This window comes from Rhodococcus koreensis, assembly GCF_900105905.1.
Classification (GTDB): Bacteria; Actinomycetota; Actinomycetes; order Mycobacteriales; family Mycobacteriaceae; genus Rhodococcus_F; species Rhodococcus_F koreensis.
In genome coordinates this window covers 7777501-7835171 of record NZ_FNSV01000005.1, presented here as the reverse complement: position 1 = coordinate 7835171, position 57671 = coordinate 7777501, and the positions used below count along the sequence as shown (strand labels likewise).

Annotated in this window: 46 protein-coding genes, 1 tRNA gene, 2 rRNA genes and 1 pseudogene (2 of these 50 only partly in view); 25 read left to right on the top strand and 25 right to left on the bottom strand. The window is 68.4% G+C overall.

What is annotated here, in order from left to right:
* Nucleotides 1-162, top strand: partial view of a thioredoxin-dependent thiol peroxidase gene (gene bcp, locus BLV94_RS40165; RefSeq protein WP_072947038.1) — the 3' portion only. 312 nt of this gene lie to the left of the window's left edge; the window shows 162 of its 474 coding nt (coding positions 313-474); its start codon lies beyond the left edge, outside the window; it ends in the stop codon at nt 160-162.
* 26 nt (nt 163-188) lie between these two features.
* Here bcp and BLV94_RS40160 read toward each other — a convergent pair whose 3' ends face one another.
* Nucleotides 189-944 carry a TetR/AcrR family transcriptional regulator gene (locus BLV94_RS40160; RefSeq protein ID WP_072947036.1) on the bottom strand — a complete coding sequence of 252 codons (756 nt, stop codon included), beginning with the start codon at nt 942-944 and terminating at the stop codon, nt 189-191.
* A gap of 59 nt (nt 945-1003) precedes the next feature.
* Here BLV94_RS40160 and BLV94_RS40155 point away from each other — a divergent pair, with 59 nt between their 5' ends.
* From BLV94_RS40155 to BLV94_RS40145, 3 genes are all read left to right on the top strand, one after another.
* Complete coding sequence (locus BLV94_RS40155) at nt 1004-1984, top strand: ATP-binding cassette domain-containing protein (RefSeq protein ID WP_072947034.1); 981 nt, start codon at nt 1004-1006, stop codon at nt 1982-1984.
* On the top strand, nt 1981-2751 hold the full coding sequence (locus BLV94_RS40150; RefSeq protein WP_072947032.1) for an ABC transporter permease: 771 nt from the start codon (nt 1981-1983) through the stop codon (nt 2749-2751). Before BLV94_RS40155 ends, BLV94_RS40150 begins: the two co-directional genes overlap by 4 nt.
* Nucleotides 2752-2832: 81 nt before the next feature.
* Complete coding sequence (locus tag BLV94_RS40145) at nt 2833-3522, top strand: TetR family transcriptional regulator (RefSeq protein ID WP_072947030.1); 690 nt, start codon at nt 2833-2835, stop codon at nt 3520-3522.
* Between the two features lie 68 nt (nt 3523-3590).
* Here the strand turns inward: BLV94_RS40145 and acpS are convergent, their stop codons facing one another.
* Both acpS and BLV94_RS40135 read right to left on the bottom strand, forming a co-directional pair.
* The gene (gene acpS, locus BLV94_RS40140) at nt 3591-3983 is read right to left on the bottom strand and encodes a holo-ACP synthase AcpS (RefSeq protein ID WP_009474123.1); all 393 of its coding nucleotides are present in this window, start codon (nt 3981-3983) and stop codon (nt 3591-3593) included.
* Nucleotides 3984-3992: 9 nt separating this feature from the next.
* Nucleotides 3993-13316, bottom strand: coding sequence for a type I polyketide synthase (locus BLV94_RS40135; protein WP_072947028.1), 9324 nt, complete (start codon nt 13314-13316; stop codon nt 3993-3995).
* Nucleotides 13317-13771: 455 nt separating this feature from the next.
* Between BLV94_RS40135 and BLV94_RS40130 the strand changes: the two genes are divergently transcribed.
* From BLV94_RS40130 to BLV94_RS40110, 5 genes and pseudogenes are all read left to right on the top strand, one after another.
* Nucleotides 13772-14431 carry a hypothetical protein gene (locus BLV94_RS40130; RefSeq protein WP_072947026.1) on the top strand — a complete coding sequence of 220 codons (660 nt, stop codon included), beginning with the start codon at nt 13772-13774 and terminating at the stop codon, nt 14429-14431.
* A pseudogene (locus BLV94_RS51160) lies at nt 14428-14909 on the top strand (HNH endonuclease). Before BLV94_RS40130 ends, BLV94_RS51160 begins: the two are co-directional and overlap by 4 nt.
* A gap of 47 nt (nt 14910-14956) precedes the next feature.
* Nucleotides 14957-15040, top strand: a tRNA-Leu gene (locus BLV94_RS40120).
* 130 nt (nt 15041-15170) lie between these two features.
* On the top strand, nt 15171-15572 hold the full coding sequence (locus tag BLV94_RS40115; protein WP_072947024.1) for a transcriptional regulator: 402 nt from the start codon (nt 15171-15173) through the stop codon (nt 15570-15572).
* Complete coding sequence (locus tag BLV94_RS40110) at nt 15569-15934, top strand: DUF3817 domain-containing protein (protein ID WP_072947022.1); 366 nt, start codon at nt 15569-15571, stop codon at nt 15932-15934. Before BLV94_RS40115 ends, BLV94_RS40110 begins: the two co-directional genes overlap by 4 nt.
* Before the next feature lie 156 nt (nt 15935-16090).
* On the opposite strand, the gene rdgB is transcribed toward BLV94_RS40110, so the two are convergent.
* The 11 genes from rdgB to clpS form a co-directional block, all read right to left on the bottom strand.
* On the bottom strand, nt 16091-16708 hold the full coding sequence (rdgB, locus tag BLV94_RS40105) for an RdgB/HAM1 family non-canonical purine NTP pyrophosphatase (protein WP_072947020.1): 618 nt from the start codon (nt 16706-16708) through the stop codon (nt 16091-16093).
* Nucleotides 16709-16712: 4 nt separating this feature from the next.
* The gene (rph, locus tag BLV94_RS40100) at nt 16713-17501 is read right to left on the bottom strand and encodes a ribonuclease PH (RefSeq protein WP_072947017.1); all 789 of its coding nucleotides are present in this window, start codon (nt 17499-17501) and stop codon (nt 16713-16715) included.
* 43 nt (nt 17502-17544) lie between these two features.
* Entirely contained in the window at nt 17545-18303 is a 759-nt protein-coding gene (locus BLV94_RS40095) for a cyclic nucleotide-degrading phosphodiesterase (protein ID WP_072947015.1), read from the bottom strand.
* A gap of 122 nt (nt 18304-18425) precedes the next feature.
* Nucleotides 18426-19376, bottom strand: coding sequence for a PLP-dependent cysteine synthase family protein (locus tag BLV94_RS40090; RefSeq protein WP_072947010.1), 951 nt, complete (start codon nt 19374-19376; stop codon nt 18426-18428).
* Nucleotides 19377-19716: 340 nt separating this feature from the next.
* On the bottom strand, nt 19717-20391 hold the full coding sequence (locus tag BLV94_RS40085) for a rhomboid family intramembrane serine protease (RefSeq protein WP_072947103.1): 675 nt from the start codon (nt 20389-20391) through the stop codon (nt 19717-19719).
* 19 nt (nt 20392-20410) lie between these two features.
* Nucleotides 20411-21373 (bottom strand): PLP-dependent cysteine synthase family protein, encoded by a 963-nt coding sequence (locus BLV94_RS40080; protein WP_072947008.1) that lies wholly within the window; start codon nt 21371-21373, stop codon nt 20411-20413.
* 8 nt (nt 21374-21381) lie between these two features.
* A complete protein-coding gene (locus BLV94_RS40075; protein ID WP_072947006.1) occupies nt 21382-21654 on the bottom strand; it encodes a MoaD/ThiS family protein in 273 nt (90 codons plus the stop codon).
* Nucleotides 21655-21715: 61 nt separating this feature from the next.
* Nucleotides 21716-22192 carry a M67 family metallopeptidase gene (locus BLV94_RS40070; protein WP_095864953.1) on the bottom strand — a complete coding sequence of 159 codons (477 nt, stop codon included), beginning with the start codon at nt 22190-22192 and terminating at the stop codon, nt 21716-21718.
* A 46-nt stretch (nt 22193-22238) separates the two neighbouring features.
* On the bottom strand, nt 22239-23309 hold the full coding sequence (locus BLV94_RS40065) for a P1 family peptidase (protein WP_072947005.1): 1071 nt from the start codon (nt 23307-23309) through the stop codon (nt 22239-22241).
* The gene (gene aosR / locus BLV94_RS40060; RefSeq protein ID WP_072947003.1) at nt 23306-23893 is read right to left on the bottom strand and encodes an oxidative stress transcriptional regulator AosR; all 588 of its coding nucleotides are present in this window, start codon (nt 23891-23893) and stop codon (nt 23306-23308) included. Before aosR ends, BLV94_RS40065 begins: the two co-directional genes overlap by 4 nt.
* A gap of 36 nt (nt 23894-23929) precedes the next feature.
* Nucleotides 23930-24268, bottom strand: a complete 339-nt coding sequence (gene clpS / locus BLV94_RS40055) for an ATP-dependent Clp protease adapter ClpS (protein WP_072947001.1) — start codon at nt 24266-24268, stop codon at nt 23930-23932.
* Here clpS and BLV94_RS40050 point away from each other — a divergent pair.
* Genes BLV94_RS40050 through BLV94_RS40030 form a run of 5 tightly spaced genes read left to right on the top strand, consistent with a single transcriptional unit; the run spans nt 24267 to nt 30898 of the window.
* Complete coding sequence (locus tag BLV94_RS40050; protein WP_072946999.1) at nt 24267-25646, top strand: nicotinate phosphoribosyltransferase; 1380 nt, start codon at nt 24267-24269, stop codon at nt 25644-25646. The genes clpS and BLV94_RS40050 overlap by 2 nt on opposite strands.
* Nucleotides 25643-26275, top strand: coding sequence for an isochorismatase family protein (locus BLV94_RS40045; RefSeq protein WP_072946997.1), 633 nt, complete (start codon nt 25643-25645; stop codon nt 26273-26275). Before BLV94_RS40050 ends, BLV94_RS40045 begins: the two co-directional genes overlap by 4 nt.
* A gap of 9 nt (nt 26276-26284) precedes the next feature.
* Nucleotides 26285-28333 (top strand): ATP-dependent DNA helicase, encoded by a 2049-nt coding sequence (locus tag BLV94_RS40040; RefSeq protein ID WP_072946995.1) that lies wholly within the window; start codon nt 26285-26287, stop codon nt 28331-28333.
* A gap of 55 nt (nt 28334-28388) precedes the next feature.
* A complete protein-coding gene (locus BLV94_RS40035; protein WP_072946992.1) occupies nt 28389-29309 on the top strand; it encodes an ABC transporter ATP-binding protein in 921 nt (306 codons plus the stop codon).
* A complete protein-coding gene (locus tag BLV94_RS40030; RefSeq protein WP_241031281.1) occupies nt 29306-30898 on the top strand; it encodes an ABC transporter permease in 1593 nt (530 codons plus the stop codon). The genes BLV94_RS40035 and BLV94_RS40030 overlap by 4 nt, the downstream gene beginning before the upstream one ends.
* Before the next feature lie 40 nt (nt 30899-30938).
* Here BLV94_RS40030 and glgP read toward each other — a convergent pair whose 3' ends face one another.
* Nucleotides 30939-33536, bottom strand: coding sequence for an alpha-glucan family phosphorylase (glgP, locus tag BLV94_RS40025; RefSeq protein WP_072946990.1), 2598 nt, complete (start codon nt 33534-33536; stop codon nt 30939-30941).
* A 160-nt stretch (nt 33537-33696) separates the two neighbouring features.
* Here glgP and BLV94_RS40020 point away from each other — a divergent pair, with 160 nt between their 5' ends.
* From BLV94_RS40020 to BLV94_RS52235, 4 genes are all read left to right on the top strand, one after another.
* A complete protein-coding gene (locus BLV94_RS40020; RefSeq protein ID WP_072946988.1) occupies nt 33697-35715 on the top strand; it encodes an alpha-1,4-glucan--maltose-1-phosphate maltosyltransferase in 2019 nt (672 codons plus the stop codon).
* Nucleotides 35715-37913, top strand: a complete 2199-nt coding sequence (glgB, locus tag BLV94_RS40015; protein WP_072946986.1) for a 1,4-alpha-glucan branching protein GlgB — start codon at nt 35715-35717, stop codon at nt 37911-37913. The genes BLV94_RS40020 and glgB overlap by 1 nt, the downstream gene beginning before the upstream one ends.
* A 46-nt stretch (nt 37914-37959) precedes the next feature.
* Nucleotides 37960-39381 carry a neutral zinc metallopeptidase gene (locus BLV94_RS40010; protein WP_083395819.1) on the top strand — a complete coding sequence of 474 codons (1422 nt, stop codon included), beginning with the start codon at nt 37960-37962 and terminating at the stop codon, nt 39379-39381.
* Nucleotides 39382-39756: 375 nt separating this feature from the next.
* Nucleotides 39757-40047 (top strand): hypothetical protein, encoded by a 291-nt coding sequence (locus BLV94_RS52235; RefSeq protein WP_072946984.1) that lies wholly within the window; start codon nt 39757-39759, stop codon nt 40045-40047.
* A 68-nt stretch (nt 40048-40115) separates the two neighbouring features.
* Here the strand turns inward: BLV94_RS52235 and BLV94_RS40000 are convergent, their stop codons facing one another.
* Nucleotides 40116-41258, bottom strand: coding sequence for an RNA-guided endonuclease InsQ/TnpB family protein (locus tag BLV94_RS40000; protein ID WP_072946982.1), 1143 nt, complete (start codon nt 41256-41258; stop codon nt 40116-40118).
* Nucleotides 41259-41293: 35 nt separating this feature from the next.
* Between BLV94_RS40000 and BLV94_RS39995 the strand changes: the two genes are divergently transcribed.
* Nucleotides 41294-41815: an MFS transporter gene (locus BLV94_RS39995; protein ID WP_255315020.1), complete on the top strand. Its 522-nt coding sequence runs from the start codon at nt 41294-41296 to the stop codon at nt 41813-41815.
* 54 nt (nt 41816-41869) lie between these two features.
* Here BLV94_RS39995 and BLV94_RS39990 read toward each other — a convergent pair whose 3' ends face one another.
* The 3 genes from BLV94_RS39990 to BLV94_RS39980 form a co-directional block, all read right to left on the bottom strand.
* Nucleotides 41870-42787 (bottom strand): tetratricopeptide repeat protein, encoded by a 918-nt coding sequence (locus tag BLV94_RS39990; protein WP_072947100.1) that lies wholly within the window; start codon nt 42785-42787, stop codon nt 41870-41872.
* A 118-nt stretch (nt 42788-42905) separates the two neighbouring features.
* Entirely contained in the window at nt 42906-43277 is a 372-nt protein-coding gene (locus BLV94_RS39985; protein ID WP_072946980.1) for a DUF3817 domain-containing protein, read from the bottom strand.
* Nucleotides 43278-43340: 63 nt separating this feature from the next.
* The gene (locus BLV94_RS39980; protein ID WP_072946978.1) at nt 43341-44534 is read right to left on the bottom strand and encodes an acetyl-CoA C-acetyltransferase; all 1194 of its coding nucleotides are present in this window, start codon (nt 44532-44534) and stop codon (nt 43341-43343) included.
* A gap of 94 nt (nt 44535-44628) precedes the next feature.
* On the opposite strand from BLV94_RS39980, the gene mce reads away from it, so the two are divergent.
* Nucleotides 44629-45102 carry a methylmalonyl-CoA epimerase gene (gene mce, locus BLV94_RS39975; RefSeq protein ID WP_072946976.1) on the top strand — a complete coding sequence of 158 codons (474 nt, stop codon included), beginning with the start codon at nt 44629-44631 and terminating at the stop codon, nt 45100-45102.
* A 68-nt stretch (nt 45103-45170) separates the two neighbouring features.
* Nucleotides 45171-46271 (top strand): coiled-coil domain-containing protein, encoded by a 1101-nt coding sequence (locus BLV94_RS39970; RefSeq protein WP_072946974.1) that lies wholly within the window; start codon nt 45171-45173, stop codon nt 46269-46271.
* On the opposite strand, the gene BLV94_RS39965 is transcribed toward BLV94_RS39970, so the two are convergent.
* Together BLV94_RS39965 and nucS are read right to left on the bottom strand one after the other, a co-directional pair.
* Complete coding sequence (locus BLV94_RS39965; RefSeq protein WP_072946972.1) at nt 46268-46594, bottom strand: ATP/GTP-binding protein; 327 nt, start codon at nt 46592-46594, stop codon at nt 46268-46270. The two genes, BLV94_RS39970 and BLV94_RS39965, sit on opposite strands and share 4 nt — an antisense overlap.
* Before the next feature lie 16 nt (nt 46595-46610).
* Nucleotides 46611-47285: an endonuclease NucS gene (gene nucS / locus BLV94_RS39960; protein ID WP_043824264.1), complete on the bottom strand. Its 675-nt coding sequence runs from the start codon at nt 47283-47285 to the stop codon at nt 46611-46613.
* Between the two features lie 36 nt (nt 47286-47321).
* Between nucS and BLV94_RS39955 the strand changes: the two genes are divergently transcribed.
* Nucleotides 47322-48923, top strand: a complete 1602-nt coding sequence (locus BLV94_RS39955) for an adenylate/guanylate cyclase domain-containing protein (RefSeq protein ID WP_083395818.1) — start codon at nt 47322-47324, stop codon at nt 48921-48923.
* On the opposite strand, the gene BLV94_RS39950 is transcribed toward BLV94_RS39955, so the two are convergent.
* Entirely contained in the window at nt 48870-49652 is a 783-nt protein-coding gene (locus tag BLV94_RS39950) for a TetR/AcrR family transcriptional regulator (protein WP_072946968.1), read from the bottom strand. The genes BLV94_RS39955 and BLV94_RS39950 overlap by 54 nt on opposite strands.
* A gap of 89 nt (nt 49653-49741) precedes the next feature.
* Here BLV94_RS39950 and BLV94_RS39945 point away from each other — a divergent pair, with 89 nt between their 5' ends.
* Together BLV94_RS39945 and BLV94_RS39940 are read left to right on the top strand one after the other, a co-directional pair.
* On the top strand, nt 49742-52543 hold the full coding sequence (locus BLV94_RS39945) for a DEAD/DEAH box helicase (RefSeq protein ID WP_072946966.1): 2802 nt from the start codon (nt 49742-49744) through the stop codon (nt 52541-52543).
* Complete coding sequence (locus tag BLV94_RS39940) at nt 52540-53313, top strand: SWIM zinc finger family protein (protein ID WP_072946963.1); 774 nt, start codon at nt 52540-52542, stop codon at nt 53311-53313. Before BLV94_RS39945 ends, BLV94_RS39940 begins: the two co-directional genes overlap by 4 nt.
* Here the strand turns inward: BLV94_RS39940 and BLV94_RS39935 are convergent.
* Complete coding sequence (locus BLV94_RS39935) at nt 53279-53653, bottom strand: UBP-type zinc finger domain-containing protein (protein WP_072946961.1); 375 nt, start codon at nt 53651-53653, stop codon at nt 53279-53281. The two genes, BLV94_RS39940 and BLV94_RS39935, sit on opposite strands and share 35 nt — an antisense overlap.
* A 141-nt stretch (nt 53654-53794) precedes the next feature.
* Here BLV94_RS39935 and BLV94_RS39930 point away from each other — a divergent pair, with 141 nt between their 5' ends.
* On the top strand, nt 53795-55414 hold the full coding sequence (locus tag BLV94_RS39930; RefSeq protein ID WP_072946959.1) for a PucR family transcriptional regulator: 1620 nt from the start codon (nt 53795-53797) through the stop codon (nt 55412-55414).
* Between the two features lie 90 nt (nt 55415-55504).
* Here the strand turns inward: BLV94_RS39930 and rrf are convergent.
* Together rrf and BLV94_RS39920 are read right to left on the bottom strand one after the other, a co-directional pair.
* Nucleotides 55505-55621, bottom strand: a 5S ribosomal RNA gene (gene rrf / locus BLV94_RS39925).
* 138 nt (nt 55622-55759) lie between these two features.
* Nucleotides 55760-57671: ribosomal RNA gene (locus tag BLV94_RS39920) — 23S ribosomal RNA — on the bottom strand (it continues 1224 nt past the right edge of the window).

The window sequence follows — 57671 nt, the reverse complement described above, 5'->3', positions numbered from 1 at the left end:
GCGTGGGGCGCGTTCGGCGAGAAGAAGATGTACGGCAAGACGGTGCAGGGCGTCATCCGCTCCACGTTCCTCGTCGACGAGGACGGGAAGATCGAGGTGGCCCAGTACAACGTCCGGGCCACCGGCCACGTCGCGAAACTGCGGCGGGACCTGTCCGTCTGATCGGCGCGACGGGCGGCTGTGTCTCGTCAGCCGCCCGTGAGCCGTTCGATGCCGTCGAGCATCCGGTCGAGGCCGAACCGGAAGTCGTGTTCGAGCCAGTGCGCGTCATCTTCGTCACCGGCATCGAACGCACCCCCCTCGATCGCCGCCCGCAGTGCGGGAAACCGCTTCTCGTCGAGCAGTAGCGGGAGCAGCCGGGCGTAGTCGACCTGCTCCGCCTTCGCCGACCGTTCCAGGTCCAGCGCGAACCGCGCCCGCCCGATCACGAACAGCGAAACGTTCAGCACCACTTGCAGCTTCCGGTCCTCGCTCAGGCCGGTGTCGGCCAGCGACTGCAGACCGGCTTCCAGCCACGCGAGATTGTTGGGGCCCGTCGGAGGAGCGGAGATGGTCACCTCCGGCCACCACGCGTGCGCCCGGACCGCCCGGTACTCGCCCAGCGCCCAGGATTCGAGCCGGTCCCGCCATCCACCCGATACGACGAGCCCGCTGGGCTGACCGATGGCCCGATCGGCCATCAGCTCCACCAGATCGTCCTTGCTGTCGACGTACCGGTACAGCGACATCGTGGTGAACCCGAGCTGCTTCGCGACCCGGCTCATGGACAGGCCCGCGAGACCTTCGGCGTCCGCCACCTCGATGGCCGCATCGACGACCCGTTCGAGGCTGAGCCCTTTCCGCGGTCCGCGAGTCCCCGGTTCCTCGATCCCCCATGCCAGCCGGACCGCCTTGGGCAGAGTGGCGGTGGAGCGGTCGTCGGGAAGGTCGTTCGATGGGGGCATGCACGGGTCCACTTCCTCGGGGTCTTGCGCTCATCCTAAAACTGCGTACGCTGCACACCATGAGTATACGAGATACACAGTTTTCGGAGTCGGCCATCTCTGTCCGGGGATTGCGCAAGAACTACGGAAACGTCGCCGTCCTGAACGGCATCGACCTCGACGTGCCACGCGGCAGCGTGTTCGCCCTCCTCGGCGCCAACGGGGCGGGTAAGACGACGATGGTCCGCATCCTGTCCACGCTGACACCGCCGGATGCGGGCACGGTGACCGTCGCCGGCCACGACCTCCGTCGCGACCCGCAGGGAGTCCGGCGAAAGATCAGCCTCACCGGGCAGTACGCGGCGGTCGACGACCTCCTGACCGGCGAGGAGAATCTCCGGCTCATGGCCCGGCTGAGCCACCTCGGCCGGGCGGACGGCCGGACACGCACGCGCGAACTGCTCGAACGGTTCGACCTGGTGGACGCGGGAGCCCGCCGCGCGGGAACGTACTCGGGAGGCATGACCAGGCGCCTCGACCTGGCGATGAGCCTGATCTCCGGCCCCGACATCATCTTCCTGGACGAACCGACCACCGGACTCGACCCGCGCAGCCGTCAGAGCATGTGGGAGATGGTCCGGCGCCTCGTCGACGACGGCGTCACCGTCTTTCTCACCACCCAGTACCTCGAGGAAGCCGACCGCCTGGCAGACCGGGTCGCCGTCCTCCACGGAGGCGGGGTCGTCGCCGAGGGCACCCCCGCCGAACTGAAACGCCTCGTTCCCGGCGGCCACCTCGAGCTGACGCTCACGCAGCCGTCCGAACTGCACCACGTCGCGCGCGCCTTCGGCGACGCCGTCCTCGACACCGAGCGTCTGGCGATCCAGGTTCCCACCGACGGGAGCATCGGCCAATTGAAGTCTCTTCTCGGACGGATCGACGACCAGAGTGTCACCGTCGACACGCTCTCGCTCCACGCCCCCGATCTCGACGACGTCTTCTTCGCGCTCACCGACACGTCGAAGGCGTCCCCGATCCGGAACGAGGCGACAGCCCGATGACCACCGGCATACGGTCCGCCGTGGACGACGCCGCGGCCATGACCGGTCGCAGCCTCACCCGCATGCTCCGCACTCCCGAGACGATGATCATGGGCGTCGCTCTTCCGGTGATGCTGCTGCTGTTGTTCGTGTACGTCTTCGGCGGGGCCATGCAGACCCGGACCGGGTACCTCGACTACGTGGTGCCCGGAATAATCCTGCTCTGCGCCGGTTTCGGTTCCTCGCAGACCGCGGTGAGCGTCACCGGAGACATGGTGCACGGCATCGTCGACCGTTTCCGGTCCATGCCGGTCGCGCGCTCGGCCTTCCTCTTCGGTCATGTTGTGTCGAGCGCCGCACGGAACCTCGTCACGTCGCTCGTCGTGATCGGCGTCGCCGTGATCATGGGATTCCGCCCCACGGCGGGACCGATGCAGTGGCTCGGCGCGCTCGCGCTCATCGCGCTGTTCATCCTCGCGATCTCCTGGCTCGCCGCCGCGCTCGGACTCGTCGCCGACAGCGAGGAAGCCGCCAACGGATTCACGTTCCTCCTCCTGTTCCTGCCATACGTCAGCAGCGCATTCGTTCCCACCGACACCATGCCGAGCTGGTTGCACGGTTTCGCCGAGAACCAGCCCGTCACGCCGGTGATCGAAACGGTCCGTGGCCTGCTGCTGGGCACACCCGTCGGCGACACGGCGTTACCCGCGGTGTCGTGGTGCGCCGGAATCGCCGCCGTCGGCGCTGTGTGGGCGATCACATCGTTCACCCGCAAGACGGCCCGCTGAGTCTCTCCCGCCCAGGTGAAACCCGACGCGTCACCGGGAGGGATCTTCGGAATCCGGACGAAAGACGGATAGCCTGGGGCGGTGGAGTCTTCAGTCAGCAAGCAAGCGCCGCGCCGTGTGGATCCGGCGTTGGAGCTGCAGTCGGACCCGCAGGAACTCCTGCCGCGCAGACGTCCGACCCAGGAACGTAGCCGCCGCAAGTTCGACGCACTGCTCACGGCATCGCGGGAGTTGCTGGTGGACGTGGGATTCGAATCGTTCACGTGCGAGGAGGTCGCCGCCCGCGCGGACGTCCCGATCGGCACGCTCTACCAGTTCTTCGCGAACAAATACGTGATCGTCTGCGAGCTCAACCGGCAGGACCTCGTCGGCGTGCAGCACGAGATCGCCCAGTTCAACGGCGAGGTCCCGTCCCTCGACTGGCTGCGGTTCCTCAATTCGTTCGTCGACCACATGGCCGGGCTGTGGACGTCTGATCCGTCGAGGCGCGAGGTGTGGCTGGCGATGCAGTCGACGCCCTCGACGCGCGCCACCGGCGCCATCCACGAGAAGGCGTTCGCGGAGCAGGTCTCGCGGATGCTGGCGCCTCTCACCCCGCAGACGTCGCGGGAGCGGCGCACGATGATGGCCGAGGTGCTCGTCCACGTCGTGTACTCGATGCTCAACTTCTCGGTGCAGGACAATCAGAGCCACGCGGACGCCGTCGCCGAACTGAAACGGCTGATGGTGGCGTACCTGCTGGTCGCCGAAAAGGAATCGCGCACCACGTAGGCGCTACGCACTCGTGCGCCCTTCCGGTTGCCGGGGCTACCAGAAAGGCGCACGAGCGCCGGAGGCGCCTACACGGATTCGATGACGGCGAACGCGCCGGCCATGTCTCCGTCGTGGGTGAGCGAGATGTGAATCTTCACATCGGTCAGATGCTTGGCGACGTCCCCGCGTAAGCGGATACTCGGTCGCCCCCACGCATCCGTCACCACCTCGATCAGGTGGTGGATCATCTCGGGCAGCACCGGCGGGCTGGCGAAGAGAGACGTGGACCAGGCCTTGATCACTGCCTCCTTCGCAGCCCACCGGGCGGCGAAATGTCTAGCCGGATCGGAGCTCCGGGTCACGGCGTCCCGACGCTCGCCCGGTGTGAAGTTGTCGAGCATGGCCGTCCCTGGCCGGTCCAGCTGCTCGGCGAACTCCGACACCGTCACGAGATCGAAGCCGATCCCCAGAACTCCCATCCGTCGTTCCTACTTGCAGCCGGGCAGACCCGAGCTGTACACGTCGTCCGCTCCGAGGCGCGCGGCCTCGGTGAGCAGGACGTCCGCCTCGAGCTGACGGGACGCGGCGGCCGGGACACTGTCGCCGCCGAAGCGACGATCCGCCGGACGCTCGTACAGGCTGCCGCCGCCGACCATGGCCTTCGCCAGACGACGCTGACCCTCGACGGTGCGCTTGCGTGCCTGCTCGAGGTACGCCTCACGCCGGTCGGCCGGGACGGCCTCGACGAACGCCTGCGAGTGGACGACCGCGACCATGCCCGACACGTGCCCGAAGCCGAGGCTGGTCAGCAGACCGGCCTTCAGCGGGAACTGCTCGCCGAAGCGGAGCGCCTCCCGGGCCCACACGAGGTGTTCGAACTCGGCCATCTTCTCGTCGACGCAGTCGAGGCTGCGGTTCGGCGGCACGATGCCCTGGTCCAGCACCTGGCAGAGACCGATCAGCTGGAATGCTGCGGCACCACCCTTGGCGTGTCCGGTGAGGCTCTTCTGCGAGACCACGAACAGCGGTGCACCTTCGCTGCGGCCGAGTGCCCCGGCGAGGCGCTCGTGCAGCTCCGCCTCGTTGGGATCGTTGGCCGCGGTGGACGTGTCGTGCTTGGAGATCACCGAGATGTCGTCGGCACTGACACCGAGCTTGCCGAGGGACTGGGCGAGCTGCGAATCCGCTCCCCCACGACCCGCGCCGAGCGCACCGATTCCGGGAGCCGGGATCGACGTGTGGACACCGTCCGCGAACGATCCGGCGTAGGCGACCACACCGAGGACGGGCAGGCCCATCTCGAGTGCCAGGTCACCGCGGGCCAGCAGGATGGTGCCACCACCCTGCGACTCGACGAACCCGCCGCGACGACGGTCGTTGGCCCGCGAGAATCGACGGTCGTCGATCCCCTTGGCCCGCATGTCGTCGGTCTTGGCCGTGGCGGACATGTCACCGAATCCGATGATGCCCTCCGCGCTGAGGTCGTCGAACCCGCCGGCGACCACGAGCTGTGCCTTGCCGAGCTTGATCTTGTCGACGCCCTCCTCGACGGACACCGCGGCCGTGGCGCACGCCGCAACCGGGTGGACCATGGCGCCGTAACCGCCGACGTAGGACTGGACCACGTGCGCCGCAATCACATTCGGCAGGGCTTCCTGCAGGATGTCGTTCGGCCGGTTCTCACCGAGCAGCGTGTCGATGTACAGCGACCTCATGGAGGTCATGCCGCCCATGCCGGTGCCCTGGGTGTTGGCGACCAGCGAGGGGTGCACCCACCGCAGCAGTTCGCTGGGCGTGAACCCACCGGTGAGGAACGCGTCCACCGTGGCGACGATGTTCCACAGGCCCACCCGGTCGACGGAGTCGGCCATGTCGGCGGGGATGCCCCACTTGGTGACGTCGAAGCCGGTCGGGATCTGGCCACCCACGCTGCGCGTGAGCTTCATCTTGCGGGGGACGCGGATCTCGGTGCCCGCACGGCGGGTGACCTGCCAGTCACCGCTGTCCGGAACCGGGGCTGCAACCGTGTTCTCCGGGTCGGCCTCGACGAAGGCGAGTGCCTCCGCCTCGGTGCTGACCACGAAGCTCAGGTCCTTGTCGAGGAAGACCGACGTGAGCAGCGGTGCAGTGTTCTCGATCATGGCGCCGTCGTCGACGTAGCGACGGATGCCGCAGTTCTCGACGACCGTGTCGTGGTACCGGTCTGCGATCTCGGCCTCCGGAACCAGTTCCCCGGTCTCGGCGTCGTACCAGCCTGCGGACGGCGTGGTCTCCCACACGACGAGTCCGGTGTTCCAGGCGAGTTCGAGAACGCCTGCCGCCGAAAGCTCTTCGTCGACCTCCATCTCGAAGCGGGTGCGCGAGGAACCGAACGGTCCGAGCTCACCGGCGCCGACGATGACGACGAGGTCCTCCGGAGCCGCAGTGACGCCGGACCAGGCCGGAGCCACTGACGCGGAGACCCGCGGCGGGGCGGGCAGGGCCGCGATGGTGTCGAGCGCCTCCGCGACCTCGTCGGCCTCGGCGGCGGCAGCCGCAGCGTCCTGAGCCTGCTTCGCCAGAGCGGGCAGATCCAGGTTCGCCTGGGCGAGCCCACCGGTCAGATCGGCCGCGAGCGGCTCGGTGGAGGCGAGGCGACGTGCCTCGGGCTCGCACCACTGCAGCAGCTCGGTGGCCATTTCCTGGGTGGACCAGGTACGGACTCCGGCGCCTTCGACGGCCTCGACCAGCGGGTCGTTGCCGCCCATCAGGCCGGTTCCGCGGACCCAGCCGATGAGTGCGTGCACCAGGGTGACGCGCTCGGCCCAGTTGCGCTCGGCCTTCCAGCGGCCGACCACTGCGTCCAGCGCGGCCTTGGCCTCGCCGTACGCGCCGTCGCCACCGAACAGACCGCGGTTCGGGGAACCGGGCAGCACGACGTGCAGGTGGGTGTCGACGTCACGGTCGTAACCGATCTTCGACAGTCCGCCGATGAGGCGCTCCACCGACCACAGGAGTACACGCATCTCCATTTCGGCGCGGGCGCCGGCGTCGGCGAGGTCGCCTGCCACGCGGGGCGCGGCGAACGGGAACAGCAGCGTCGGGGTGACCGCTTCCTTGACCAGCTTCTTCGATCCACCGGCCGTCTCGTACTGGGCTTCACCGATCCACTCGATGAGTGCGTCGATGTCCGTGTAGGACGCCATGTTCGCGGGAACCACCCACAGGGCGGCACCGGCGCGGGCAGTGCGGCGGTACAGGTCGCGGTAGAAGCCGAGACGCTTGTCGTCGAGACGCGAGGTGGTCACGAAGACCGTCGCGCCGCCGGCGAGGAGCTTCCCTGCGACCGAGGCCGCGATGGAGCCCTTGCTGGCGCCGGTGACGACGGCGACCTGGTCTGCCCATTCCGGGGTCTCGTCGGTGACGACGACTGCCGCCTCCGCGATGCGTCCGTACTTCTCGGCCAGAGCCGTGCGACCCTCGTCGGTTGCGCGGGCCTGCCACCATGCGGCCTGTGCCGCAACGGACTTGCCTGCACCGGCGAAGCCTTCGATCTCGAGGGACTCGGAGCCTGCCGCGTCGATCCACAGACGAGCCAGGTCCTCACGTGCGCTGGCCCAGCGGTCGTCGAGGAGCACCGCCCGCTTGGCGTCGAACGCGGGAGCGACGAGTCGCGGCCAGTCGGAACCGAGTTCCGCCGACACGAGGTCGACGAGTTCGGTGTCGGTCGGCTGCGCTGCAGCCGCCGTGTCGCCGGCGAAGCCGAGCTGCTCGAGCACGAGGCGGGCAGCCGAGGCCAGCACGCCGTCGCGGCCCGTGATGTGCTCGGTGAACTCACCCAGCGCCGCTGCGTCGACGGTGCCACCGGCTCCGCCGCCCGAGGACGGGAGGGAGACGCTGATTCCGCGGCGCGAGGCGACTGCGGCCACTGCGCTGTCGATGACGGCGTCCACTGCGGCGCCGTCGGCGAGACCGCCGCCGGCCAGGCCGCCGAGGTCACCACCACGGATGCTGGAACCGTCGCGGGTTCCGAGCGCCACCTCGGCGGTGACGTGGTACGCCCAGCCGTCGCCGAGTTCCCAGACCTTCTTCACACGGTCCGCGATGGCCGCGGGACGACGACCCGAGGGGCCGAAGACCTTACGGAGGTGATCGTTGATCGAGTCGGACAGCACCGGGCCGAACGGCTTGTACGTGCGGGCCAGGGAGTCGACCGTGCCGGCGAGCGAGCCCATGTCGGCGTCTGCGGCACCGTCGATCGCGCCGAGCGAGAGCTCGGAGCCGAGGTCGACGAGCAGCTGGTTACGCCGCGAGGACACGCCGTCGCACAGCGCCTCGATCGTGTCGACGGGGCCGACCTGGTCGGGGCGGAGCTTCGTCCACAGGCTGATCAGGACCTTGGTGGCGTCGGCAGCCTTGAACGCGATGTCGTCGGGACGCGGTCCGCCGGACGGTGCGGCTGCCGGGGCCGGAGCCGCGGCGGGTGCGGCCGATGCGGCGGGAGCCGCGGCTGCGGGTGCTGCAGGCTCGTCGTCCTCGACCGGCGCCGGATCGACGTCGGTGGAGTACACGATCGCGGCTTCACGCTCGATGTTGAGGACCTCGACCGGGTAGCCGAAGCGGCCCGGCAGCTTGAGGGTCTGCGACGCGAGGTTCGCGACGGTCGGGACCGAGCCCAGACCGATCTCGACGAACCGCTCGACACCCAGTCCACCTTCGGACTCGTCGCCGAACAGCAGGTCCTGCGTCTCGATCCAGCGCACCGGGCTGGCGAACTGCCAGGCCAGGAGCTCGGTGAGGACCACGCGGGTGAGCTGAACCGGCTTCTTCGCCCAGGAGTCGAAGTCCTTCAGCACCTTGTCGAGGGGCTTCGACGGCACCAGGTCGGCGATCTCCTGCACGAACTCCTTCTCCAGGGAGAACGGCTTGGGAACCAGGTTCGGGATGTAGCGCCCGATCAGGATGGCCGGGTCGATGTCCTGCGGAAGCAGTTCCTCGAGACGTCCACGGAAGTCGTCGACGCCGCCACGCAGCACCGTCGAGTGGAACGGAACGTCGATGCCCGGAACCATGATGTACGCGCGCTTGCCGCCGAAAGCCTCACGGCGGATGTCGATTTCCTTCTCGAGCGCGTTGAGCCCGGTGACCGTGCCCGCGATGGCGTACTGCGAGCCACGCAGGTTCAGGTTCACGATCTGCATGAACTCACCGGTCGCCTCGGCGACACCGGCGACGAACGCCTCGACGTCGTCGTCGGCCAGACCGATCTGCGACGGGCGGATGGCAGCCATCCGGTAGTCGGAGCGGCCGGCCTCGTCGCGGGGCACGAGTGCGTGCATCGCGGAGCCACGCTGGAAGACCACCTCGAGGACTGCTTCGAGAGGCAGCACACCGGCGACGGCGGCGAGAGCGTTGTACTCACCGACCGAGTGGCCTGCGAGCAGGGCACCCTCGACGAACGCACCGGACTCGCGGAGCTCGGCGACCTGAGCCACACCGAGAGTCGCCATCGCGACCTGGGTGAACTGGGTCAGGTGCAGGACACCGTCCGGGTGCTTGTGCTCGACACCACGGGCCTTGACGACCGTCGGGTTGTCGCGGACCACGGCGAGGATCGAGAAGCCGAGGGCCTTGCGGGTGTGCTTGTCGGCGCGGTCCCAGATCTCGCGGGCGGCCTTGGAGCGGGCGCGGGCGTCGAGGCCCATGCCCGGGCGCTGGATGCCCTGTCCGGGGAACGCGTAGACGGTCTTCGGGGCGGCGGTGCGACCGGTGGCGACCATCACGAGGTCACCGTCGATGCGGCAGCCGACCTCGACGATCTCGGCACCACGGTCAGTCGCGATGCGGTCGACGCGGACGTCGATCTCGGCGCCGGGGCGGACCATGCCGAGGAAGCGCGCGGTCCACGCGGTGAGGCGACGCGGCGGCGTCTTGGTCTCGGCCGGGTCCACGGCGGTGACGACCTGCTGGGCGGCGGCGGAGAGCCACATGCCGTGCACGATCGGGCTGCCGAGGCCGGCGAGCAGTGCCGCGTTGTCGGAGGTGTGGATCGGGTTGTGGTCGCCCGACACCTGGGCGAAGGAGCCCATGTTGCGGGGAGCCACGATCGTGGTGTCGCGGCGACGACGACGCGGGGTGTCGACGGCCGCGTCACTGAGCGAGCCACCGGCGCGGGCCGGGTCGGACAGTTCGCCCTTGCCGGTGCGGCCGCGGATCGCGAAGCGCTCCGACAGGGTGACGACGGCAGGCGCATCCAGGCCCTCGCCGAGCATGGCGCCGACCTCGACCTTGACCTCGACGACGCGGCCCAGGTCGGTGTCGAGAACCGAGGCGACCTCGGCCTTGACGACGAGAATGCTGGTCTCCGAAGGCAGTTCGCCGACGAAGTCGACGCCGTGGTCCAGGTGGACCAGGTCGAGCATGCCCTCGATGACGGACAGCGAGTCTTCGGTCTTGGCGGCACCGAGCACGGCGAACACGGCCGGCCAGCAGGCGCCGACGACCACGTCGGGAACGGCCTTGCCGCTCACGCTGAGCGTCGTGGGCAGACCCGAACCGGTGACACCGGCGTGGTCGGCGACCAGGTCGGGCGTCCACGCCAGGTTGAGCCGTGCGACACCGTTCTTGACGGCGGGCAGTTCCTGACCGGCCGCGACCGCGAGGAGAGCCGTCATGGACTTCTCGGCGTCGGCCTCGGTGACCACGGGGGCGCCACCGTCGACGACGGACGCGGGAACGGTGAGGGTGATCTCGACCGACTTGCCTGCGACCAGCGGGACGGTGAGGAGCACCTGGCGGTCCTCGATCACGGACAGCTCGGCACCGGTGGTCTCGTGGACCGCGCGGGTGTCGGACTCGACCGACCACTTGTCGAGGTCACCGAGCCGGCGAACCGGGTTCAGCGTCAGGCGCGAGGCCCACTGGATGTCGGGAGCCGAGAGAACGGTGTCGAGGAGGCCGCGGGCGATGTCCGCGTGACGACGTGCAAGCAGCGACTGCGGCTCGGCACCTGCGGTGACCAGCTCGTCGTAGGTGGCCTTCTCGAAGCGGTCCAGCAGCTCGCCGACGGGCTCATCGGCGCGCGTGATGCCTGCAACGGCGACGGTGCCGGGGATGACGCAGACCTGGTCCGCCGTGTAGCGGGGATCGTGCGCCTGCCACAGCGAGTCGGAACGCCACCAGCGGCGGACGTCACCGTCCACGACGGGCACGAAGTTGACCGGCTTGCCGGGGGTCTTGCACAGCGAGACGAAGAACGACACATCCGCGGGGTGCAGAACCGTGGTCGCGTAGTCGGGGTACTGAGCCTGCAGGGCGCAGATTGCCGCCTCGGGACGCTCGAGGATCGCATCGTCGGCGAACAGGGTGGGGATGGGTCCGCGGTCGACCGGGTGCAGACGCGACTCGGTGCGCTGCAGCATCTCACCGAAGCGCGCACGCCAGGTGATGTCGATCCACGGGCTCTCGGTGGCCTCGATGATGGCGTCCTGGAGGTCGGTGCCGCAGTCGAATGCCTTCGCCGCGTCGATGCCGACGGCCAGCTCGAGGTAGCGGCGCAGCCACTGCTCGTACGTCATCGTCGCGACGTCGCCGAAGAACGGCTTCGCCGTGACGTTCAGGGCCTCGATGATCTCGTCGCGACGCTCGGCGACGGCGTCGGCGTCGCCGGCGACCTCGTCGAGCAGGCGCCCGGTGCGGGACGCGGCGTTGTCGATCTCGTGGATGTCGGCGCCGAGCTGGCTACGGCCGGAGGCCATGCCGCCCTCGGCGGTGCCCGCACCGACCCAGTCCGGGGTACCGGGGGTGTCGACGAGGAGCTGCTTGACCTCGGGAGACGTGGTCGCCTCGAGGGTGGCCATGGCGGCGGTGCCGACCAGGATGCCGTCCAGCGGCATCGCCGGGAAGCCGTGCGCGACGGACCAGCGTCCGGTCAGGTAGTCCGCAGCCTGCTCGGGCGTGCCGATGCCGCCACCGACGCACAGGACCAGGTTCGGCCGGGTACGCAGCTCGGCGTAGGTGTCGAGGAGCAGGTCGTCCAGGTCCTCCCACGAGTGGTGGCCACCGGCGCGGCCGCCCTCGATGTGGGCGATGACGGGGAACGAGGGAACCTCGTTGGCGATGCGGATGACGGAGCGGATCTGCGCGACCGTGCCCGGCTTGAATGCGACGTAGCTGAATCCACCCTCGACGAGGTCGTCGATGATCGAGACGGCGTCCTCGAGCTCGGGGATGCCTGCGGTGACGACGACACCGTCGAACGGTGCACCGGCTGCGCGGGCCTTCGGGACGAGGCGCTTGCCACCGACGTGGAGCTTCCACAGGTAGGGGTCGAGGAACATCGAGTTGAACTGCACGGCGCGGCCCGGCTCGAGCAGCCCGGTGAGCTTCTCGACGTTGTCGGCGAAGATCTGCTCGGTGACCTGGCCACCGCCGGCGAGCTCGGCCCAGTGGCCTGCGTTGGCGGCAGCGGCGACGATCTTCGGGTCGACCGTGGTCGGGGTCATGCCCGCGAGCAGGATCGGCGAACGACCGGTCAGCTTCGTGAAGGCGGTCTCGACGCCGATGCGTCCGCCCGGCAGCGACACCGGCTTCGGGAGGAACTCGGTCCATGCGGCGGGAACCTCGGGGGTTGCGCCCGGGGTCAGCAGGTTGCGGTGACCGCCACGGGTCGCGGCGGCGACGATCCCGACGCCCTGGCCGCGAACACTGGCCGACGTCATGCGGGTGAGGAGGTCACCGGGTCCGAGGTCCAGGATCCATCCGGCACCGGCTTCGATGGTGCCGTCGACGGCCTCGACCCAGTCGACGGGATCGACGAGGCAGGCGCTCGTGAGGGCACGGGCCTTCTCCTCGTCGAGACCGCAGCGCACGGCCCACTGGCCGACGATGTCGATCGTCTCCGCGAGTGCGGGGTGGTGGAAGCCGATCTCGACCGCGAGGGGCTCGAAGACGGGCGCGAAGATGGAGCCGCCGCGCTTCTTGGCGTCGCGCTCACGGGCCTCGTCGGCCTCGATCTGCTCGCACCGCTGCTGGACGCGCGCCAGCTGGGCGGGCGGGCCGGACAGGACGACGCGGCGACGGGCGTTGCGGATGCCGAGAACCGCTGCACGCTCGGGCTCGAGGCCCTCGGCGAGCTCCTCGACGATCTGACGGAGCCGTTCCGGATCGACGTTGGAGACGGCCAGCATCGGGGTGGCGTCGGCGGCGGAGATGACTCCACGACGACGGCCGACGAGACCGGCGGCAGCACCGATGAGCTGAGCGAGGGCGAGGAGTTCGCCGTCCTTCTGACCGGAGGAGGCGACGGCCTCAGCGGCGAGGAGTCCCTGGGAGTGGCCGATCACCGACACGGGAGCCGTAACCGCGGGATCGAGGCCCTGAGCTGCCAGCGCACGCAGCGCTGCGATCTGGGTGAGGAAGACGCCGGGGAGGGACACCGCCGCCGAGGTGAGCGCTGCCGCGGACGGTCCGGACGCCTGGGCGTCGTCCTCTTCGTCGGCGAGTTCCTGCTCGAGGATCCATGCGATGGGGTCGAATCCGACCGGGCGCACGACGAGCAGCTCCTGCGCCACGGGGGCGAGGAAGTCGGCCGCGTCGTTGACGAGGGTGGTGAGTGCCGGCTCGAGTCCGTTGTCGCGGCTCAGTTCCTCGAGCGAGCTCAGCCAGGGTGCGCCCTGACCGCCGAAGGCGAGCGCGTACGGCTCACCTCCGAGCAGACGATCCACCAGGGTGCCCTTGCTCGACGACCGAGTGTCGTCCCGGTCTACGCCGATGCGCCGCGAACCCTTCGAGTTGCTTCCGTTTCCTGCGGGTGTCGTGTCGTCAATCGTCACGCGTATGTCCTCTCCTGGTCCCCTCTGGGGGGAGGTGGGGATAGTGTCTGCCGCCCTCGGCATCGTGTGCCAGCTGTATCGGCTCTGATCAGCTCTTCCGGGCTGCTCAAGGTTGACACAGAATCATGAGGATTTCCTCACGTTCACGAGCCGCAGCGGTGTCACAGCCGTGCATCGGAGAAATATCGCGTGATGTCCCTCACAGACCTACCGCGAAGTGACCGGCGGGTAGATCGCGTCCCCGCTGGACGTAGGCGGTGCAAGGACGTCCAAGAACCTGAGGAAAGCCTCACATTAATCGTTATCAATTCGTTACCACCTTGACGAAGTCCCAGGTTCATGCACGTATGCGCCCTCGAAACCGGGTCCGGAGCGCGACGAAAGCGAACCTGTCGGACCCTCGCACTAATGTTCGATTTCAGGAACAGCCGACAGCCATTCTCCGGGGGGAAGAAATGAGCACAGCCCACGTCCGCGCCCTACTCGATCACGTCACCGCCGAACTGCCGCGAGAGTCGTGGCCGCACTGGACGGAGGGCTGGCCGCAGGAGATCGAAGCCGCCCTCCTCGACGCCGCCTTCTCCGCCCGCGCGACGTACGGCACGCCCACCTCCGGGGTCCGCGCCGTCATCACCCGCTGGCGCGATCACCGCGCCGCGCCCCTCGACGACCTCACCGCACTCGCTGCGCACGCCGACGAACCCGAGGGCCTCCTGGCGGTCCTGAACAACCGGCAGCGGGTGCCGGGGAACTACACCACCAAGGCCGAGGCCGTCGCATCGGCGGCACGCGCGCTCGCCGAACTGGGCTGCACCACCTCCGCGGATCTCCGCGACGACGACGCGCAGCGGAGCGCCGTCGTCGCCGTGCCCGGGTTCGGAGCGGCCACCTGGGAATGCTTCGCCATGCAACTCGGCGTGCCCACACCCGCATCTCGCGCAGTGGTGTGCGACTTTCTCGGCGAGGCACTCGACCTCGAATCACCCGCAACCGCAACACAGGCGGACGACCTCATCGCCGCCACGGCAGCGCGGCTCGAGATCACGCCCGCCACCTTCACCCATGCCGTCTGGCGATACCAGCGCCGGCAGCGACGGGCCGCAGGTGCGAAATGAAGTACACGCGTGAAGCCCTCGACAGGCGGTCGCGGAATCGACGAGCTATGCCGGCGTCGTGCGCTACCTCGGACTGAAACCCGCGGGTGGGACGCATGCGCACCTGCGGCGTCGGATCAGAGCACTCGCAATCGACACCTCGCACTTCACGGGACAGGCGCACACCAAGGGCAAGCCCGCCCAAAACCGAATGGCGTGGCAGGAGATCCTGGTCCGGCGTCCGGCCGACAGCAGGCGCGTTGCACCTCACCTACTGCGCCGCGCCGTGATCGAGGCTGGGGTCGAATACACATGCGTCCTGTGCGGACTCGGTGACGACTGGTGCGGACTCCCATTGATCCTGCACGTGGACCACGTGCAGGGAGACCCGTCCGATTCCCGCTTGGAGGAAGTTCGATTTCTGTGCCCCAACTGCCACAGTCAGACCGCAACATGGGCGGGACGGAAGAGAGGGAACGATGGCGAAAGCACCGGCTGACGTGCGTGCGCCGGAGTGTCGCACCTATGGCGTAGTCTGTGCTTCGCGCGCGAGTGGCGTAATTTGGCAGCCGCGTCAGGTTTAGGTCCTGGTGTCCGAAAGGACGTGGGGGTTCGAGTCCCCCTCGCGCACTTTTCGGCTCTTGCCGATTCGGTAGCCGTGCAACCCGAGCGCCGCAACGCGCAGGGTGACGCCTGTGACCGCCGCCATAGCGGCAACCTCTCCTAGCAGCGCATTCGGCGATTCAGGTACCTTCGTTACGTGTCCGGTAACCGTAAGCAACGCCGCCCCGCGCTGATCCTGTTGGTGGTCGTCGGGGCTGTCGGGTGCCTCGCACTCGGCTGGTGGCAGTGGACACGTTTCGAAGCGGTGGGCGGAACGGGCCAGAATCTCGGGTACGCATTCCAGTGGCCGCTGTTCGCGGCGTTCCTCGTCTACGCCTATCGGCGCTTCGTGCAGCTCGAGGACGCCGAGCCGGCAGACACCACCGAGGTCCCGGCCGCGCCCGCCGAACTGAGGGAAATCCCTGCGGACGTCCTGCCCCCGCGCCCCGCGGCGGCCGAGGACGACGACCCGGACGACCTCGAGAGCCGGCAGATTTCGCAGTACAACCAGTACCTCGCCGAGCTGTCCGCTCGCGAGACCGATAGGAGCACCACGTGAGCACGGGCCAAGACGAGACGACTGCCGGTTCGGTCGCAGATACCGCGAAGCAGAAGAAGATCGCCCCCGCGCTCCTGCGCTACCGCGTCCTCGCCTACGCCACCGGTGTGTGGCTGCTGGTCCTCACCGCAGAGATGGTGGCCAAGTACATCTTCAAGGTCGACAACCTGCCCACCTGGATCGCCGTGGTCCACGGCTGGGTGTACTTCGTCTACCTGCTGGTGACGCTCGACCTGGCGGTCAAGGTGCGCTGGCCCGCGGGCCGGACGGTCGGAACGCTCCTCGCGGGCACCATCCCGTTCCTGTCGTTCTACGTGGAGCATCAGCGGACCAAGCAGGTCCGCCGCGACTTCGATCGCTGATCGAGCCGCTGAGCTCCGTCACATGACAACCGGCTGACCGGTGATCATCGCGATCACGTAGGTCAGCCAGCCGAGCGGTGTCTGCGGCACCATCATCGGCAACATACGACCCTCCTGCCCTGCAGCGGAATGTGTGCCCCTGCAGGGTAGCGAGTGTCAGCGTCCGGTGAGCGCCGCCAGGGCGGGGACGAGTTGGACGAGCGCCCGCCCTCGGTGCGAGGAGGCGTCCTTCTCCTCGGGTGAGAGCTGGGCGGCCGATCGAGTGTCCCCTTCGGGCACGAACACCGGGTCGTAGCCGAATCCACCGTCGCCGACCGGCTCACCGGCGACGCTGCCCCGCCATTCGCCCCGGACCACTGTTTCGTCGCCGCCGGGTACGACGAGCGCGCACGCCGAGACGAACGCCGCTCCCCTGCGGTCTTCGGGCACGTCCGCGAGCTGCGCCAGGACCAGCGCGGTGTTCGCGGGATCGTTCCCGTGCGTGCCCGACCACCGGGCGGACAGGATTCCGGGCATACCGTTCAGTGCATCCACTTCGATTCCGGAATCGTCTGCGACGCAGGGCAATCCGGTGGCGGCGGCACCGTCGCGCGCTTTCGCGAGGGCGTTCTCCTCGAACGTCGCGCCGGTTTCGGGGGCCTCGGGGTATTCGGGCACGGCGTCGAGCCCGACCAGTTCGATCCCGTCGACACCGGCCGCCGCGAGCACGCGATGCAGTTCCCGGAGTTTCTTCGCGTTGCGGCTGGCCACCAGCACCCGTGTGGTTTCCGGCAACGCCCTAGCTCCCGAACTTCTTCTTCGACGTCTCCGGGACCTTCGGCTCGGGAAGCTCACCGGGATAGGGCAGTTCGAGTGCCGCCTTCTGGATCTCGAACAGCTGCTCGCAGCCTGCGAGTGCGGAGTCCAGCAGTTTGTCGAGCGTGCTCCGCGGGAAGGTCGCGCCTTCGCCGGTGCCCTGGATTTCGACGAGGGTGCCGGTGTCGGTGGCGACCACGTTCATGTCGACCTCGGCGCGCGAATCCTCCTCGTATGGCAGGTCGAGGCGCACACGGCCGTCGACGACGCCCACGCTGACCGCGGCGATGCCGCAGGAGATGGGCTGAGGGTCGGCGAGGCGGCCTGCGGCACGGAGATAGGTCACCGCGTCGACGAGAGCCACGTAGGCGCCGGTGATGGCGGCGGTGCGGGTTCCGCCGTCGGCCTGCAGGACGTCGCAGTCGAGGGCGATGGTGTTCTCACCGATGGCCGCGAGATCGATGCAGGCGCGGAGGGAGCGTCCGACGAGACGGCTGATCTCCTGGGTGCGTCCCCCGACCTTGCCCTTGACGGACTCTCGGCCGCTGCGGGTGTGGGTGGCGGCGGGCAGCATGGCGTATTCGGCGGTCAGCCAGCCGAGCCCGGAGCCCTGACGCCAGCGGGGAACGCCGTCCTCGACGCTGGCGGTGCACATCACCCGGGTGTTTCCGAATTCCACCAGCACCGATCCCGCGGGATGAGTGGTGAAGCCTCGGGTGATCTTGACCTCGCGGAGTTCGTCGTCCGCCCTGCCGTCTTCTCGTGTGGTCACAGCGGAGAGCCTAGTCGTCCCCGGGTGGGGCGCGGACACGGCGTCAGACGGTGTAGACGCCGCCCGCGGACACTGCGTGCACGGGACCGGAGAATTCGGCCTTGGCCTCGGCGATGACGTCTTCGCGGGACGTCCACGGCGGGATGTGGGTGAGCAGCAGTTCGGCGACACCCGCGCGGTGCGCGACCTGGCCGGCCTCGGTGCCCGAGAGGTGGATTCCTTCGGGCCGATCCGGGCCGTGTGTCCACGACGCCTCGGCGAGCAGCACGTCGGCGTCGCGGGCAAGTTCGATCACTTCTTCGCACATGCCGGTGTCGCCGGTGTAGACGAGGGTCCGTCCGGCGCCGTTGGTCAGGCGGAACCCGTAGGCCTCGGGCGGGTGGTTGACCCGCCGGGCCGTGATGGTGAGATCGCCGACCGTGACCGGTTCGCCGTCGGCCCAGTGGTGCAGATCGATCGTGTCGGAGATGTCGTCGATGTCGCCGCCGCACTCGGCGGACGCGACGCCGATCCGGCGGGCGGTGTCGGACGGGCCGTAGACGAGGGCGCGTCCCTTCGGCGGGTTCGGATGATAGCGACGCCAGACGAGGAGTCCGGGGAGGTCCAGGCAGTGGTCCGCGTGCAGATGACTGAGGAGGACGGACACCTCGCCGGGATCGGCGAACCGCTGGAGCGCACCGAGGACACCGGGTCCGAAGTCGAGCACGAGCGGCGGTGTGTCCGGCGCGGTCAACAGATAACCCGATGCAGGTGAGTCTGGTCCGGAGACGCTCCCTGAACATCCCAGGACGGTAATGCGCATACCCGCCATGCTGCCACGACGACCCGTTTCGGAAAAAGCTTCCGACGGAATTGGCGCGTCGACCTCACAACCGATGGGGAAATGTGACCTGACCATGCTGATCTACCGTGGATCCGGCCCCGTTACCGTTCCCACGCCTCTTCGAGGACCTGGACCTGTGGGTCGTAGGTTCCGGTCGAGAGGTATTTCCATCCGCCGTCGGCGACCACGAAGGCGATGTCGGCGCGCTGCCCCGACTCGACGGCGGACCACGCCACGTCGAGTGCGGCATGGAGATTGGCGCCGGTGGACGTGCCTGCGAAGATTCCCTCGACGTCGATCAGCTCGCGGGTGCGCTGGATCGCCTCGGCGTGACGCACGCGGAATCGGCGGGTGAGCACCGACTCGTCGTACAACTCCGGGACGAATCCCTCTTCGATGTTGCGGAGACCGCAGACCATCTCCCCGAAGCGCGGTTCCGCGGCCACGATCTCGACACCGTCGACGTGTTCGCGGAGGAACCGGCCCGTCCCCATCAGGGTTCCGGTGGTGCCGAGCCCCGCCACGAAATGGGTGATCTCGGGCAGGTCCCGCAGGATCTCCGGGCCCGTCGTCTCGTAGTGCGCCATCGCGTTGGCCGGGTTGCCGTACTGGTAGAGCAGTACCCAGTCCGGATTCTCGTCCGACAGTCGCATCGCGACGGCGACCGCCTCGTTGGAACCACCGGCGGCCGGGGAGTCGATGATCCGGGCGCCGAACATCGTCAGGAGCTGGCGGCGTTCCATCGACGTGTTCTCGGGCATCACGCAGATCAGCTGGTAGCCCTTCAATTTGGCGGCCATGGCCAGGGAGATGCCGGTGTTTCCGCTGGTCGATTCGAGAATCGTCGACCCCGGGGTCAGACGGCCGTCCCGTTCGGCCTGCTCGATCATGCGCAGCGCCGGGCGATCCTTGATCGAACCGGTGGGATTGTGATCCTCGAGCTTGGCCCACAACCGCACCGGATTGCTGCCGTTCCAGCGTGGCGACAGCCGGGGCAGGCCGACGAGTGGAGTGTTCCCGAGAGTGTCGATGTACGAATCGAACCTTGCCACGTCAGCGATCAGCCTTCCGTGACTACACGGCGTACGGACGGACACTCGCTGTCGACGTCGGGGGTCGAATCTGTGACAGCCATGATCAACTCCTGAGGGTGCTGTGGGGTGCGGCGACGGAGGTCCGCCGCTGGGGACGCCCGGACATCGGCGACACGGCATGTGCGCGAATCCGCGAGCTCGACCCCCTCGACCGACCCTCCGTGACGACACTGTCGATGGCCTGAACTACGCAGTGGTGGTGTGCCCGGATCTCGCGAGGAGCGTACCAGCAGGGCATACGCTCAGCCGCCGGAAGCGGCGTACACGCCGGTAGACCACCTGTTCGCCGCGGCGGGCCTCATCCGAACGATTGCGGCCCTACCGCTTTCCGGGCCCGCTCCTTCCTGGCGTCGGCGGAGAGCAGCCACGCGGCGAGGACACCGCCGACGGCGCCGAACAGATGCCCCTGCCAGGACACACCGGGCGCGCTCGGCAGCACACCCCACAGCAGACTGCCGTACACGACGAACACCACCACGCCGACGAGGATCTGGCCGAGGTTGCGGGCGAAGACTCCCCGGACCAGCAGGTAGGCCAGCCAGCCGAAGATCAGGACGGAGGCGCCGATGTGGTTGGAATAGGATCCGCCGGTCAACCAGGTGCCCAGACCTCCGACCACCCAGACGATCCCGGTGGCGGCGAGGCCGCGGGCGATGCCCGACAGCAGCACGAGGAACCCGAGGACCAGCAGTGGGACGGTGTTCGCGAACAGATGCGCCCAGTCGTCGTGGAGGACCGGGGCGAACAGAATTCCCCACAGTCCGTCGATCGTGCGCGGCTGTACGCCGTTGTCTTCGAGTCGCTCGTCGGACGCCACGTCGGCGATCTCGATGACGTACAGCAACATCGTGAACGCGCCGACGACGATCGCGGACTGCAACCACAGCGGCTTCGACTTGCGCGCGGGCGCCGGCGACGCGCCACCCCTCGGCGCCGGCGAGCCGAATCGCGAGGAGTCGAACGGCGAAGTCATGATCCGCACACCCTTGTCGTCATGCCCACAACTGCCCTTCCAGTGCTTCTTCCGCTTCTTCGACCGTACCGCCGTATGCGCCGGTCGACAGATATTTCCATCCGCCGTCGGCGACGATGAACGCGATGTCGGCGGCGCGCTCGGCCTTGACCGCTTTGCGCGCGACCCCCAGCGCGGCGTGGAGGATCGCGCCGGTGGAGATGCCGGCGAAGATGCCTTCGTTGTCGATCAGTTGCCGGGTGCGGCGGACTGCGTCGGCGGGACCGACGGAGAACCGCGAGGTGAGGACGGATTCGTCGTACAGTTCGGGAACGAAGCCCTCGTCGATGTTGCGGAGGCCGTACACGAGTTCCCCGTAGCGGGGTTCCGCCGCGACGATCTCGATGCCGTCGACGTGTTCGCGGAGATAGCGACCGACGCCCATCAGGGTTCCGGTGGTGCCGAGGCCGGCCACGAAGTGGGTGATCTCGGGCAGGTCCCGTAGGATCTCCGGCCCCGTCGTCTCGTAGTGCGCGAGCGCGTTCGCGGGATTGCCGTACTGGTACAGCATCACCCAGTCGGGATGTTCCGCGGACAGTTCCTTGGCCACGGCCACAGCCTGATTCGAGCCGCCGCGCGCCGGTGAGTCGATGATCTCGGCGCCGAACATCGTGAGCAGTTGCCTGCGTTCGACGGACGTGTTCTCGGGCATCACGCAGATGAGGTGGTAGCCCTTGAGTTTCGCGGCCATAGCCAGGGAGATTCCAGTGTTTCCGCTGGTCGGTTCGAGGATCGTGGCGCCGGGTGTCAGGGTGCCGTCGTTCTCGGCCTGTTCGATCATGCGGAGGGCCGGCCGGTCCTTCACCGAACCGGTCGGATTGCGGTCCTCGAGTTTCGCCCACAGGCGGACCGGTGAGGTGCCGTTCCAGCTCGGTGACAGGCGCGGCAGCCCGACGAGGGGCGTGTTGCCGAGGGTGTCGATGAGCGAATCGAACCGCGCCACGGCCGCGCTCAGCCTCCGGCGACGGCGGGCAGGATGGTCACGGAATCCCCGTCGGCCACCTCGGTGTCGAGTCCGCCCGAGAATCGGACGTCCTCGTCGTTGACGTACACGTTGACGAACCGGTGCAGTCGGCCGCCGTCGATCAGGCGGTCCTTGATGCCACCGTAGTTGCCGTCGAGGTCGTCGATGACGGCGGAAAGTGTGGGACCTGTTGCCTCCACCCGCTTTTCGCCGCCGGTGTGGGAACGCAGGATGGTGGGGATCGAAACTGTGACAGCCATGGTCGGCTCCTCGGGATGTGGGTGTCTTTCTGCCGCGGGACCGTCGCGAGGGACGGAGTCGTCACTTGTCGGGGACGTCCGCGACCGATGTGTGGGCGAACTTGTAGCTCTGCACCACGTCGACGGGTTCCTCGGTGACGACGCCGTCGACGATGCGGTAGCTGCGCAGTTCGTGGGCGTCGGGGTCGCGGGTGGAGATCAGCACGTAGTGGGCGTCCGGTTCGGATGCGAAGGAGATGTCGGTCCGGCTGGGGTACGCCTCGGTGGCGGTGTGCGAGTGGTAGATCACGACGGGCACCTCGTCGGCGTCGTCCATCGCCCGCCACACCTTCAGTTGCTCACCGGAGTCGAATCGGTAGAACGTCGGCGACCGTTCGGCGTTGATCATCGGGATGTGCCGTTCGGGGCGGTCGGAGCCCTCCGGCCCGGCGATGACCCCGCACGCTTCGTCCGGGTGGTCGGCGCGCGCGTGCGCGACCATCGCCTCGACGAAGTCCGATCGAATCACCAGCACGTCAACCACCTCCGTGAGCGCCATCCTAGGTGCGGACCGGCGACTCGGCCACCGATCGGCCGGGACCGCGTCAGGAACGCAGTGCCGAGGGGAACAGTTCGCGGTACGTGGGAATTCCCGCGACGGGGGTGGCGCTGAGGACGGCATCGACGACGGCCTTCTCGACCACTTCGGCGGCAGCCGTGCAGACGGCGTCGACGACGGGCAGATCGGGCGGGAACGCGTCGGGCACCCCGGCCGGGTGGTGCACCGGGTGGATGCCGGTGGCGAGCGCGAAGATCGTGTCGCCGTCGAGCGGCGAATGCGCAGGCCGGATCGCGCGGGCGAGCCCGTCGTGTCCGGCCACGGCGACGCGGCGCAGCGCCGCCTTACCCAGGGCGGCGTCGGTCGCGACGACCCCGATGGTCGTGTTGAGAACGGTGGCCTTGGCCATCAGTTCGCGTGCCGCCGACACCTCGGCCGCGACCGGCGCCCGGAGCCCGAACGCGGCTGCGCCCACGGTGGCGACACCCCACGGCAGCCCCGTCGCCGGATCGAACACGGTACCGACGGGATTGGCCACCATCAGCGCGGACACGGTGATGCCCTTCGCCGGACCGTCCGTGATGACGACGCTCGCCGTTCCGACCCCGCCCTTGATCGCGCCCGCACGCGCCCCGACCCCGGCACCCACCGAACCGGAGAGCACGGTGTGCGACGCAGAATCCGCTGCCCGGTACCCGAATTCGGCGGTGGGACGGGTGCGCCAGTCGCCGACCGGCAGATCGAAGATGACGGCGGCGGGGACGATCGGGACCACCTGATCGGGCTCCCCCATGGCGATCCCGTGCCCGCGCTCCTCCAGCCAACGCATGACGCCGTCCGCGGCGGCGAGCCCGTACGCGCTGCCGCCGGTGAGGACGATCGCGTGCACCTTCCGGACGCTGTGGCTGGGATCGAGAAGGTCGGTTTCCCGGGTGCCCGGCCCGCCGCCGCGGACGTCGACCGCTCCGGTCGCGCCGTGCGGGGCGAGGACGACCGTGCACCCGGTGGCGGCACCGCTGCCGAGTGCGGCGTCCGGATCGAGTTGGTGGTGGTGCCCGACGCTCAGGCCGACCACATCGACGAGCGAATCGGTGCGGCCCGGCGTCGTGCCCGTCACGGTGCCAGTGCCTGAACGAGCGAGTCCTGCATCCAGGTCAGCCAGTGGTAGATGTCGAGGTGCGGGGCGCGAGGATCACCCGGATCGAGTTCGTCGGGCGTGTCGGCGTCGATGCCGAGGTTGGTCCCCAGCGCCAGCCGGACGTCGTTGAGACCGCTGAGCCAGGCGTCGGCCTGCTCTGGCGTGAGCAGAACCTTGCCGCCGTTCTCCGGGACGGTGTGCAGGATGACCGAGCCCGCGGCCAGCTTGGCGTCGATGATCTCCGGTTCGTGGAGTCCGCGCAGCGCACCGTTGACGTCCGCCTTCGACTCGGCGCGGATCTCGTCGTCGTCCGGCGCGTCCACGTCGGGGCGGTGGAAGTCGGGCAGCAGCCGGGCGAGGACCTCCTCGTCGGGTGCCGTCGTGTTGCCCGTCCGCATCCCGGTGAGCGCGGCGAGTTCGTCGGCCGGGGCCGACGCCGCCCGCTCCTCGAGGAGGCCGAGGACGGAGGCGACCAGCGATCGCAGCACCGTCGCCTCGTGCGCGTCCATCTCCGAGCGCAGCTTCATGCCCCCGAGCGAGTTCTTCCTGCTCCACATCCGCACGTCGTGTACCGAGTTCCTTACTGTCCGAACGGAAAGTTAGCTGCTGTCCCGCTGCATCGTGGCCCACAGGCCCGCCGCGTGCAGCTTGCGTACATCGTTTTCGACCTTGTCGCGGGAGCCGCTCGACACCACGGCCTTCCCCTCGGAATGCACCTGCATCATCAGTTCCGTCGCCTTCGCTTTGCTGTACCCGAAGAGCTTCTGGAAAATGTAGGTGACGTAGTGCATCAAATTCACCGGATCGTCCCACACCACGGTGACCCAGGGACGATCATTGGCTTCATCGACCTCGACGACCTCCGACTCTGCAGGGGTGACCTGCGGCGATGCCGGCATGGCATCCACGAATGGAGCTGTCGTCGAGCAATGAGCCATGACACAAGGGTACGACGCTCCACCGCCCGGCGACACCGCGGCTTACAGTGGCCGGGTGTCCAGAGACAGCACCGCCTTGTTCACCGACCAGTACGAGTTGACGATGCTGTCGGCGGCCCTCGCCGACGGTTCCGCCCACCGTCACTGCAGCTTCGAGGTGTTCGCCCGCCGCCTTCCGGACGGTCGCCGCTACGGAATCGTCGCCGGCACCGCCCGCCTGGTCGCGGCGCTGTCGAACTTCCGCTTCGGCGATCCGGAACTCGAGATCGTCTCCCGCTTCCTCGACGACGCAACCGTCGAATGGCTGCGTGACTATCGGTTCGGCGGCGACATCGACGGCTACCGCGAGGGCGACTTCTACTTTCCCGGTTCCCCGATCCTGTCCGTCCGCGGAACGTTCGCCGAATGCGTGCTGCTCGAGACGCTGATCCTGTCGATCCTCAACCACGACAGCGCGATCGCGTCCGCCGCCGCACGGATGGTCAGCGCCGCCGACGGACGCCCGATGATCGAGATGGGTTCGCGGCGCACCCACGAGGAATCGGCGGTCGCGGCCTCGCGCGCCGCGTACCTGGCGGGTTTCACGGCCACGTCGAACCTGGAGGCGGTCCGCAGGCACGGCGTTCCCGGTGCGGGCACCAGTGCGCACGCGTTCACCCTGTTGCACACCACCCCGGACGGGCCGGACGAGGCGGCGGCGTTCCGCGCGCAGGTCGCGGCACTCGGAGTCGGAACCACGCTCCTCGTCGACACGTACGACATCACCGCGGGCGTCGAGACGGCCGTCGAGGTCGCGGGCCCCGGTCTCGGGGGTGTCCGGATCGACTCCGGCGATCTGGGTGTTCTCGCCCGGCAGGTGCGCGGGCAACTCGACGGCCTCGGGGCGACCGGCACGAAGATCGTCGTGTCCGGCGACCTCGACGAGTACGCCGTAGCCGCGTTGCGGGCCGAACCGGTCGACGTCTACGGGGTCGGCACGTCCGTCGTCGTCGGGTCGGGTGCGCCGACCGCGGGAATGGTCTACAAACTCGTCGAGGTGGACGGCATCCCCGTCGAGAAGCGGAGCAGCAACAAGGCGTCGCGGGGCGGCGTCAAGAAGGCGGTGCGGTTCGCCCGCGACACCGGAACCCTGGTGGAGGAGGTGGTGTACCCGGCCCACTCCGACGCGCCCGGCGCGGCAGGCCTCGAGGTGACAGAACTGCTGGTCCCGCTGGTGCGGGGCGGTGAGACCGCCTGCGAGGCGACTACTCTGGAGGACAGCAGATCCCTCCTGGCGGCGGGCCTCGTCAGTCTCCCGTGGGAGGGTTTGAAGCTCTCCCACGGCGAGCCCGCGATCCCCGTGCGCTTCGCCGAACCCGAATCCAGGAGGGCACCATGAGCGACATCGAGAGCACCGACGCCCGGCGGGCGCTGCTCGTGGTCGACGTCCAGAACGACTTCTGCGAGGGCGGCTCCCTCGCCGTCGAGGGCGGTTCCGCGGTCGCGGCGGCGATCAGCCGCTTCCTGACCGGAGCCGTCTACGACGCGATCGCGGCCACCATCGACCACCACATCGACCCGGGCCACCACTTCTCCGAGGAACCGGACTACGTCGACACCTGGCCGGTGCACTGCAAATCGGGAACCCACGGCGCGGAGTTCCACCCGGACCTCGATCGGAGCGGCATCGAGTCGGTGTTCTCCAAGGGTGAGTTCTCGGCGGCGTACTCGGGCTTCGAGGGCACGAACTCCGACGGCCAGACCCTGGAGAAATGGCTGCGTGCGGCCGGGGTCACCGAGGTCGACATCGTGGGGATCGCCACCGATCACTGCGTGGTCGCGACGGCACTCGACGCCGTGGCCGCCGGCTTCCCGACGCGCGTGCTGCTCCCCCTCACCGCGGGTGTGGCGCCCGCGACCGTCGAGGCCGCGATCACCGCGATGCGGGCCGCCGGGGTGCGCCTCGTGGGGCGCGACGCGGACGTCCCCTCGGACCGCGTGACGATTTCTGACGTAGGTCCCGAGTAACCTGCTCGGGTGCCTGAAAACCTCCCCAACGTCCCCGAGCTGTTGCGCACGGCGGTGCGGTCGCTGGGCGGTGCCGAGCGGTCCAACCAGCTGACCATGGCTTCCGCCGTCGCGCATTCGATCGACACCGGGGAGCATCTGGCCGTCCAGGCCGGTACGGGTACCGGCAAGTCGCTCGCCTACCTCGTGCCGAGCGTCCGGCACGCCGTGCAGAGCGGCAAGACGGTCATCGTCTCGACGGCCACCATCGCGCTGCAGCGTCAGCTGATCGACCGCGACATGCCGCGGCTCGCGGACGCGCTGCAGGGTTCACTCGGCCGCAGGCCGCATTTCGCGATCCTCAAGGGCCGCAACAACTATCTGTGCATGAACAAGATCCACACCGGGACTGCGGAGGAGCCACCGGCCGACGAGCTGTTCGACCCGTTCGCGGTGTCCCGGCTCGGCCGTGAGGTCCAGCGCCTCACCGAGTGGTCCTCGGACACCGAGACCGGCGACCGCGACGACCTGGCCCCCGGAGTCAGCGACAAGGCGTGGCGCCAGGTCAGCGTCACGGCCCGGGAGTGCCTCGGCAAGTCCCGCTGCCCGGTCGGCGAGGACTGCTTCGCGGAGCGGGCCCGCGCGGAGGCGTCGCAGGTCGACGTCGTGGTCACCAACCACGCCCTGCTCGCCATCGACGCCATCACCGGAATCGCGATCCTCCCCGAACACGACGTCGTGGTCATCGACGAGGCACACGAACTGGTCGACCGCGTCACCAACGTTGCCACCGCGGAGTTGGCGGCGTCGACGATCAGTGCCGCGGCGCGGCGCTGCGCGAAGCTCGTCGAGGAGCAGGACGCCGATCGTCTCGAGGCGGCGGGCGAGGGCTGGGCGGCGCTGCTCGAGGAGTTGCGGCCCGAGCGGTGGGAGGCATTGCCGCCCGGTGCGGCGCCCGCGCTCGCCGCTGTCCGCGACGCCGCCTGGGCGCTGCGCACGGCCATCGGCCCGTCCCGTCCGGGCATGGCGTTGAGCGACCCGGAGGCGGCCGCCGCCCGCAACACCGCGCTCGCGTCGGTCGAGGAGGTTCACGACAGCGCCGTCCGGGTTCTCAGCGCGTTCGACGAGCCGGATCCGGCGAAGCGCCACGACGTGGTGTGGCTGGCCGCCGACGACAACCGCGGTTCGATCCGCCGGGTGGTGCGGATGGCGCCGCTGTCGGTCGGCGGGCTGCTACGTTCCCGGCTGTTCGCGGAATCGACCGTGGTCCTCACGTCCGCCACGCTGACCGTCGGCGGGTCCTTCGACGGCCTCGCGGTCAACTGGGGACTTCCCGCGGAGTCGTCCGTCGTGATCGATCCGGCGATGGCCACCGGGTCCGAGGCGCCGTCCGACACGGGCACGCTCAAGTGGAACGCCCTCGACGTCGGGTCGCCGTTCGACCACGCCCGCGCCGGCATCATCTACATCGCGAAGCAACTGCCGCCGCCGGGGCGGGACGGCCTGTCCCCCACGTATCTCGACGAGATCGCCGAACTCGTCGAGGCGGCGGGCGGGCGGACGCTGGGATTGTTCTCGTCGATGCGGGCCGCGAAGGCCGCGTCGGAGGCGATGCGCGACCGGCTCGACACCCCGATCCTCTGCCAGGGCGACGACTCGACGGGCGCCCTCGTCCGGGCGTTCGCCGGCGACGAGCCGACGTCGCTGTTCGGCACGTTGTCGCTGTGGCAGGGTGTCGACGTGCCGGGTCCGTCCCTGAGCCTGGTGATCCTCGACCGCATCCCGTTCCCCCGCCCCGACGACCCGTTGCTGGTCGCCCGGCAGAAGGCGGTCGAGTCGCGCGGCGGCAACGGGTTCCTTTCCGTCGCAGCCAATCACGCGGCGCTGCTGCTCGCGCAGGGTGTGGGACGTCTGCTGCGCAGCGTCGACGACAAGGGTGTGGTGGCGGTCCTCGATCCGCGGCTCGCCACCGCCCGGTACGCCGGGTATCTGCGGGCATCGCTGCCACCGTTCTGGGAGACGTCGGATCCGGAGGTCGTGCGCAAGGCGCTGGGACGGATCCGCGACTCACGCCCCTGAAACGCTGCTCCGCACTGAGTCGGACAGCGGATCGGTGCGCACCTATGCTCGACCGATGGACCTTGCGATCTCAGTCCGCGGACTCACCAAGAAGTTCGGTGAAGTGCTCGCCCTCGACGGCCTCGACCTGGAGGTGAAGCCGGGCGAGGTGCACGGATTCCTCGGACCCAACGGCGCGGGCAAGTCCACGACCATCCGGGTGCTCCTCGGTCTGCTGCGCGCCGACGGGGGTTCGGCGTCCGTTCTCGGTTCCGATCCGTGGCGTGATTCCGTACCCGTGCATCGGCGGCTCGCCTATGTGCCGGGCGAAGTGAACCTGTGGCCCAACCTGTCCGGCGGCGAGGCGATCGACCTTCTCGGGCGACTGCGCGGCGGACTCGATCCGGCGCGGCGCGCGTCGCTGATCGAGCGGTTCGAACTCGACCCCACCCGGAAGGGCCGCACCTATTCGAAGGGCAACCGGCAGAAGGTCGCCCTCGTGGCCGCGCTCGCCGCCGACACCGAACTCCTCATCCTCGACGAGCCGACGTCGGGCCTGGACCCGTTGATGGAGGCGGTGTTTCAGGAGTGCATCACCGAATTCGCGCGCGGCGGACGCACGGTGCTGCTGTCCAGCCACATCCTCGCCGAGGTGGATGCGCTGTGCCACGCCGTGACCATCATCCGGGCGGGGAGGACGGTGCAGGCGGGAACATTGTCCGAGCTGCGGCATCTCACCCGGACGACGGTGACGGCGACCACCCGGATCAAGCCCAATCCGATCGGGAACGTCCCCGGTGTGCACAACCTGCAGAAGGGTGAGGACGCGAACACGGTGACGTTCGACGTCGATTCCGATCAGATCGACCCGGTCATGACCACGTTGACGGGGCTGGGCATCGTCTCGATCACCGCCAACCCGCCGACGTTGGAGGACCTGTTCCTCCGCGAGTACCGCGACGAGGTCGAGGCGCTCGGGATCGGACGGTCGCAGTGAGTCAGCTGAGCGGGACGGGTGTGCTCGCCGAACTGGCGGTGCGCACCGACCGGGTCCGGATTCCGGTGTGGACGGTCGCGGTGGCCGGTCTCACCGTCCTGCTCGCGTCGAGTTACTCCACCATCTACCCGACCGCCGAATCCCGGCAGGCCCGTGCCGAACTCATCTCGTCCCCGGCCGCCACCGCCCTTGCCGGGCCGGGCTACGGCCTGGACGACTACACGCTGGGTGCGATGGTCGCCAACGAGATCGCCGGCATGACGATGGTGGCCGTGGCGATCATGTCGGTGCTGCTGGTGACGCGGCATCTGCGGACGGAGGAGGAGACCGGGCGCGCGGAACTGGTGCGCGCCGGCGTCGTCGGGCGGTACGCGGGAATCACGGCGGGACTGATCTCGGCGGCCCTCGCCAATGTGTTCGTCGCGCTGCTGCTGGTCATCGGGTTGCTCGCCGTGGGTCTGCCTCCGGTGGGTTCGCTGAACATGTCGGCGGGTGTGCTGGTCGTGGGTCTGGTGTTCACTGCGCTGTCGGCGCTGGCGTCGCAGCTCACCGAACACGCCCGCGCGGCAAGCGGTGCCGGAATCTGCGCGGTCGTCGTCGCGTACCTGCTTCGGGCGGTGGGCGACGTGCAGCAGGGACACAGCGGGAGCCTCCTGACGTGGGTGTCGCCGATCGGCTGGTCGCAGGCCACCCGCGCGTACGTCGACGAACGATGGTGGCCGTTGCTGATCGGCGTCGTCGCGGCGGCGCTGACCGTCATCTGCGCGTATGGCGCCATCGGTCGCCGAGACGTCGGGGCGGGACTCCTCCCGCCGCGGGGCGGGCGCGCCGAGGCGTCCCCCCGCCTCACCGGAGTCACTGCGCTCGCGGCGCGCCAGCAGCGCGGCCAGATCCTCGCCTGGGGTGTCGGCGTGTTCGCTCTGTCGCTGCCCATCGGTTCCCTCGGCAGGCAGATCAGCGATTTCATCGGACAGGATCCCGATCTCGCACAGCTGCTGCCGGGTGGCGCCGCGGCGGCCGCCGACGGCGCGTTCGCCCTGTATCTGGTGTTCCTGGTGGTGATGGCCGCGATGTACGCCGTCGGTGCCGTCGTGTCGATCCGCTCGGAGGAATCGTCCGGTCGCGCCGAGGAGGCACTGGCCACCCCCGTGTCGCGGGCGCGGTGGCTCGGTGGCCAGCTGGTCGTCATCGCGGCCGCGGCCGTCGCGATCGCAGTGATGGCCGGGGTCGGCATGGGGATCACCGCGGCGTTCACGCTGTCCGATGCGGGCGCGCTCGGCCGGTTGACCGGCGCGGCCCTGAACACGGTGCCGGCAGTGCTCGTGATCGTCGGATCGTGCGCGGCCGTCTACGGGCTGATCCCTCGCGCGCTACCGGCTCTTTGGGCGTTCGTGGGCTACGTTCTCGTCGCCGGAATGTTCGGGGAGGTCCTCCCGGACTGGTTCGGGATTCTCTCCCCCTTCCACTACACGCCGGCGCTGCCTGCCGAAAGCTTCGCGGCCGCCCCCCTCGCCGTTCTGCTGATTCTGGCGGCGGCCCTGTTCCTCGCCGGCGTCGCCGGCTTCCGGCGCCGGGACGTCGGCCCGTAAACCGTGCCGGGACGAACCCGGGCCGGCGCAGTGGAGCCGGTCAGGGGTTCGGCACCGTCACCAGGCCCAGTTCCGACGGATCGACGAGCAGATCGTGGTGCGGAAGCACCCGCACCGTGTACCCGACCGAGCCGGACAGCGGCAGCGCCAGGTCGGCGACGAACAACTCCCCCGACTCGTCCGACGCCGAGTGCGTCATCGGGACCGTGACGATGTCGGTGAGCTCCTCGTCCGGTCCGGCCTTGCCGATCACGGCCTGCACGGTGACGTCGTCGACGGACAGTTCACCGAGGCGGATACGGGCGCGGAGCACCAGATTCGCTCCGATCTCGGGGGTGTCGGGCAGCCCCGCGCCGTCGACCTGCAGGACCGTCACCGCAGGCCATGCCGCCTCGACGCGTCGACGGAACGCGGCGAGTTCGCGGGCGCCGGCAAAGTTCGCCGCCGCCACCGTCCGAGCCGATGCGGCCGCGGGCGCGTAGTACTGGACGGCGTAGTCGCGCACCATCCGCGACGCGAGCACCTTGGGGCCCAGATTCTGCAGCGTGTGACGCACCATCTCCACCCAGCGCACCGGCAGTCCGTCCGCGCGGTCGTAGAACCTCGGCAGGACGGCGCGCTCGAGCAGTTCGTACAGCGCGCTGGCCTCGAGGTCGTCGCGCCGGGTCTCGTCGACGACGCCGTCCGCGGTCGGGATGGCCCAGCCGTTCTCGCCGTCGAACATCTCGTCCCACCAGCCGTCGCGGATCGACAGGTTCAGTCCGCCGTTGAGCGCCGACTTCATCCCCGACGTGCCGCACGCTTCGAGCGGGCGCAGCGGGTTGTTGAGCCACACGTCGCAACCCCAGTAGAGGTACCGCGCCATCGACATGTCGTAGTCGGGGAGGAAGGTGATGCGGTGCCGGACGTCGGCGGCGTCGGCGAACCGCACGACCTGCTGGATGAGGGCTTTGCCGCCGTCGTCGGCGGGGTGACTCTTCCCGGCGACCACGAGCTGTACCGGACGCTCCTCGTCGAGGAGCAGTGCCCGCAGCCGTTCGGGGTCGCGCAGCATCAGCGTCAGACGCTTGTAGGTGGGCACGCGCCGGGCGAAGCCGACGGTGAGCACGTTCGGGTCGAACACCTCGTTCGTCCAGCCGAGTTCGGCGGACGTCGCGCCGCGTTCGATCCAGGACGCCCGGACCCGCCGGCGCACCTCCTCGACGAGTTTTCCGCGCAGCGCGTTGCGGGTCGCCCACAGTTCCTCGGCGGACAGATCCTGCAGCCGCTCCCAGCCGCGGGCCTCCTCGACCAGTTCGGGGCCGAGGATGCGGGTGGCGAGATCGATCCATTCGGGTGCGGCCCAGGTGGGCGCGTGGACACCGTTGGTGACCGAGCCGATCGGCACCTCTCCGGCGTCGAAGCCCTGCCACAGCGGCTGGAACATCTCCCGGCTGACGATGCCGTGCAGCTTGGACACACCGTTCGCTCGCTGCCCGAGACGCAGGCCCATGTGGGCCATGTTGAACACGGACGGATCCGATTCGCGGCCGAGTCCGAGGATCCGGTCGATCGTCAGCCCCGGCAGCAGGGACGATTCGTTCGCCCCGTTGTCGCCGCCGAAGTAGTGCCGCACGAGGTCGGCCGGGAACCGGTCGATTCCCGCGGGAACGGGGGTGTGGGTCGTGAAGACGGTGCCGGCGCGGACCGTGGCCAGCGCCTCGTCGAAGTCGAGCCCGCCGGTGGTGACCAGTTCGCGGATCCGCTCGATGCCGAGGAAACCGGCATGACCTTCGTTCATGTGGAAGACGGCGGGATCGGGCAGGCCGTAGGCGTGGGTGTAGGCGCGCACCGCGCGGACGCCGCCGATGCCGGCGAGGATCTCCTGTTTGATGCGGTGGTCCTGGTCGCCGCCGTACAGGCGGTCGGTGACGCCCCGCATCTCGGCGTCGTTCTCCGCGATGTCGGAGTCGAGCAGCAGCAGCGGGACGCGCCCCACCTGGGCGATCCACACGCGGGCGCGCAGCACCCGCCCGCCGGGTACCGCGACGTGCACGAGGACGGGCGCCCCGTCGGACGACTGCGGCCCGGACTCGGTGAGCAGGCGCAGCGGCAGGCCCTGCGGGTCGTGCGGCGGGTAGTGCTCGGCCTGCCAGCCGTCCGCGGTCAGCGACTGCCGGAAGTATCCCGAGCGGTACAACAACCCGACACCGATCAGCGGCAGTCCCAGATCGGATGCCGCCTTCAGGTGGTCGCCGGCGAGAATTCCGAGGCCGCCGGAGTAGTTGGGCAGCACTTCGCTGACCCCGAACTCCATTGAGAAATATGCGATCCCGCCGTCCAGCGACACTCCCTTGGCCTGCTGGTTCTGGTACCAGCGGGGCCGGGACAGGTAGTCGTCGAGGTCGGCGGCCGCGGCGTCGAGCCGGGCCAGGAACGCGACGTCCTCGGCCAGTTCGTCCAGGCGGGCGGGATCGACCTCACCGAGCATCCGGACCGGGTCGAACTGCACCTGCCGCCACAGGTCCTCGTCCAGCAATCCGAACAGTTCCTGCGTGGCCGGATGCCACGACCAGCGAAGATTGGTGGACAGCGGACCGAGGGCAGCGAGCCGCTCCGGAAGGTGGGCTCGGACAGTGAACCGACGCAAGGCTTTCACCTCGCGAACGATAACGCACTGCGGGCGTCGTCGCGCCGTGTCGGGCCGGGTGCGCGTCAGATCTCCAATACGGACAGGAACCGGTCGACTCCACTACGGTTGAACGGGCGGCCCAGCCCACGAGCCGCCGGCAACTTCCGGCTATGGAACGGAGCCCAGTGTGACAGGTCGACTCGGAATCGACGACGTGGAACCGAACGTCGGGTGCGGCCGCTTTCCCGCCAAGGCCGTTGTGGGTGAGGTGTTTCCCGTCCGGGCAACCGTGTGGCGCGAAGGTCACGATGCCGTGGCCGCCACACTGGCGGTGCGGGGGCCGCGCAGTGCTTCGTCGGGCGGCTCGGCGACGTTCCGGATTCCCATGACCAGCGGTCCGGTGCCCGACACGGTCGACGGTTCCTTCACCCCGACCGGCGAGGGTCTCTGGACGTTCCGGATCGAGGCCTGGAGCGATCCGGTCACCACGTGGAAGCACGCGGTCGAGGCGAAGCTCGCGGTGGGACAGGGTTCGGCCGAACTGGCCAACGACCTCGAGATCGGTGCACGGTTGTTCGAGCGTGCCGCGAAGGGCGTCCCCCGCGGGGACCGTTCACGACTGACCGGGGTCGCGGCGTCGCTGCGTTCCGACCGTCACCTCTCCGAGCGGGTGGCTCCGGCGTTCGGATCGGACGTGACCGAACTGCTGCGCGCGCATCCGCTGCGCGAACTGGTCACGAAGAGCGAGGCGCACACCGTGCTCGTCGATCGCACGCGGGCGCTGTTCGGGTCGTGGTACGAGTTCTTCCCGCGATCCACCGGCGGCCGGGACGAGAACGGCAGGCCCCGGCACGGCACGTTCGCGACGTCCGCGGCGGCGCTTCCCCGGATCGCGTCGATGGGTTTCGACGTGGTGTACCTGCCACCCATCCACCCGGTGGGAAAGATCAACCGGAAGGGCCCCAACAACACGCTGACCCCGGGCCCCGAGGACGTCGGTTCGCCGTGGGCGATCGGCTCGGACGAGGGCGGCCACGACGCCATCCATCCCGAGCTCGGGACGCTGCGCGATTTCAAGGCGTTCATCGCCGCCGCCCGGAAGCTGAACCTGGAGGTGGCGATCGACCTGGCCCTGCAGGCCGCACCGGACCATCCCTGGGCGAAGAAGCACCCGGAATGGTTCACCGTCCTTCCCGACGGCACCATCGCCTACGCCGAGAACCCGCCGAAGAAGTATCAGGACATCTACCCGGTCAACTTCGACGACGACCGCGACGGCATCTACGCGGAGGTCCTGCGGGTCGTGCGGCACTGGGTTGCGGCGGGCGTCAAGATCTTCCGGGTCGACAACCCGCACACCAAACCGGCGGACTTCTGGGAGTGGCTGATCGCCGAGGTCAAGAAGTCGGATCCGGACGTCCTGTTCCTGTCCGAGGCGTTCACCCGTCCGGCACGACTGTACGGTCTCGCCCGCCGCGGGTTCACGCAGTCCTACACGTATTTCACGTGGCGGACGGCCAAGTGGGAGTTGACGGAGTTCGGCAAGGAGATCGCCGCCAAGGCCGACGAGGCGCGCCCCAACCTCTTCGTCAACACCCCGGACATCCTGCACGAGAGCCTGCAGACCGGCGGTCCGGGAATGTTCGCGCTGCGCGCCGCGCTGGCGGCGACCCTGTCGCCCACGTGGGGCGTGTACTCGGGTTACGAACTGTACGAACATGTTCCGGTGCGTCCGGGCAGTGAGGAGTACCTCGACTCGGAGAAGTACCAGCTGCGTCCCCGTGACTTCGAGGGAGCGGCCGCCCGCGGCGAGTCCCTGGAACCGTGGATCACCGCGCTCAACCGGATCCGCAGGCAGCATCCGGCGCTGCAGCAGTTGCGCAACATCCATTTCCACCACGTCGACAACGACGCCCTGATCGCGTACTCCAAGTTCGACGCCACCACCGGCGACGCCGTGCTGACGGTGATCAATCTCAACCCGTACGGCGCCGAGCAGGGCAACGTGTGGCTGGACATGCCGGCGCTCGGCCGCGACTGGCACGACCACCTGACCGTGCTCGACGAGGTCACCGGGGAGCAGTATCACTGGGGGCAGACCAACTTCGTGCGCCTCGAACCGTGGCGGGCCGTGGCCCATATCCTGGCATTACCGTCGATTCCCTATCCGGCCAGAACGAAGCTGGCCTACCGCGGAGGTACATAGTGACCGTCGAACCGCCTGTCGCCATCGCACCCGACGCCGCCGACCTCGACCTGCTGGCCCGGGGCGAGCACCACAACCCGCACTCGATCCTGGGCGCGCACCCACATCCCGAGGGCACGGTGATCCGCGCGCTGCGCCCCTACGCCGAGGCCGTCGACGCCGTCATCGGTGGGACGAGTTTCTCGCTGGAACACCTCGCGCACGGTGTGTGGGGCGCGCTGGTGCCGTACCGGGACCTGATGGACTACCGGCTGTCCACGACGTGGCCGGGTGGTCACAACGACGTCTCCGCCGACGGCTACCGGTTCCTGCCGACGCTCGGCGAACTCGACCTGCACCTGTTCGGTGAGGGCAGGCACGAGCGGCTGTGGGAGATCCTCGGCGCGCACCGCCGCCGCTACGACACCCCCGACGGCACCGTCACCGGCACGTCGTTCGCCGTGTGGGCGCCCAATGCCCGCGGGGTGAGCGTGATCGGCGATTTCGACGGGTGGAGCGGCCGGAACTTCCCGATGCGGGTGCTCGGGTCGACGGGGGTGTGGGAGTTGTTCGTCCCCGGTATCGAGGTCGGCGACCTGTACAAGTTCCGGGTCCACGGCCCCGACGGCAGTGTGCGCGACAAGGCCGACCCCATGGCCTTCGCGACGGAGGTCCCTCCCGCGACCGCGTCCCGGGTGTCGGTGAGCACGTACGAATGGAACGACGCCGAGTGGCTGGCGCAGCGGGCGGCCACCGAGCCCGCGCAGTCCCCGATGAGCGTGTACGAGGTGCACCTCGGTTCGTGGCGACCGGGGCTGAACTACCGCGAGATGGCCGAGCAACTCGCCGCCCACGTCACGGAGACGGGGTTCACGCACGTCGAACTGCTGCCGGTCGCCGAGCACCCGTTCGGCGGGTCCTGGGGATATCAGGTGACGTCGTACTACGCGCCCACCTCACGGTTCGGCTCGCCCGACGACTTCCGGTGGTTCGTCGACCACCTGCACGCCGCCGGCATCGGCGTCATCGTCGACTGGGTGCCTGCCCACTTCCCCAAGGACGAGTGGGCGCTGGCCCGGTTCGACGGCACACCGCTCTACGAGCACAGCGATCCCCAGCGCGGCGAGCAACTCGACTGGGGAACGTACGTGTTCGATTTCGGGCGTCGCGAGGTCCGCAACTTCCTCGTCGCCAATGCGCTGTACTGGCTCGACGAGTTCCATGTGGACGGTCTGCGCGTCGACGCGGTCGCGTCGATGCTGTACCTCGACTATTCGCGGCCGGAGGGCGGCTGGACACCGAACATCCACGGCGGCCGGGAGAACCTGGAGGCGGTCGCGTTTCTGCAGGAGACCAACGCCACGGTCCACAAGCAGCACCGCGGGGTCGTCACCATCGCCGAGGAATCGACGGCGTGGCCGGGTGTCACCCGCGCGACCAACGTCGGCGGACTCGGGTTCAACATGAAATGGAACATGGGGTGGATGCACGACACCCTCGGGTTCCTGGCGCACGATCCCGTCCACCGCAGCTATCACCATCACGAGATCACGTTCTCCCTGATGTACGCGTGGAGCGAGAACTATCTGCTCCCCATCAGCCACGACGAGGTGGTGCACGGGAAGGGCACGCTGTGGACGCGGATGCCCGGCGACGACTGGTCGAAGGCCGCCGGCGTGCGGGCCCTGCTGGCGTACATGTGGTCGCACCCCGGCAAGCAACTGCTGTTCATGGGTCAGGAGTTCGGGCAGACCGCGGAGTGGTCCGAGGAACGCGGACTCGACTGGTATCAGCTCGACGACCCGTATACGGGCGGCTTCCACCGCGGTCTGCTCCGGCTCGTCCACGACCTCAACGCCACGTACCGCGAGCACCCGGCGTTGTGGACGCTCGACACGTCACCGGGTGGGTTCTCCTGGATCGACGCCAACGACACGGCGAACAACGTCCTGAGCTTCCTGCGTTACGGCACCGACGGGTCGATTCTGGCGTGCCTGTTCAATTTCTCGGGTTCCGCGCACGCGAATTATCGTGTGGGCTTGCCAGAACGGGGCGAATGGCGTGAAATTCTCAACACCGACGCCGAGGTCTACGCAGGATCGGGTTGGGGAAATCTCGGTGCGGTGACGGCAACTTCGCAGCCGTGGCACGGCCGTCCCGCCTCCGCGGAGGTGGCACTGCCCGCGAACGGAGCGATCTGGATGAGTCTGGAGCGTTGATGAAGGCACGGCCTTGCTGACCCGACGTCGGCTGTGGGCTGCGAGCGTGAGCGTTCTGGCCGCGACTGCGGTCGTACTGTCGGGGTGCACGCGTTCGGTGGACGGTGAGGCCGCGTCCATCTACGACGATCCGTTCAAGGTGGCGGGCCTCGACGCCACGTCGGGTCCGAGCGGTGCCCGCAAGGGCGCGCCCGCCGCCGACCTCCCCGTCACCGGCACCGACGGCGGTGAGATCGACACGATGGCGGCCAACGCGGTGAGCGACATCGAGAGTTACTGGCGCACCGAGTTCCCGGCACTGTTCCAGCGCACGTTCGAGCCGGTGGAGGAGCTGATCTCCTGGGATCCGCGGGATTCCGACGGCCCCCGGTTCTGCGGAGACAGCACCAAGGAACTCCTCAACGCCGGCTACTGCAGCACCGACCACACCATCGGCTGGGACCGCGCGCTGCTGCTGCCGGAGGTCGTGGAGAAGTTCGGCATCGTCGCCGCCGTCTTCGTGCTGGCCCACGAGTACGGGCACGCCGTCCAGACGAAGGCGGGAATCGCCGACGAGAACGTGGGCGGCGGCATCGTGCGGGAACAGCAGGCCGACTGTTTCGCGGGGGCATTCATGCGGCACATCGCGGAAGACAAGGCGCCCCATTTCACGCTGAACACGTCGGACGGCCTCAACAAGGTACTGGCGTCGGCAGTGGCGATCGGTGACACCGACCCGAACGATCCGGACAACGTGCACGGCTCGGCGTTCGAACGAGTCACCGCCACCCAGATCGGATTCACGGACGGACCGGCAGCGTGCACGCGCATCGACGAGAAGGAGATCGACTCGCGGCGCGCGGATCTGCCGCAGCGCTTCGCCGACGACACCGACGACGGCGAACTTCCCGTCACCGACGAGTCCGTCGAGGCGTTCTTCACGTCGTTCCAGCAGATCTTCGATCTCAGCGATCCGCCCACGCTGCAACTCGACGGCGCCGACCTCGACTGCGCGGACGCCGACGTGACGGAACCGGTGTCGTACTGCCCGGCCACCAACACGATCGGGGTCAGTGTCGACGCCCTCGCCGAACGCGGCACACCGGGACGCCCGGGCCGTCGTGAACTGTTCCAGACCAAGCTCACCGGCGACTACAACGCGTACGTCCTGCTCGCCTCGCGGTACACCCTGGCGTTGCAGCGGGACCGGGGCGACGATCTGCACTCACCGCAGACCGCGCTGCGGGCCGCCTGCCTGTCCGGTGTCATCACCAGCGCGCTGAGCCCGGCCAGTCCGGCCACCCTGGCGGAGGGCAGCGTGTGGTTGTCCCCCGGCGACCTCGACGAGGCGGTCTCGGGACTGCTCACCGACGGACTCGCCGCCAGTGACGTGAACGGGGAGACCGTGCCGAGCGGGTTCTCCCGGGTCGACGCCTTCCGCACCGGCGTGCTCGGAGGCGAGCAGGCCTGCGAGGGCCGGTACCGCTGACCGGTCGCCGGCTCAGATCTCCCGATAGCCGAGCGCCGCGGAGATCCGTCCGGCGGCCCGGCACACGACCGGCACGAGGCCGCGCATCCGCTCGTCGGGCATGTACGGACTGGGGACTTCTGCTGTCGGCCTTCGGCTGGACGTATGCAGCGCTGCAGATTCCCGGTGGATGGCTCGTCGACCGGATTCCCCCGAGACTGCTCTGCCCCGCCTGCCCTCATCCTCTGCTCGATCGCGACCGCGTGCATGGGGTCATCGGCGGCCTCGTGGCGCTCATCGCGTTGCGACTGCTGGTCGGCGTGTTCGGGGGCGCCCGCGTATCCCGATCAACAGCCGGGTCGCGACGGCCTGGTACCCGAGCATGAACGTACGATCGTGATCGGTTTCTACACCTCCGGACAGTTCATCGAACTGGCCCTGCTCCCTTCCTTCTCTCATGGTTGCAGTCCGTGCTTGTCCTGGCACGTCGACCTCGTGGAGGAGGAACGCGAGCGTCCGGAGGTGACCCGGAACGATGTCGCCACCGTCCTCGGCCGGCACAAGCTGTGGGGAATATACCTGGGGCAGTTCTGGCTCACGTCGACGCGGTGGTTCTTCGTCACCTGGTTCCCACCTACCTCGTTGATTTACCGGGGCATGGATTACTTGACTTCCTCTCGGCCGTGAACGACCGAGATTCCCCCGAGACTCGCGTCCCGAGGTTCCTGTTTCACCGACAGTCGCCGCCCCGCACTTTATGTGCGAGGCGGTCTCACACCGTCTCCGCAGGCTGCCACCGCCAGTCCGACGGCCAAAATATTCCTCGCCGCGTTCACATCCCGATCATGGACGACGCCGCACCGGCACGCCCACTCCCGCACGTCCAGCGGCATCGTCGACGCGACCTCCCCGCACACCGAGCAGGTCTTCGACGACGGATAGAACCGGTCGACCGCCACCACCCGCCGCCCGTACCAGTCGGCCTTGTACTCGAGCATCGACCGGAACTCCGACCAACCCGCATCCGAGATCGCCCGAGACAACGACCGAATCTTCACCATGTTCCGCACACTCAGATCCTCGATGGCGATCACTTGATTTTCGCGCACCAGCCGAGTGGAAAGTTTGTGCAGATAATCGCGACGCCGATCAGCGATCCGACCATGAATCTTCGCGACCTTCAGTCGGGCCTTGGCCCGATTACGCGATCCCTTCTCCTTCTTGGCCAGCATCCGTTGCGCCTTCACCAACCGCGCACGGTCCGCGCGCTCGTGGCGCGGGTTGGTGATCTTCTCCCCCGTCGAGAGCGTGTAGAGGCTCGTGATCCCGGCATCGAGCCCGACCACCCGATCGGACGGCTCGAGTTCGGTGATCGTGTCCTCGACGAGAATCGAGATGTGGTACTGACCGCGAGCATTGCGCGACACCGTCACCTGCGACGGCACAGCCCCCTCCGGCAGCGGCCTCGACCACCGAATATCCAAGGGTTCGGCCTGCTTGGCCAACCGGACCTGCCCACCCCGGTAGGTGAAGCAGTTCGAGTAGTAGGTCGCCGAATCCTTCGACCGCCCCTTCCTCTTGAACTGCGGGTAGCCGGCCTGCTTGCGCCAGAACTTCTCGAACGCACCCTGCAACTGCCGCAGCGCCTCCTGCAACGGCCCCTTCGATGGCTCCGCCAACCACTCGGTCTCGGTGTCTCGTTTCCATCCGGTGAGCATCTTCGAGGTGTCCGCGTAGGTGACCCGTCGCTGCTCCTGCGACCAGGCACGCGACCGCTCGGCCAACGCCCGGTTGTAGACATACCGGGTGCACCCGAACGTCCGAGCAAGCTGTTCCGCCTGCACCGCAGTCGGATAGAAACGGTACTTGAACGCCCGCTTCACCACCCTCCCCGCCATAACCCAGACACTAGCCACACGGTCCGACAAACCAGATCGGCCATCCCGGACCTGAAGGACCCGGGTTTGCGCCGAGAGACTCGCGGAACAAGTCCGGATTCCTCGCGTCGCTGCCGTTCGTCGCGGCGCTCGTCGGTGTGCTGTTCTCCGGGGTGTTCTCGGACTTCCTGCTGCGCAAGGGGGTCTCTCTCGGAGTCGCCCGGAAGGGTCCGATCATCGTCGGACTGCTCTTGACCGTCGCGATGATCGGCGCGAACTTCACCGACTCGACCGCGATGGTGATCGTGTTCCTGTCCATCGCCTTCTTCGGCAACGGACTCGCGTCGATCACGTGGTCGCTGGTGTCGGCACTCGCACCGGAACGGCTGCTCGGGCTGACCGGCGGGATGTTCAACTTCATCGGCAACCTGTCGTCGATCGCCACGCCCATCGTCATCGGGTTGCTCGTCACCGAGGACAGTTTCGCTCCGGGATTCGTCTACATGACCGTGGTGACCGCGATCGGAATCGCGTCCTACGTCCTTCTGGTCGGACGGGTGGAGCGCGTTCGCAGCTGATCGCCGTCGGGGGTGACCGGGGTGAGCGCCGAAAGCACTCACCCCGGTTCCTCGTCAGTACAGTGCCGCGGCGAGTTTCCGGCGCGCGGTCATGACGACCGGCTCGGCCGGGTCGAACAGTTCGAACAACTCCAGCAGACGGGTCCGAACCCGGGTCTTGTCGTCGCCGGCGCTGCGGGCGACGACACCGATGAGGCGGGCGAACGCCGCGTCGGGCGCCTGGGAGTAGAGCTCCACGTCCGCCGCCTGCAATTGGGCGTCGATGTCGGCGGGGGCGGCGTCCGCCGCGGCGACGGCACCGGGATCGACGGACTGCACGCGGGCGAGGAAACGTACCTGGCGGATCGCGCCCTGCGCCTCCGCGTTGTCCGGTTCCGCGTCGAGGATCTTCTGGAACTCGGCTTCGGCTGCGGCCAGGTCGCCCTCGTCGAGCGCCGCCTCGGCCGCGACGAAACGCGGGTCCTCCGGCTCGGGCTCGTCCGCGTCGCCGTTGCCGGCAGGCGGCCCGGACAGTTTTCCGGCGGTCGCCTGCTGGACGGCGGCGAGCCACTGACGCAGTTGCGGTTCGGGCTGCGCGCCCTGGAAGTCGGCGAGCGGTTGACCGCCGGCGATGGCGACGACGGTCGGGACGGACTGGACACCGAAAGCCTGCGCGATGCGCGGGTTGGCATCGACGTCGACCTTGGCGAGCACCCAGGTGCCACCGGCCTCGTGTGCCAGCTTCTCGAGCAGGGGTGAGAGTTGTTTACACGGCTCGCACCAGGTGGCCCACAGGTCCACGACGACCGGGACCTGCTGGGACCGGACGAGGACCTCCGCCTCGAACGTCGCCTCGGTGACCTCGATGACGGATGCGAGGCCGGTGCCGCCGGGGGCGGCCGGGGCGGCGCCGTCCCCGGAGGGTGCGGGCGCAGGCGGGGGCGGAGCGGCCGCACGCTCCTTGAGGGCGGAGAGATCGACTGCTCCGCTCATGGCTGCGGCCACTGCTGAGGAACGCGCTGACGGACGAGAACCTGGTCGAGTCACGTCCACCAGTTTGTCACGATTCGAGCGTGCGCCGGAATGCGGGCCGTGCCTACCGCGGACTCGGTCAGACGAGCGACGGTTCGCTCTTCGCCTCGCTGGTCCGGGACAGTTCGGCCATGCGGCCGGTGCGGGCCGCCCAGACCTCGAACACGACGGTGCCGAACGGCGGGACGCTGGCGACGAGCGCCCAGAAGACGGTGACCAGGTTCCAGCTCAGCTTGCGCGCGGTCCACAGCGAGACGAGCAGGTACAGCACGAAGACGCCGCCGTGGATCGGGCCGAAGATCTTCACGCCGATCTCGTTGCCGTCGGCGGGCAGGTACTTGAAGGCCATGCCGATGAGGAGGCCGAGCCAGGTGAATGCCTCCAGAATTGCGACAAATCGGAAGCGCTTGGCCGTGGTGCTGAGATCGAAGACGTTCGCCATGCCGACCATTGTGCCCGACCATCTACGACAGTCCGTAGTGGTGTGAGGCACACCACCACGGACCATCGTCTGTCAAGACTTGGGGACGCGGACGATCAGGGCGTCACCCTGACCGCCTCCACCGCACAGTGCCGCCGCGCCCACGCCGCCGCCGCGACGGCGCAACTCGAGTGCCAGATGCAGTGCGATCCGCGCACCCGACATCCCCAGCGGATGCCCCATCGCGATCGCGCCGCCGTTGACGTTCACGATTTCCGGATCCAGGCCCAGCTCCCGCGTCGACGCGATCCCGACCGCAGCGAAGGCCTCGTTGATCTCCACCAGGTCCAGGTCCTTCGGGGCGATCCCTTCCTTGGCGCACGCCTTCGCGATGGCCCGCGCCGGCTGGGACTGCAGCGTCGAATCCGGGCCCGCCACTACCCCGTGCGCCCCGATCTCCGCAATCCAGGACAGCCCCAGTTCCTGAGCCTTCGCCTTGCTCATCACGACGACGGCGGCCGCGCCGTCCGAGATCTGCGACGCCGACCCGGCGGTGACGGTGCCGTCCTTGCTGAACGCCGGCCGCAACCTGGCCAGCGACTCGGCGGTCGTATCGCCCCGCACGCCCTCGTCGGAGCCGACGAGCACGGGATCGCCCTTGCGCTGCGGCACCGGAACCGGCACGACCTCGTCGTCGAAGACACCGTCCTTCCAGGCGCGCGCCGCCTTCTGGTGCGACGCTGCCGCGAACGCATCCTGCTCCTCACGGCTGATCCGCTGCCCGTCCTCCGCGTTCTTCGCCTCCGTCAGGCTGCCCATCGCCTGATCGGTGAAGATGTCGTACAACCCGTCGAACGCCATGTGGTCGCGCATCGTGACGTCGCCGTACTTGAACCCCTCCCGCGACTTCTCCAGCAGGTGCGGGGCACGCGACATCGACTCCTGGCCGCCGGCGACGACGACGTCGAACTCGCCGGCCCGGATCAGCTGATCCGCCAACGCGATCGCGTCGATCCCCGACAGGCACACCTTGTTGATCGTCAGCGCAGGCACGTCCATCCCGATCCCGGCGGCCACGGCGGCCTGCCGCGCCGGGATCTGACCGGCCCCCGCCGTGAGCACCTGGCCCATGATCACGTACTCGACCTGTTCGGGGGCGACGCCCGCCTTCTCCAGTGCACCGCGAATCGCCACCCCACCCAGATCGGAACCCGACACATCCTTCAACGAACCCAGCAACCGGCCCATCGGGGTCCGGGCTCCGGCGACGATCACAGAACTGGTCACGATTTCCTCCGCGTGAGACGAATGGGCGGGTGCCGGGCGACGGAAGTCACATCCCGACGAGAACTACCGAAACGGTAGCGCTAACGTCGGGACCATGACACAGTCCTCCCCCACCCAGTCCACGTCGCCGCTGTCCTCGGATCTGGTGACCGCCATCGACCACGTCGGCATCGCCGTTCCCGACCTCGACGCCGCCATCGCGTGGTACTCCGAGCACCTCGGCATGGTGTCGACACACGAAGAGGTGAACGAGGAGCAGGGCGTGCGCGAAGCGATGCTGAGCGTCGTCGGCGCTCCCGCGGGCAGCACCGCGCTGCAGCTTCTCGCGCCGCTGAACGAGAACTCGACCATCGCCAAGTTCATCGATCGCAGCGGTCCCGGTCTCCAGCAGCTGGCGTACCGCGTCACCGACATCGACGCCATCTCCGCCCAGTTGCGCGAGCGCGGCGTCCGGCTGCTGTACGACGCACCCCGCCGCGGAACCGCCGACTCGCGCATCAACTTCGTCCACCCGAAGGACGCGGGCGGAGTTCTCGTCGAGCTGGTCGAGCCGTCGGCGACCCACTAGAGCTGTGACCGGCCGCCGGGTGCCAGGCGCAGAGACAAGTTCTACTTTGCCCAGGTAGATTGGCGGCCATGGTAAACGAGCAGGACCGTGGTTCGATCCCCCTTCCCTTCTCCACCGTGCGTAAGGGATTCGACCGGGACGAGGTACGCAACTACTTCGAGCGATTCGACGCCGAGCTGCGCGTCACTGCCGCCGACCGCGACGCCGCGGCGGCGCAGGCGCGGGATCTCGCCAAGCAACTCGACGACGCGCGGGACGAGATCGACGATCTCCGCAAGGACGTCGACCGCCTGTCGGTTCCGCCGACCACCGCGGAGGGAATGAGCGACCGCATCTCGCGCATGCTCCGGCTCGCGTCGGACGAGGCGTCCGAGGTGCGCGCGAAGGCCGAGGCCGACGCCGCCGAGACGATCTCCGTCGCCGAGCAGGAGGGCGCGCAGCTCCGCGGCCAGTACGAGTCGCTGGTCGCGGAACTCGAAGACCGCCGCAGCGCGCTCGAGATTCAGCACGAGCAGACCATGGCGAAGGCCCGCACGGAGGCGGCGAAGATCGTCGAGGCCGCGCAGTCCGAGCGCGACCGCCTCGCCGCCGAGGCCGAACTGCGTCGCTCGCAGGTTCAGGAGGACTTCGACCTCTCGATGTCCGAGCGCCGCCAGAAGACGATCACGGCGGTGAACGAGCTCGAGTCCACCAGCAAGGCCGAGGCGCAGCGTCGTCTCGCGGACGCCACGCACGAGGCGGAGCGCAGGCTGCAGGCTGCCACCGACCAGTCGGAGCGCAAGATCGCCCACGCCAAGGAACTCGCGGAAGAGCTTCGCGTGCTCCGCGGCCGGATCCTGGCGCAGCTCTTGGGCATTCGAGGGCAGCTCGATTCGGTTCCCGCCATGTTGGCGTCGGTCAACCGGGAGAGTGAACTCCTGGACGCGCAGCCCGAAACCACGGCGTCGAAGTCCGAGAAGCGTCCGAACGAGAACCCGAACAGCCAGTCGGCACCGAACGGCGCAGCGGACCGCAAGACCGAGTCGGGCGAGTCCGGGTCGAACGCGTCAGGGAAGAAGTCCGGGGACGAGACGGACAACTCGGACGAGGACACCGCGGTGCTCTCCACCGTCGAGAAGACCCAGGCGAACCGGCCTGCGGGTCAGCGAACGGTGAAGACCGGAAGCTAGGACCACCTGCGGGTGAGGCCCCGGGTGCTGCGTCCCGACCAGCACCCGGTGTGCCAGTGCCGCCGGTCCTCGGCTCCGCCGTATTCGGCGGGCCAGGTGACGAGGTGGGCGACACCGGGCCGGATGTCATGATCGCAGCCCGGGCACCGGTACGACTTGGTCGCCCGGGCCCCGGGGATGGTGCGGACGATGTAGCTCTCGTCCGCGTCGCCCGCGGGACCGGATTCCTGACGCATCAGCGCACTACCGAACAGCGAGCCCTCGGAATTGTCCGGGGGCGCACTGCGGCGCGTGTTCTTCCGCTGCGGTTTACGACGGGGCACGGGTTGAGCCTAGGCCTCAGAAGAGCCGGAACTCGGTGCTCTCGGTGCCGCGCAGCGCTTCGTAGTCGAGCACCAGGCACCGGATTCCGCGGTCGGTGGCAAGGGTTTTGGCCTGCGGCTTGATCTGCTGGGCGGCGAAGACGCCGCTCACCGGTGCCAGCAGCGGATCGCGGTTGAGCAGTTCGAGGTACCGCGTGAGTTGCTCGACACCGTCGATGTCGCCGCGGCGCTTGATCTCCACGGCGACGGACGCGCCGTCGGCGTTCCGGCACAGCAGGTCGACGGGACCGATCGCCGTCATGTATTCACGCCGGACCAATGTGTAGCCGTTGCCGAGCGTTTCCACGTGTTCGGCGAGCAACTCCTGCAGGTGCGCTTCGACACCGTCCTTGACGAGCCCGGGATCGACTCCGAGTTCGTGACGGGAGTCGTGCTCGATCTCCTCGATGGTGATCCGCAGTTCCTCACCGGCCTTGTTGGTCACGACCCACAGGGCTTCGGCGTCCTCGACGGAGTCCTCGACGAGCCAGCAGGGCGGGCTCATCCAGTTCAGGGGCTTGTAGGCGCGGTCGTCGGCGTGGATGCTCACGGAACCGTCGGCCTTGATCAACAACAGGCGACGAGCGGTGGGCAGATGTGCCGTCAAACGGCCTACGTAGTCGACTCGGCATCTGGCAATCACTAGGCGCACCCGCCCACCCTAAGGGATCGTGCCGACTAGTCTCGAATGACTATGCTCAGCCCTCGCCGATCCGTCGCCCCGCTGGGGTCGTGGTTGCTGGGATCGCCGGACGAGAGTCCCCGCCGGCGCCGCATCCGTGTCCAGTTGCTGCTGACCGCGCCGCTGGTGTTCACGAATCTCGTCGGTGCGGTGATCACCTGCCTGCTCATCAGCGTCGTCGTCCCCGGGCCGAGTGTGTGGGCGAGCGAGTTCGCGATCGCCAACTTCGTCGCAGTGCCGGTGTTCGTGCTGTGCGCGGTGCTGATCGGCGTGACCTGGGGCACCAAGCGACTGGTGTCGGATCTGCGATGGGCAACGGAGGACGACGTGCCCACCGACCACGACCGGTCGGCGGCGTTCCGCGCCCCGTGGCGCCTGACCCGGGTCCAGGCGGCGCTGTGGGGCATCGGGTTGGTCTTCTTCACGACGCTGTACGGCCTCATCGATCCCCAGACCATCCCGAAGGTCGCGTTCACGATCGCGATGGCCGGCATCACGGTGTGTGCGTTCTGCTACCTGCTGACGGAGTTCGCGCTCCGTCCCATCGCCGCCCGCGCACTCGGATCGGACGGACCGCAACCCCGCCGCACGCTCGGCATCACCGGCCGCACGGCGCTGGCGTGGATCCTCGGGACGGGCGTTCCCGTGCTTGGCCTGATGCTCATCGCGACCTTCAGCTTCATCCGTCCGGCGAGCCCGACCAGCCTCGCGGTGTCGATCCTCGCGCTCGGTGGTGTGATTCTGCTGTTCGGTCTGCTGCTGGTGGTGATCAGTGTGCGCGCCACCGAGGCGCCCATCCGCTCGGTGGCGCAGGGCATGGCGAAGGTGGCCGACGGCGATCACGATGCCGAGGTCGTCGTGTACGACGGCACCGAACTCGGCGCGCTGCAGACCGGGTTCAACCGGATGGTCGAGGGACTGCGCGAACGTGAGCGGATCCGCGACCTCTTCGGGCGGCACGTCGGGCAGGACGTGGCGTCGCAGGCGCTTCGGCACAACCCCGAACTCGGCGGGGAGGAACGCGACGTGGCGGTGCTGTTCGTCGACATCATCGGGTCCACCACGATCGCGGCCACCCGGTCTCCGGCGGAGGTCGTGGATCTGCTCAACCGGTTCTTCGACGTGGTCGTCGACGAGGTCGACCGGCGGGGCGGGTTCGTCAACAAGTTCGAAGGCGACGCCGCGCTGGCCATCTTCGGGGCACCGATGGCGCTCGACGACCACACCGGTGCGGCCCTGTCCGCTGCTCGGGTCCTGCGCGAACGGCTCACCGCCGAGGTACCGGAATGCGATGCGGGAATCGGGGTGGCGGCCGGTCGCGCGGTGGCCGGAAACATCGGCGCCCACGAACGTTTCGAGTACACGGTGATCGGCGATCCGGTCAACGAGGCGGCGCGGTTGTCCGAGCTCGCCAAGAATGTTCCCGGGCACGTCGTCGCGTCCGAGCGGGCGATCGCCGCGGCGTCCGAGGACGAAGGCACGCGGTGGCAATGTACCGACACCGTCACCCTGCGCGGGCGTCTCGAACCGACCACGCTGGCCGTTCCCGCCGAACTAATCCCCGCCGGTTCCGCCGCCGACGATGAGGGCGCCGACTCCGTCGAGTAGCCGGGCGAGCCCGAATTCGAAGGCGTGGGCGGGCGAGAACGCGGCGTTGTGGTGCTCCCCCGCCGTGGCCCCGACCCGGGTGGCGAGCGGAAACCGCTCGGGGTCGAAGACCTTCTCGAAGTGCGGCGCGACGCTCTGCCACCACTCGCTGTCCACCTCGCCCTGGTCGGCGAGCGCGGCCGCGTCCACCGCCGCCCGCGCCGCGCCGGCGACGAAACTGTCGAGGAGTGTGACGACGGAGTCCATGTCGAGGTCCGGCAGTCCCAGTCCCTCGACCGCGCGCAGTTCCCGCTCGTACTTGGCCATCCCGCCGGGCCCGAGGACCGGCCGGCTCAGCGCGACGACTCCGAGCATCCACGGGTGTGCGCACAGCAGTTGGAAATAGTCGTGCGCGGCGGCCGTGAGACGCTCCCGCCACCCCGCGTCGGTGTCGTCGCCCGGTTCGAGCGTGGACAGCGCCCGGTCGAGCATCACCTCGACCAGTTCCGTCTTTCCGGGAACGTGCGTGTACAGCGACATCGCCCCGACGCCGAGTTCGGCCGCGAGCCGGCGCATCGAGACGGCGTCCAGCCCCTCCGCATCCGCGACGGAGACGGCGGCCTCGACGATCCGGTCGAGTGTCAGGCCGGGTTTGCCGTTGCGGGGACGCGAGATCGGCGTGCTGCCGCCACCCCACAGCAACTCCATGATGCGGGCGGGGTCGCCCTCCGGTGCCGCGCTTCTTCCCATGCCGAGATCTTCCCACGGCGCCCGGGAACAATTCCGCACGCCGCCTCGTTGACGTACGGCGTACCATAAACCCGGCGAAAGGCGCAGTAGTGACAGCAGAGCCCACCCTCGCCGGCTGCGCGGCCACCTTCGTCCCCGCCGATCCTCCGCGCGACTCGCGCCTGGTGTTCTGGAGCGATTCACCGGACGGGCAGCAGCCACCGAGTGCCGATTCCCGCACCCGGATCTTCACTGGCAGAGAGGTGAACAGCGTTCCGACGCAGAATGTTTCCCTCGCCGACGCGCTGCCGATGCTGCTGTCGCCGGCACCCGGCGACACGGCGCATCGATCGGTCGCGTTCTGGGCCGCCTCCGCCCGCACCGCCGTCGGATACCTCGAGGCGGGCAAGGTCCTGCCCTCGGTCACACCGCACGGCCGCGACGTCTGGCGGCTCGGCACCCTCGACGACGAGGACGCATCGCACCTGCGTCTGCTGGCCGCCGCGCTCCCGCCCGAAGCTCGCGCCATCCCGCTCGGGGATCCGCGCGCCGACGGAGTTCGCCTCCCCGCCGCCGCGGACGTCCTGCGCGACTTCCTTACCGCGGTCGTCGACACCGTCCCGCGACTCGGTTCGCCCGCCGACGCCGGCCCCTACCTGGCCTGGGATGCCGAACCCTCCCCGGAACTGCAGGTGTGGGCGGACGCCCTCACACCCGAGGCGATCGCGCTGTCGTTGCGGATCGACCCCGTCGATCCCGGCGCGGTGGATCTCTCGGACAGCGAATTCGACGCCACGGTCCAGGTGCACGGCGTCGCGCGGCCCGGAGTGGTGTGCGACGCCGTGGACCTGTGGCGGCATCCGACGCTCGCCGAATCCGCGTTCGCTTCCGACCCGCGGATCGAGGTTCTCGGTGCCCTCCGCCGCGCGGCCCAGGACTGGGCTCCGCTCGAAGATCTGTTGCGGGCGGAGGCGCCGCACCGCATCCGGCTCGAGGACGACGACCTGGGCTCCCTCGCCGGGGACGCCGGCCGTCGGCTGCGCGAGCGGGGCGTCCAGATCCATTGGCCGCGCGCACTGGTCGCCCAGACGTCGACCCGCATCATCCTCGGCGACCCCGGATCCCGGGAGGGCGCAGCCGCTTTCGGCGGCGACCGCGCCTTCGACTTCGACTGGCGCGTCGCGGTGGGCGAAGACGCACTCACGCGGGAGGAGATGGAAGAGCTGGTGTCGGCGAAGCGGGCAGTCGTGAAACTCCGCAACCGGTACGTCGTCGCGGACGCGGAGACGATACGAAAGACCCTCCTGCGGCGGACCGGAACCATGACGGCCGTCGAGGCCCTTCGGGCCGCGCTGACCGGCCGGGCCAGGCGCGGCGAGGACGACGTCCGCGTCGACTCCTACGGGGCGGCCGCGGCGGTGGCGCGGGAGCTGTCGGACGGGGATCCGGAGCCCGTGCCGGTCCCCGCAGCCCTGCGCGCGCAACTGCGGGACTACCAGCTGACCGGCTTCCGCTGGCTCGCCGGGCTCACGTCACGGGGCCTGGGCGCCTGCCTCGCCGACGACATGGGCCTGGGAAAGACGTTGACCCTCATCGCGCTTCACCTGCACCGGCAGCAGGACCCGGACACGGCGGGACCCACACTCGTGGTCTGTCCCGCGTCCCTGCTGGGGAACTGGCGGCGGGAGATCGAGCGTTTCGCACCGGGCACCGGTGTCCTCGTCCACCACGGTCCGAGCCGCCGGCCTCCCGGTGAGACGGTCGCGGACGGCAGCGACACCGTCGTCCTCACCACGTACGCGACGATGCGGCTCGATTGCGAAGTTCTCGCCGGGACGACGTGGGGTCTGGTCGTCGCGGACGAGGCCCAGCATCTGAAGAACCGGTCCGCAGCCGTGACGCGGGCGCTGCGGACCATTCAGGGACAGGCGCGCGTCGCCCTCACCGGCACGCCGGTGGAGAACCGGCTCAGCGACCTCTGGTCGATCCTCGACGGCGTCACCCCCGGTCTCCTCGGCCCCTACGCGCAGTTCCGGCGCCGCTACGACGGCTCGTCCGAGATGGACGGGCCCGCCGGCGCGGCGGAGTTGGCGGCATTGATCTCACCGTTCGTGCTCCGGCGCAGGAAGTCGGATCCGGGGATCGCCCCCGAGCTTCCACCGAAGACGGAGGTCGACCTCGACGTCACGCTCACCCCGGAGCAGGCCGGCATGTACGAGGCGCTCGTCCGCGACGCCATGGAGCGGATCGAGACGAGCGAGGGCATCGGGCGGCGCGGCAGCATCGTGTCGCTGCTGACCGGTCTGAAGCAGATCTGCAATCACCCCGCCCAGTACCTCGGCCAGGAGCACGCCACGCTCACCGGCCGTTCCCACAAGATCGGTCTGCTCGACGAGCTGATCGACACGAACCTGTCGGAGGGCGGCCGTTCCCTCGTGTTCACCCACTTCACCACGATGGGACGACTGCTGCGACGGCACCTGACGACGCGCGGGGTGACGTGCGAGTTCCTGCACGGAGGCACGTCCGTCGGGGCCCGGGAGGACCTCGTCGAACGCTTCCAGAACGGCGACGTCCCCGTCCTGATCCTGTCCCTCAAGGCCGCAGGCACCGGGCTGAACCTCACCCGGGCCGATCACGTCGTCCACTTCGACCGCTGGTGGAACCCGGCGGTCGAGGACCAGGCCACCGATCGTGCGTACCGCATCGGTCAGACCCACCCGGTTGTCGTGCACCGGCTCGTCACCGCGGGAACCATCGAGGAACGCATAGCCGCCATGCTCGCGTCCAAGCGGCAACTCGCCGACTCGGTTCTGTCGCACGGCGCCGCCGCCTTCACCGAGCTGACCGACGGCGAACTCGCCCGGCTGGTGGCCCTGAGCCCCGACTACGACTTCGGAGGTGACCTGTGACCGACGCCGTCACGCATCCCCGCTTCCCTGCGCAGAAGGGCCGCCGCACGCGCGGCAGGACCTGGTGGGCGCAGCGCTGGGTTGACGACGTCGAGCAGGCCGCGCTCGACTCGAACACACTGAAGCGCGGACGCGCCTATGCCCGTGGCGGACTGGTCGGTCCGCTCACGTTCGCGCCCGGGCTCGTCTCCGCGGACGTGCACACCGACGACGAGAGCCTGCACGTGCGGATCCGGGTGGACCCGCTGGACGAGCGACAGTGGGGCGAGGTGCTCGAGACTCTCGCGTCGCGGAGCGGTCACGTCGCCCAGTTGTCGAGTGGGACGCTCCCCCGCGAACTCGACGAGGATCTCGCAGCCGTCGACGTGTCACTGATTCCGTCGATGTTCGACGCCGATGCGACCTGCACCTGCGAGGAGTGGGACGTGCCGTGCCGCCACGCCGCTGCGGTGCTGTATCAGGCCGCGTGGGTCCTCGACGACGACCCGCTGCTGTTCTTCCTGCTGCGCGGACGCGAGGGACAGGAGATTCTGCAACGCAGGCACGGCACGCACCCGGAGACGTCCCGGTCGTCCTTCGACGATGCATGCGTCCCGGTGCCCGCAACGGATGCCTACGCCGCAGTGCCCGGACCGCTTCCGGCGCCGCCGCGCCCCGGCGGAAGCCCGGTGCGGCCATGCTGGCTGGACGGCGCTCCCCCCGAAGTTCGGGCCGACGCCGTCTGGTCTGCGATCGTCACTGCGATTTCGCGATACGGAGACCATGTCTGAGGTCGTCCGCCGGCCCGGGCACCAGGCTGGGTGCGACCACCCGGGCCCCGGTCGCCGGATACGGCGTGCAGATCTGGACGTCGTGCACGAAGCACCAGCGCCAGTTGTCCCCCGCATGGAGCGACTGGACGATCGGATGACCGCTGCGTTCCGCGTGATGTCGCGCGTGCCGCATCGGTGATCCGTCACTGCATCCGACATAGCCGCACGTCAGGCACAACATCAGGTGCTCCCAGCGGGTACCGAGTGCGAGACAGCCCTCGCACCCGTCCGACGTGTGCGCGACGACATCGCGAATCATGTTCAGATCGGGATCGTGCCAATTATTGGATTGGGTCATAAGTGCCACCCCTCAGTTACCAAGGTTGGCGGCTGATCCGTCTCGCCACATGGTCACCGCGGAACGAAAGAATCCCCCGAAATCCGGCCCCACTGGACAGCGTCCCGGTTTCGACGGCGCAAAACGGGGTAGTTCCATGCCATGGATCTGGATGCAGCCCCAGACCCGAGGGTGGATCACACCCCGCGGGCCACGAACCTGTCGGCGGTGCTGGCCGTAACCGCACACATGCACGATTGCGGGAATCGGGACGAGATCCTGTCCCTGCTCGCCGAAGCCCTCCCCGAACTCGGCCCATTCTCGGTCGAACCCGTGACCGTGCTGACGGGCGAAGTCCCCGACGATGACGTCTGGCGGCACCGCGTGTTGCTCGACGATTCGTGGTCCCGGCCGGTGTCGCTGACACTGCGGGCCGACTACCCGCCGACGCCGGTGCAGGCGACGCTCCTCGAGTTGTTGATTCAGCACACGGGGTCAGCCCTGCGCGCCGCGTCGCTCCGCTCCCGGGCCGCCACCCAGGAACGCCAACTGCGCGAGGCCACGGACGAGATCACCGCGATCGGCACGAGAGCCGCGCGGCTCGAGGAGGAAGCGAAGATCCACAGCACGTTCGGGCGACTCGCCGCGACCGGCGCCGAGGAGACCGCCATCGCCGAGACCCTCCACGAGGTGACCGGACTCGCCGTCGGTATCGAGGACGCGTTCGGCAATCTTCGTGTGTGGTCCGGCCCGGACGCGTCCGGGCCGGCACCCCGGTACCGCAAGGTCGGCGGCGGGAACCGGGTCGACGTCCTGCGCCGGGCCGCGATGGAGGGGCGCCCGCTGCGGGACGACAACCGGATCGTACAGGTGGTCCGGCCCGGCCAGACACTTCTCGGTGTCCTGTATCTGTCCGACCCGGATCACCGCGCCACCGATCTCGACACCTTCGCACTCGAGCACGCCGCGACGATGCTCGCCGTGGACATGGCACACCGCAGATCGCTCGCCGAGACGGAGGCACGGCTGAGCCGCGACCTGGGTGCCGACCTACTGGCCGGCACCGACGACGACAGCGCCTACTCGCGGGCCGACGCGCTCGGCTACGACCTGCACACACCGCAACGCGTCCTGGTCGTCCACTGGGGTCCGGACACGTCCGTCGAGTCCGTCACCGAGGCGTTCCGTCGTCACCTGACGGCCACCGACTCGTCAGCCCTCCTCGTTCACGGCAACGAGCAGCGAACCGGCGTCCTCGCCGCAGTCATGGACACCAAGACGGACGTGAACACCGTCTTCTCAGCGTTGGAGAAGTCGCTCGGTCCCGCCGTCGGTGTGGTCGGGGTCGGATCCGAATGCACCTCTCCCAGCACACTCCCCGACTCGTACACCCACGCGATGCGCGCCCTCGAAATACGAAAGCAGTCGAACTCGCCTCGCGGTGTGGCACAGTTCGACGAACTCGGCGTCTACCGCATTCTCGACTCGCACAGCAGCACCGGAGATGTCGAGGCGTTCGTGCAGGAATGGCTGGGCCCCCTGCTCGACTACGACCGGCAGCACCGCAGCACGATGACGGCCACCCTCGCCCAATACCTCGAATGCGGCGGCAAGTACGACGAGACCGCGCAGGCCCTCAGGATCCACCGCAGCACACTCCGGTACCGGATGTCCCGCATCCACGAACTGACCGGGCGTGATCTCCGCAGTGTCGACACACGCCTGAATCTCCATCTGGCGTCGAGGGCGCTGCAGGTCCTGGCCGGCGGTGCACCGGGGTGAAAAGGTGTGCGCGGCAACGGCTGCCGTCGGAAAAAGTGTTGTGAAATGCCGAAAGCCCCCCAACATGGTTGGGGGCTTTCGGTAACGGATGTTCGGCGGTGTCCTACTCTCCCACACCCTGTCGGGTGCAGTACCATCGGCGCTGGAGGGCTTAGCTTCCGGGTTCGGAATGGGACCGGGCGTTTCCCCTCCGCTATGGCCGCCGTAACTCTATGAAACTGTCACACGGAACATCAGCGAAGACACAACCAACACATCGTTGGACCGATGGTGGTGGTGGTTCTTCTTCTTCAGTTCCGAAACGTGTGTTGTTTCAGATACTGCACAGTGGACGCGTAGCTTCTTTGTGGTAAGTCCTCGGCCTATTAGTACCAGTCACCTGCATCCGTTACCGGACTTCCAGTTCTGGCCTATCAACCCGGTGGTCTGCCGGGGGCCTTACCCCCTCGAGGGGGTGAGAAACCTCATCTTGGAACAGGCTTCCCGCTTAGATGCTTTCAGCGGTTATCCCTTCCGAACGTAGCTAACCAGCGGTGCTCCTGGTGGAACAACTGGCACACCAGAGGTTCGTCCGTCCCGGTCCTCTCGTACTAGGGACAGCCTTCCTCAAGTTTCTAACGCGCGCGGCGGATAGAGACCGAACTGTCTCACGACGTTCTAAACCCAGCTCGCGTGCCGCTTTAATGGGCGAACAGCCCAACCCTTGGGACCTACTCCAGCCCCAGGATGCGACGAGCCGACATCGAGGTGCCAAACCATCCCGTCGATATGGACTCTTGGGGAAGATCAGCCTGTTATCCCCGGGGTACCTTTTATCCGTTGAGCGACACCGCTTCCACTTGCCGGTGCCGGATCACTAGTCCCGACTTTCGTCCCTGCTCGACCTGTCAGTCTCACAGTCAAGCTCCCTTGTGCACTTGCACTCGACACCTGATTGCCAACCAGGCTGAGGGAACCTTTGGGCGCCTCCGTTACATTTTGGGAGGCAACCGCCCCAGTTAAACTACCCACCAGGCACTGTCCCTGAACCAGATCATGGTCCGAGGTTAGAGGTCCAATACGATCAGAGTGGTATTTCAACAACGACTCCACACTCACTGGCGTGAGCGCTTCACAGTCTCCCACCTATCCTACACAAACCGAACCGAACACCAATACCAAGCTGTAGTGAAGGTCCCGGGGTCTTTTCGTCCTGCCGCGCGTAACGAGCATCTTTACTCGTAATGCAATTTCGCCGAGTCTATGGTTGAGACAGCTGAGAAGTCGTTACGCCATTCGTGCAGGTCGGAACTTACCCGACAAGGAATTTCGCTACCTTAGGATGGTTATAGTTACCACCGCCGTTTACTGGGGCTTAAATTCTCAGCTTCGCCACCGAAGTGGCTAACCGGTCCTCTTAACCTTCCAGCACCGGGCAGGCGTCAGTCCGTATACATCGTCTTACGACTTCGCACGGACCTGTGTTTTTAGTAAACAGTCGCTTCTCACTGGTCTCTGCGGCCCCACCCAGCTCACACTGCAAGAGTGATCACCGGACGAGGCCCCCCTTCTCCCGAAGTTACGGGGGCATTTTGCCGAGTTCCTTAACCATAGTTATCTCGATCGCCTTAGTATTCTCTACCTGACCACCTGTGTCGGTTTGGGGTACGGGCCGTGTGAAAGCTCGCTAGAGGCTTTTCTCGGCAGCATAGGATCACTGAATTCGCCTCATTCGGCTATGCGTCACCTCTCAGGCTGTGTGAATGGCGGATTTGCCTACCATTCGCCCTACAGGCTTACACCAGTATTACCACTGACTGGCTCAGCTACCTTCCTGCGTCACCCCATCGCTTGGCTACTACCAGATCAGGTCCCATGCATCCACATCCAGGGCCCCCGAAGGGACGTAAGGACGCTTCAGGATGGTTAGTATCACTGATTCACCAGGGGCGCGTTCACACGGGTACGGGAATATCAACCCGTTGTCCATCGGCTACGCCTGTCGGCCTCGTCTTAGGTCCCGACTCACCCTGGGCGGATTAACCTGGCCCAGGAACCCTTGGTCATTCGGCGGACGAGTTTCTCACTCGTCTTTCGCTACTCATGCCTGCATTCTCACTCGTGTGGCCTCCACGGCTGGGTCACCCCGCCGCTTCCATGGCCACACGACGCTCCCCTACCCATCCACACCACTGCCCACGACTCCGCAGAATCGCAGGGGTGCATTGTGTGAATGCCGCAGCTTCGGTGGTGTACTTGAGCCCCGCTACATTGTCGG

Coding starts and splice junctions, on each gene's coding strand:
- BLV94_RS40070 (WP_095864953.1), bottom strand. CDS start 22,192: ATGGCGCTCACGGAGGTGGTTGACGTGCTGGTGATTCGATCGGACTTC.
- BLV94_RS39935 (WP_072946961.1), bottom strand. CDS start 53,653: ATGACCCAATCCAATAATTGGCACGATCCCGATCTGAACATGATTCGC.
- mce (WP_072946976.1), top strand. CDS start 44,629: ATGACACAGTCCTCCCCCACCCAGTCCACGTCGCCGCTGTCCTCGGAT.
- BLV94_RS40075 (WP_072947006.1), bottom strand. CDS start 21,654: ATGGCTGTCACAGTTTCGATCCCCACCATCCTGCGTTCCCACACCGGC.
- BLV94_RS39970 (WP_072946974.1), top strand. CDS start 45,171: ATGGTAAACGAGCAGGACCGTGGTTCGATCCCCCTTCCCTTCTCCACC.
- BLV94_RS40095 (WP_072947015.1), bottom strand. CDS start 18,303: ATGCGCATTACCGTCCTGGGATGTTCAGGGAGCGTCTCCGGACCAGAC.
- BLV94_RS40155 (WP_072947034.1), top strand. CDS start 1,004: ATGAGTATACGAGATACACAGTTTTCGGAGTCGGCCATCTCTGTCCGG.
- BLV94_RS40085 (WP_072947103.1), bottom strand. CDS start 20,391: ATGACTTCGCCGTTCGACTCCTCGCGATTCGGCTCGCCGGCGCCGAGG.
- BLV94_RS39930 (WP_072946959.1), top strand. CDS start 53,795: ATGGATCTGGATGCAGCCCCAGACCCGAGGGTGGATCACACCCCGCGG.
- clpS (WP_072947001.1), bottom strand. CDS start 24,268: ATGGCTCATTGCTCGACGACAGCTCCATTCGTGGATGCCATGCCGGCA.
- BLV94_RS39950 (WP_072946968.1), bottom strand. CDS start 49,652: ATGGGAAGAAGCGCGGCACCGGAGGGCGACCCCGCCCGCATCATGGAG.
- BLV94_RS39955 (WP_083395818.1), top strand. CDS start 47,322: ATGACTATGCTCAGCCCTCGCCGATCCGTCGCCCCGCTGGGGTCGTGG.
- BLV94_RS39985 (WP_072946980.1), bottom strand. CDS start 43,277: ATGGTCGGCATGGCGAACGTCTTCGATCTCAGCACCACGGCCAAGCGC.
- BLV94_RS40035 (WP_072946992.1), top strand. CDS start 28,389: ATGGACCTTGCGATCTCAGTCCGCGGACTCACCAAGAAGTTCGGTGAA.
- BLV94_RS39990 (WP_072947100.1), bottom strand. CDS start 42,787: ATGAGCGGAGCAGTCGATCTCTCCGCCCTCAAGGAGCGTGCGGCCGCT.
- acpS (WP_009474123.1), bottom strand. CDS start 3,983: ATGGGAGTTCTGGGGATCGGCTTCGATCTCGTGACGGTGTCGGAGTTC.
- BLV94_RS40000 (WP_072946982.1), bottom strand. CDS start 41,258: ATGGCGGGGAGGGTGGTGAAGCGGGCGTTCAAGTACCGTTTCTATCCG.
- BLV94_RS40050 (WP_072946999.1), top strand. CDS start 24,267: ATGACACAAGGGTACGACGCTCCACCGCCCGGCGACACCGCGGCTTAC.
- BLV94_RS40045 (WP_072946997.1), top strand. CDS start 25,643: ATGAGCGACATCGAGAGCACCGACGCCCGGCGGGCGCTGCTCGTGGTC.
- BLV94_RS40150 (WP_072947032.1), top strand. CDS start 1,981: ATGACCACCGGCATACGGTCCGCCGTGGACGACGCCGCGGCCATGACC.
- BLV94_RS40160 (WP_072947036.1), bottom strand. CDS start 944: ATGCCCCCATCGAACGACCTTCCCGACGACCGCTCCACCGCCACTCTG.
- BLV94_RS40130 (WP_072947026.1), top strand. CDS start 13,772: ATGAGCACAGCCCACGTCCGCGCCCTACTCGATCACGTCACCGCCGAA.